This is a genomic window from Candidatus Zixiibacteriota bacterium (assembly GCA_036480375.1).
Lineage (GTDB): Bacteria > Zixibacteria > MSB-5A5 > GN15 > JAAZOE01 > JAZGGI01.
In genome coordinates, this window is the sequence record JAZGGI010000043.1 from 1 (window position 1) to 49254 (window position 49254).

General features: G+C 44.5%; 42 protein-coding genes and 1 tRNA gene. 12 read left to right on the forward strand and 31 right to left on the reverse strand.

The genetic code is table 11. The features are described 5' to 3' along the window. The coding region (locus V3V99_13185) for a hypothetical protein (protein ID MEE9443612.1) at window positions 1-200 on the reverse strand (200 nt) is incomplete at its 3' end. 115 nt (window positions 201-315) lie between these two features. Here V3V99_13185 and V3V99_13190 point away from each other — a divergent pair. Further along, entirely contained in the window at window positions 316-759 is a 444-nt protein-coding gene (locus V3V99_13190) for a hypothetical protein (protein ID MEE9443613.1), read from the forward strand. 100 nt (window positions 760-859) lie between these two features. Here V3V99_13190 and V3V99_13195 read toward each other — a convergent pair whose 3' ends face one another. Continuing rightward, window positions 860-1378 carry a rhodanese-like domain-containing protein gene (locus V3V99_13195; protein MEE9443614.1) on the reverse strand — a complete coding sequence of 173 codons (519 nt, stop codon included), beginning with the start codon at window positions 1376-1378 and terminating at the stop codon, window positions 860-862. A gap of 194 nt (window positions 1379-1572) precedes the next feature. On the opposite strand from V3V99_13195, the gene V3V99_13200 reads away from it, so the two are divergent. Next, on the forward strand, window positions 1573-3174 hold the full coding sequence (locus V3V99_13200) for a M14 family zinc carboxypeptidase (protein ID MEE9443615.1): 1602 nt from the start codon (window positions 1573-1575) through the stop codon (window positions 3172-3174). Window positions 3175-3181: 7 nt separating this feature from the next. On the opposite strand, the gene V3V99_13205 is transcribed toward V3V99_13200, so the two are convergent. The 4 genes from V3V99_13205 to V3V99_13220 all read right to left on the reverse strand — a co-directional run bounded on the left by V3V99_13205 (window position 3182) and on the right by V3V99_13220 (window position 12444). Further along, complete coding sequence (locus V3V99_13205; GenBank protein ID MEE9443616.1) at window positions 3182-3688, reverse strand: DUF2250 domain-containing protein; 507 nt, start codon at window positions 3686-3688, stop codon at window positions 3182-3184. 7 nt (window positions 3689-3695) lie between these two features. Then, the gene (locus tag V3V99_13210) at window positions 3696-4496 is read right to left on the reverse strand and encodes a SagB/ThcOx family dehydrogenase (protein MEE9443617.1); all 801 of its coding nucleotides are present in this window, start codon (window positions 4494-4496) and stop codon (window positions 3696-3698) included. A gap of 66 nt (window positions 4497-4562) precedes the next feature. Further along, window positions 4563-5975: a type I glutamate--ammonia ligase gene (gene glnA, locus V3V99_13215; GenBank protein ID MEE9443618.1), complete on the reverse strand. Its 1413-nt coding sequence runs from the start codon at window positions 5973-5975 to the stop codon at window positions 4563-4565. Between the two features lie 214 nt (window positions 5976-6189). Next, window positions 6190-12444 carry a T9SS type A sorting domain-containing protein gene (locus tag V3V99_13220; GenBank protein ID MEE9443619.1) on the reverse strand — a complete coding sequence of 2085 codons (6255 nt, stop codon included), beginning with the start codon at window positions 12442-12444 and terminating at the stop codon, window positions 6190-6192. A gap of 568 nt (window positions 12445-13012) precedes the next feature. On the opposite strand from V3V99_13220, the gene V3V99_13225 reads away from it, so the two are divergent. After that, a complete protein-coding gene (locus tag V3V99_13225) occupies window positions 13013-13270 on the forward strand; it encodes a Trm112 family protein (GenBank protein ID MEE9443620.1) in 258 nt (85 codons plus the stop codon). A gap of 86 nt (window positions 13271-13356) precedes the next feature. Here the strand turns inward: V3V99_13225 and V3V99_13230 are convergent, their stop codons facing one another. The 13 genes from V3V99_13230 to V3V99_13290 form a co-directional block, all read right to left on the reverse strand. After that, the gene (locus V3V99_13230) at window positions 13357-13860 is read right to left on the reverse strand and encodes a hypothetical protein (protein ID MEE9443621.1); all 504 of its coding nucleotides are present in this window, start codon (window positions 13858-13860) and stop codon (window positions 13357-13359) included. Window positions 13861-14058: 198 nt separating this feature from the next. Continuing rightward, a complete protein-coding gene (locus tag V3V99_13235; protein MEE9443622.1) occupies window positions 14059-14586 on the reverse strand; it encodes a hypothetical protein in 528 nt (175 codons plus the stop codon). 157 nt (window positions 14587-14743) lie between these two features. Further along, the gene (locus V3V99_13240; GenBank protein ID MEE9443623.1) at window positions 14744-15331 is read right to left on the reverse strand and encodes an outer membrane beta-barrel protein; all 588 of its coding nucleotides are present in this window, start codon (window positions 15329-15331) and stop codon (window positions 14744-14746) included. 724 nt (window positions 15332-16055) lie between these two features. Continuing rightward, window positions 16056-17069 carry an S-methyl-5-thioribose-1-phosphate isomerase gene (gene mtnA, locus V3V99_13245; protein MEE9443624.1) on the reverse strand — a complete coding sequence of 338 codons (1014 nt, stop codon included), beginning with the start codon at window positions 17067-17069 and terminating at the stop codon, window positions 16056-16058. Window position 17070: 1 nt separating this feature from the next. Next, window positions 17071-17487, reverse strand: coding sequence for a secondary thiamine-phosphate synthase enzyme YjbQ (locus V3V99_13250; protein ID MEE9443625.1), 417 nt, complete (start codon window positions 17485-17487; stop codon window positions 17071-17073). 2 nt (window positions 17488-17489) lie between these two features. After that, window positions 17490-19127: an AMP-binding protein gene (locus V3V99_13255; protein MEE9443626.1), complete on the reverse strand. Its 1638-nt coding sequence runs from the start codon at window positions 19125-19127 to the stop codon at window positions 17490-17492. 149 nt (window positions 19128-19276) lie between these two features. Further along, window positions 19277-21391: an Ig-like domain-containing protein gene (locus V3V99_13260; GenBank protein ID MEE9443627.1), complete on the reverse strand. Its 2115-nt coding sequence runs from the start codon at window positions 21389-21391 to the stop codon at window positions 19277-19279. 98 nt (window positions 21392-21489) lie between these two features. Next, window positions 21490-22842 carry a type IV pilus secretin PilQ gene (gene pilQ / locus V3V99_13265; GenBank protein MEE9443628.1) on the reverse strand — a complete coding sequence of 451 codons (1353 nt, stop codon included), beginning with the start codon at window positions 22840-22842 and terminating at the stop codon, window positions 21490-21492. A gap of 19 nt (window positions 22843-22861) precedes the next feature. Further along, window positions 22862-24610: a hypothetical protein gene (locus V3V99_13270; protein ID MEE9443629.1), complete on the reverse strand. Its 1749-nt coding sequence runs from the start codon at window positions 24608-24610 to the stop codon at window positions 22862-22864. 16 nt (window positions 24611-24626) lie between these two features. After that, window positions 24627-25229, reverse strand: coding sequence for a type 4a pilus biogenesis protein PilO (gene pilO / locus V3V99_13275; GenBank protein MEE9443630.1), 603 nt, complete (start codon window positions 25227-25229; stop codon window positions 24627-24629). A gap of 15 nt (window positions 25230-25244) precedes the next feature. Next, a complete protein-coding gene (locus V3V99_13280; protein ID MEE9443631.1) occupies window positions 25245-25919 on the reverse strand; it encodes a PilN domain-containing protein in 675 nt (224 codons plus the stop codon). Window positions 25920-25922: 3 nt separating this feature from the next. Continuing rightward, entirely contained in the window at window positions 25923-26975 is a 1053-nt protein-coding gene (pilM, locus tag V3V99_13285; protein ID MEE9443632.1) for a type IV pilus assembly protein PilM, read from the reverse strand. 253 nt (window positions 26976-27228) lie between these two features. Next, on the reverse strand, window positions 27229-27732 hold the full coding sequence (locus V3V99_13290) for a GspH/FimT family pseudopilin (GenBank protein MEE9443633.1): 504 nt from the start codon (window positions 27730-27732) through the stop codon (window positions 27229-27231). Between the two features lie 392 nt (window positions 27733-28124). Here V3V99_13290 and V3V99_13295 point away from each other — a divergent pair, with 392 nt between their 5' ends. Continuing rightward, window positions 28125-29060, forward strand: a complete 936-nt coding sequence (locus V3V99_13295) for a PKD domain-containing protein (GenBank protein ID MEE9443634.1) — start codon at window positions 28125-28127, stop codon at window positions 29058-29060. Window positions 29061-29106: 46 nt separating this feature from the next. Here the strand turns inward: V3V99_13295 and V3V99_13300 are convergent, their stop codons facing one another. After that, window positions 29107-29742, reverse strand: coding sequence for an HAD family hydrolase (locus V3V99_13300; protein ID MEE9443635.1), 636 nt, complete (start codon window positions 29740-29742; stop codon window positions 29107-29109). 382 nt (window positions 29743-30124) lie between these two features. On the opposite strand from V3V99_13300, the gene V3V99_13305 reads away from it, so the two are divergent. Further along, the gene (locus V3V99_13305) at window positions 30125-31993 is read left to right on the forward strand and encodes a S41 family peptidase (GenBank protein MEE9443636.1); all 1869 of its coding nucleotides are present in this window, start codon (window positions 30125-30127) and stop codon (window positions 31991-31993) included. Window positions 31994-32062: 69 nt separating this feature from the next. Here V3V99_13305 and V3V99_13310 read toward each other — a convergent pair whose 3' ends face one another. Genes V3V99_13310 through rlmN form a run of 3 tightly spaced genes read right to left on the reverse strand, consistent with a single transcriptional unit; the run spans window position 32063 to window position 34913 of the window. Beyond that, complete coding sequence (locus tag V3V99_13310; GenBank protein MEE9443637.1) at window positions 32063-32518, reverse strand: hypothetical protein; 456 nt, start codon at window positions 32516-32518, stop codon at window positions 32063-32065. A gap of 2 nt (window positions 32519-32520) precedes the next feature. Continuing rightward, complete coding sequence (locus tag V3V99_13315; GenBank protein MEE9443638.1) at window positions 32521-33867, reverse strand: hypothetical protein; 1347 nt, start codon at window positions 33865-33867, stop codon at window positions 32521-32523. After that, a complete protein-coding gene (gene rlmN, locus V3V99_13320; protein ID MEE9443639.1) occupies window positions 33864-34913 on the reverse strand; it encodes a 23S rRNA (adenine(2503)-C(2))-methyltransferase RlmN in 1050 nt (349 codons plus the stop codon). The genes V3V99_13315 and rlmN overlap by 4 nt, the downstream gene beginning before the upstream one ends. 102 nt (window positions 34914-35015) lie before the next feature. Here rlmN and V3V99_13325 point away from each other — a divergent pair, with 102 nt between their 5' ends. Further along, on the forward strand, window positions 35016-35210 hold the full coding sequence (locus V3V99_13325) for a hypothetical protein (protein ID MEE9443640.1): 195 nt from the start codon (window positions 35016-35018) through the stop codon (window positions 35208-35210). Window positions 35211-35244: 34 nt separating this feature from the next. On the opposite strand, the gene V3V99_13330 is transcribed toward V3V99_13325, so the two are convergent. The 3 genes from V3V99_13330 to V3V99_13340 form a co-directional block, all read right to left on the reverse strand. Continuing rightward, window positions 35245-35811 (reverse strand): polyhydroxyalkanoate synthesis regulator DNA-binding domain-containing protein, encoded by a 567-nt coding sequence (locus V3V99_13330; GenBank protein MEE9443641.1) that lies wholly within the window; start codon window positions 35809-35811, stop codon window positions 35245-35247. 73 nt (window positions 35812-35884) lie between these two features. Beyond that, window positions 35885-36286: a response regulator gene (locus V3V99_13335; GenBank protein MEE9443642.1), complete on the reverse strand. Its 402-nt coding sequence runs from the start codon at window positions 36284-36286 to the stop codon at window positions 35885-35887. A gap of 3 nt (window positions 36287-36289) precedes the next feature. Further along, window positions 36290-37117, reverse strand: a complete 828-nt coding sequence (locus V3V99_13340) for a nitrilase-related carbon-nitrogen hydrolase (GenBank protein ID MEE9443643.1) — start codon at window positions 37115-37117, stop codon at window positions 36290-36292. Between the two features lie 63 nt (window positions 37118-37180). On the opposite strand from V3V99_13340, the gene smpB reads away from it, so the two are divergent. The 5 genes from smpB to V3V99_13365 all read left to right on the forward strand — a co-directional run bounded on the left by smpB (window position 37181) and on the right by V3V99_13365 (window position 40673). Further along, entirely contained in the window at window positions 37181-37651 is a 471-nt protein-coding gene (gene smpB / locus V3V99_13345; protein ID MEE9443644.1) for an SsrA-binding protein SmpB, read from the forward strand. Further along, window positions 37648-39120, forward strand: coding sequence for an N-acetylmuramoyl-L-alanine amidase (locus V3V99_13350; GenBank protein ID MEE9443645.1), 1473 nt, complete (start codon window positions 37648-37650; stop codon window positions 39118-39120). The genes smpB and V3V99_13350 overlap by 4 nt, the downstream gene beginning before the upstream one ends. Continuing rightward, entirely contained in the window at window positions 39117-39926 is an 810-nt protein-coding gene (gene murI / locus V3V99_13355) for a glutamate racemase (GenBank protein MEE9443646.1), read from the forward strand. The genes V3V99_13350 and murI overlap by 4 nt, the downstream gene beginning before the upstream one ends. 27 nt (window positions 39927-39953) lie before the next feature. After that, the gene (locus tag V3V99_13360) at window positions 39954-40550 is read left to right on the forward strand and encodes an XTP/dITP diphosphatase (protein MEE9443647.1); all 597 of its coding nucleotides are present in this window, start codon (window positions 39954-39956) and stop codon (window positions 40548-40550) included. A gap of 46 nt (window positions 40551-40596) precedes the next feature. Beyond that, a tRNA-Pro gene (locus V3V99_13365) sits at window positions 40597-40673 on the forward strand. Window positions 40674-40777: 104 nt separating this feature from the next. Here V3V99_13365 and V3V99_13370 read toward each other — a convergent pair. After that, window positions 40778-42304 (reverse strand): ankyrin repeat domain-containing protein, encoded by a 1527-nt coding sequence (locus V3V99_13370; GenBank protein MEE9443648.1) that lies wholly within the window; start codon window positions 42302-42304, stop codon window positions 40778-40780. A gap of 524 nt (window positions 42305-42828) precedes the next feature. Between V3V99_13370 and V3V99_13375 the strand changes: the two genes are divergently transcribed. After that, complete coding sequence (locus tag V3V99_13375) at window positions 42829-44685, forward strand: hypothetical protein (GenBank protein MEE9443649.1); 1857 nt, start codon at window positions 42829-42831, stop codon at window positions 44683-44685. 34 nt (window positions 44686-44719) lie between these two features. Here the strand turns inward: V3V99_13375 and V3V99_13380 are convergent, their stop codons facing one another. From V3V99_13380 to V3V99_13395, 4 genes are all read right to left on the reverse strand, one after another. Further along, entirely contained in the window at window positions 44720-46039 is a 1320-nt protein-coding gene (locus V3V99_13380; GenBank protein ID MEE9443650.1) for an NTP transferase domain-containing protein, read from the reverse strand. Between the two features lie 47 nt (window positions 46040-46086). After that, window positions 46087-46920 carry an inositol monophosphatase family protein gene (locus V3V99_13385; protein ID MEE9443651.1) on the reverse strand — a complete coding sequence of 278 codons (834 nt, stop codon included), beginning with the start codon at window positions 46918-46920 and terminating at the stop codon, window positions 46087-46089. 498 nt (window positions 46921-47418) lie between these two features. Beyond that, window positions 47419-48375, reverse strand: coding sequence for a site-specific DNA-methyltransferase (locus V3V99_13390; protein MEE9443652.1), 957 nt, complete (start codon window positions 48373-48375; stop codon window positions 47419-47421). A gap of 773 nt (window positions 48376-49148) precedes the next feature. Next, window positions 49149-49254: IS110 family transposase (locus V3V99_13395; GenBank protein ID MEE9443653.1), on the reverse strand; the 106-nt coding region annotated here is incomplete at its 5' end.

Genomic DNA, 49254 nt, shown 5'->3' on the forward strand with positions numbered 1-49254 from the left:
TGAGGAAACAAACCCATTTTTACCGCGCAGGTGTGGACACCTGCACGGCACCAAATACTATTAACATGAAGTGGATACACCGCGCGACAGCCAAAAACAGGCCCCCGCCTGTTGATATGACCCAAAAACGTTAATCTGAGGAAACAAGCCCATTTTGAGAAAATCCAAACTTGGCGCTTGATTTTTGCGAGCGTATTCATTATATAACTTCCCGAGGCTATGGGGGCCCGTAAATAATTTATCAATCAGCGTTTGCCGTAATAATCATCGGGTCGGACCTAAAATTATCAAGAACTTAAAAACCGGGAGGTAATTATGCTGCGCCTTAGTATTGCTACCGCCATAATTTATTCATTGATTTTTGTTTTTATCACTCCGATCGTATCCGCCGAATCGCCGTACATCAACGGCTCCGTCTGGGGAATCTCGTTAATTCAAACCGAAGCCAATATGCAGGAACAATACATTAAAGATCTTCAGGGCGCCTGGAAAAAAGTTATGGATGCCGCTTTGGAAGAAGGTTTAATCCTATCCTATAAGGTCTTTGTCGGGGGAGCCGCCAATCCCGACGACTGGGACGTTATGCTGATGGTCGAATTCAAAAACTACGCCGCTCTCGATGGACTCGACGAAAAATTTACCACCATTGTCGAAAGAGTTATCGGCGCCGAAGATGAGCAGATTAAAATGACTCTGGAAAGGGGCGATATTCGGGAGATATTCGGCGATAAATTGATGCAGGAGATTACCATAAAATAACACGGTTCACCGTTATACACAAAAAGGCGGGAGAATATTAACTATTCTCCTGCCTTTACCACGCCAGGTTAAATATTGATTTTTTATCCCCTATCGGAAATTATTCTGTTTCATCCTGTTCAAATGATTTTACAACCATCTCACCGTGTCGATTATAAATACTGTACCCGGCTTCGCACCAGGCAGAAAATCCGCCTTTGAGGAGGGATACATCCCGATATCCCATATCGACCAGTGTTTTTGCGGCCAAAGCGCTCCGCGAATCCACCCGGCAATACAAGATATATTTTTTGTCGAAATCTTTTAACTGCCCCTGCCCTGCTTTGAATTCAAGCATACCTCGGGCTATCCAAACGGAGCCTTTCAAATGACCCGGGGTAAATTCGTCCTTGGTTCTAATGTCAATAATCGTAAACTCGTCATCATTATTCATCATTTCCGCCAATTCATCGACCGTCACCGAACCGACCGCGCTTTTGGCCTCAGAAATCATACTCCTTTTCTTTTCCCTGAATAAATTGTCTTCTTCCTGACACCCCGAGATGACAAGAATACAGAATATTAAAAATAGCGCCAATACCAGGGTCAATTTACTTCTTGAATTATTCGTTCTATCCATAACAATTCCTCCCAAATATGCTCTTTAACATATTTAACTATTTTTTTTACCGATTTCAATCAAAAATTATCAATTGACGTAAAAATTATTTTGACTATTTTACTCTTAAGGAATCGTATTTTTACCGCTATGTCATATCGACTGAAAAGAATTGGCTTGAAGCCGAAACATAATATATGACCGGAGACATAAGATTGAAGTTGTTGTGCTTTATAATTATTCTGTTCGTATTTGTATCCACAATTTTCGCAGGGGTATCCGAGTATTATATAGAATTAAACACTGATTCCCAGAGCGATTTAAATCAGTTAACGAGATTGATTTCGATTGATAATGTTAAAGGTGATACGGTCTTCGCGTACGGAACGTCGCAACAATTATCCAACCTTGAAGATCGCGGATATTCTTTTAAAATTCTTCCCCACCCCGGTAGTCTTATCAAACCCAAAATGGGCCGAGATAAAAGCTCGATGGCCGATTGGGATGTTTACCCCACTTATCCTGCCTACGTAGCCATGATGTACCAATTCCAAATGGATTTCCCCGAATATTGCCAGATTATAGATGCCGGTTCTTCGGTCATGGGCCGTCAAATTCTTTTCGCTCGGATTTCGGATAATATTGATTTGGAAGAGGATGAACCGGAAGTATTTCTCTCCGGCACAATGCACGGTGATGAGACGACCGGCTACGTGATTTTACTGAGACTTATCGATTATCTCCTTCGAAATTACGGGACCGATGAATTGATTTCACGACTGGTTGATAACTGCGATATTTGGATAAATCCGCTGGCGAACCCTGATGGCACATATTCAACCGGTGATGACGCGATTTATCTGCCAACTCGTTTCAATGATTTCGGGGTCGATTTGAATCGAAACTTTCCTGATCCTGACGACGGTCCTCACCCTGACGGTAACAGCTGGCAACCTGAATCGATGGTGATGATGAATCTTGCCGCGGCGCAATCATTTTGTCTGGCGGCGAATTTCCACGGGGGCGCCGAGGTTATCAATTATCCCTGGGATACCTGGTCTCGCCTGCATACAGACGATAATTGGTTTATCGATATTTCACGCCATTACGCCGACTCCGCTCAATACTACTCGCCGGCCAATTATATGACTGACCGAAATAACGGTATAACCAACGGGTATGCCTGGTATCCTATCAGCGGAGGGCGGCAGGATTACATGAATTATTGGCACGGATGCCGGGAAGTTCTGATAGAAATTTCTGACGTCAAGTTGTTACCTGAAAATCAACTGCCTGATTTCTGGGATTACAATAAATCAAGCCTGCTACATTTTATAGAAAAAGCATTATATGGAATTCGAGGGATTGTCACAGATGATCAGACCGGTTTGCCTCTGTACGCGACTGTTCGAATATCGGGGCATGACAGCGAACTGGATAGCTCTCGCATATTTACCGATCCCGACGTAGGCGATTATCATCGATTGATTGAACCGGGGAATTATGATATTGAATTTACCGCTGAAGGGTATGACACTTTAATTGTGACCAATATTTTAGTCTCTGATAATAATGGTGTGAGAGTGGATGTTTCTTTGTCTATTCCCCCATTATATGTTTGTGGCGATGCCAATGGCGATTCTGACGTAAATGTCGGCGATGCCGTGTTTATCATAAATTTTATATTTAAAAGCGGTCTCGCCCCCGATCCTCTTGAAGCGGCTGATGCCAATTCCGACGGCAATGTCAATGTTGGTGACGCCGTGTTTTTAATTAGTTATACGTTTAAGGGCGGCTCTCCCCCTGAATGCGAATAGAGATTATTTATTTTTCCGACTTTGATTGTTCGGTGAAATAATCGAGATATTTCTTACCCTTATCCGTTACATCATAATAAGTGTGATTGCGGTGCTTTATCCATTTTCCCTTGACGATATTTTTGCGATATTGAATCATGCGCGGTTCGACTCGCTTCAATAATTTCATTTCTCTCAATTTAGCATGACTCTCAAATACGGCCTGCTTGTCGAGTTTATACATTGACGCTATCTTTCGCGAATAATCAAAACCGTAATCCTTATGATGTTTTAGGATGAGAAAATCAATTTCATTGAGAGTTTCAAAATCATCATCCGGAGTAAAATCTTCTTCCTCGATAATATCATCCCAATTTAATTCCACCAATCTTGACAGATCGGCTTTATTAAGATTGGCGCAATCGGATCGGTGGACTTTTATTATGTCATCATGGCTAAAATAACCGGTAATACTTTCGCCTATTTGAGGACAACAGCAATTGGCGGCGATATACTTATCTTTTAGTTTACACATTTGTCTCTTATGGAGTAGGGCGTCCAATCGGAAAGATGAGGAGAGCAGCTTCATGTAAGCCATCGACTGCCAGAAACTCATTCAACCTGTCATCGTCAAACGCTCCCACCGATACCGTACCAAGATTTAAGGCCGTACAAGCCAAATATATATTTTGACAAATTGCCCCCCCTTCCATATATGTGTAACGATAGCCCCTATCGGCGTATTTCCGGGTTGAGCGATCGAAGCGAGCCGTTAATATAATCGTTGCAGGTGATGCTCCTACCGAATTTTGATTGTTAGCGAATTCATGAAAATCTGCGTTAAAGTCACCTGACTTAATAAATTCCAGCGAGCTATCTGAAACCTGAAAATGATATAATCCTTGTTCCAATGAATTTATCGCGTGGGCATAAAGATAAATCTCTATGGGATACAAGGCTCCGCCGGAAGGAGCCGAACGCATCGCTATTCCGTTACGTTCGTGGGTTATACCATCAGCCGTCAATAGTATCGTTGATATTTCTTTGAAAGTAAGCTCTCCGGTATCAAATTTCCGAATCGATTTTCTACTTTCAATCGCGTTTATTAATTGAAAATCTATGTTACCGGGCGTAGCCAGCTTAGTCTTGTTCGCGTCATTATATGTCTTATATAACGGTATGGTGGTTCCAAAGGAAATATTATCGCCTTTGATGCCACTCGCTCCAAAACTGGTTTCAAGATGAAATTGCGGACCGATTGACAAACTATCGGATTTATCGGCGGCGGTTAATCCTGAAAGCGAAATAAAAACGACCGTAAGGATCACACACTTGATTCGCATTGGGCCTCCTTTATCGTCAATGTTACAACCTCTGAGTGCGGCTTTTTGTAATCAAAAACGGCCGCATTAGCTATTATAATAGACCTCAAACTCATAAGGTGTCGGACGGATGCGGATTTGATCAATTTCTTTACTCTTCAGTTCAATCCAGGTTCGCAGGAGATCCTCGGTAAAGACACCTCCCTCCATAAGATAATCGTGATCCTTTTCCAAAGCGTTGAGCGCTTTGGTCAGAGAGGTCGGTAACTGGTGGATTTGCGACAATTCATCAGCGGGCATTTCGTCAAGGTTTTTATCTAACGGCAAGCCTGGATCAATCTTATTGCGTATACCGTCAATACCGGCCATTAACATGGCGGAATAAGCGAGGTATGCGTTCATAGTTCCGTCGGGAGGGCGGAATTCGAATCTCATCGTCCGCGGGTCTTTTTGATAGCCGGGAATCCTTATACATGCCGTCCGATTACCAACCGAGTATGTACCGGCAACAGGAGCTTCAAATCCGGGCACTAATCTCTTGAAAGAATTTGTTGAAGGATTCGATAAAGCGAGAATTGAATCAACGTGCTTTAAAACACCGCCGATATAATACAATCCTATTTCTGAAAACCTGGCGGGACCCTTTTTATCGAAAAATATTGAGCCGTTTTTGTCAGCCAGATACTGATGGACATGGAGCCCGGAACCCGGTTCATTAAATAATGGCTTGGGCATGAAGGTCGCTGATTTATTTAAACGAAAACACTGATTCTTAACAACGTATTTAACCAAAATTGTTTGATCGGCCATTTTCAGGAGAGGTTGAAATTTCACTTCGATTTCATGCTGGCCGCCACCCCCGACTTCATGATGATGATATTTCAGGTCAACGCCTAAATCAGCCAACATTGATGAAATAGTCGAACGGATATTGAAGGTTCTGTCCATCGGGGGAGCGACATGATAACCCTTTTTGTAGGGGATTTTATAACCGAGATTTTCTTCATCCTGAGCGGCGTTCCATTCTGCTTCTTTGGAATCGATATAATAAAAGGCGCTGTCAGGTCCCTGGAAAAAATTTACCTTATCAAAAATATAAAACTCGAATTCAGGACCAATAATCAAATTGGCGCCTTTGACATGCTTTTTCAAATATTTTTCCGCGTCATTGGCTACGCGACGAGGATTACGAGAATAGGGTATCATTTTGTCGCTAATATCGTAAATATCGCATATGAAAGAAATAGTCGGGGTCTCAAAAAACGGATCAATGAATATTGTATCGGTATCCGGCAGGGCAATCATGTCTCCCCGTTCGATTCGTGAGAAGCCCGGCAGCGAACTGCCGTCCACGCCCACTCCGTCAATTAATAATTGACTATCCAGGGATGAAATCGGAAGGGTAATATGATGCCAGCTTCCGGGCAAGTTACAAAATTTTAAATCTATGTATTCTGCCCTATGCGTTTTCGCGTATTTTGATAATTTTTCCAGAGTCACTATAATGGTTCCTTTCAATGCTCATTTAAAAAACGGCGTTCAAAACTAATATTTTTTCAAAAAAACGCAAGAGTAAATCCTGACATCTTTTATGAATAGTCGGTTGAATCAATTACCTGATACTATTATCGGCCATTTGATTTTGTTTGGCCATAGCGGCAAAAAAAACCCCTGAGAGGATCAAGGGATTTTTCTTATTGAGGTGGGGAATATATTACTTCATCAACACCATCTTTCGAGTGGCTTTGAATTGGCCGGAAACGGCACGGTACAAATAAATACCCGACGCGATTTTGTCGCCGTTCTTATCGGTACCGTCCCAAATTACTGATACAATACCGGCTTCGGAATATCCGGAGTATTCCCGGATAATCTGCCCGGCGATATTGTAAACGATAATGCTCCAATCACCCGGCGTTGCCATTGAAAGGCTAATAGATGTCGACGGATTAAAGGGATTCGGATAATTCTGACTTAAGGTGAATATATCCGGAATTTCTTTTATGCTTGTTGTCATCGTACCGCCAAAGAAGTCAGCAATCTCAGCGCCTATCAAAGTTAACGAACCATCGCTCGGAATAGACAATAACGTATTCTCACCGGATTTGATAGATTGCGAACCGATATTATAAATCAATACCCGCAATTGATTGTCTTCAATGTTATAGGCCATATCCATATCTTCGGCGCCATCTCCCAATAAAGGCATGCCGACGTTTCCTGATGCCTCGAATATCAAAAGCGCCGCACCGGCGTTAACCTCAGATTGATATTTGATATCTACTTGATCACCCCGGCGGTGGGATGCGATATTAAACTCGGATGTTACAATCGGCTTTAAAAGCGGATCGGCATCGCCGGTAATAATGCGGACAAGGTATACCAGGTCGGCGACCGTCAGAGATACTCCATCGGCGTTGACGTCAGATGCGGCGATAGAAGCCTCAACATGATTGCCAAAAGCGGACAAACCGCTTATAAAGTAATTGGTTAGCATGACCGCATCGGCGACTTCGTTGGGAAGTCCGTTCATATTGATATCACCGCGGTCGTCAATTGAATCCGAACAGACGATATCGATTCCGCCGTATACGAAATCGGCGCATCTGATCGGCGGAACTTTGCCGTCATTTCCGCACCAATCAGGGGTGCCAGTGAACGGGATACGATCATTTTCGGGATAATTGAGATCATCGAGCTCATTCCAGATGAGATTGCCTTCAAAGTCATAAATCTTACTGCCGATGATCATGCTATCTCCGGAGATATTCGACAAGGCGTTATCGCCGCAATCATCCCAGAAGAATTTAATCGGGGAATACATGCAGTTAAAGGTGCGGTCATTGGATACGTAGAAAGTTAACACGGCCAATTGCCACGGATCAGCCGTTGGCGCCCCGAAGCAGTCGGGATGCAGGGCGCCGTTGTTTGTCTCCGCCAGACCAATTATCCTGAGAAGTCCGGACGGACAGGAACCTCCACAATTGCCTCTGGAACCGAATCGATATGAGAAATGCTCCCAACCACAATACTGCAGTAATTCTCCCGCTTCGGCATTAACGAATGAAAGAGCAGACGCATCATAATACATTAACAAATCAAAACCGGCCAGATCAAAGTTTCCATTTTCTATCGTGACCTCAACATCAGCGTAATGACCCTGCAGTGTATTATGAGTCTTTTCAATTTTAACTATTGGACATTCATACAATTCTTCGACAGTAACCACCGTTACGCAAGTTGCTGATTGCCCGCAAGCGTCGGTGGCCGTTAATTCGATAAAATTATCACCCCAGACCGGATCGAAACACACCGTACCGTCAATAATAGTTCCATTTTCACCATTTACCAAAATCTGGCAAATGGATAGATTGTCATCAAGATCTGAACATTCAAAACCTTCAATACAAATCTCACCCAAACCGAATAAGTATTTGGTTTCATCATCGGGACAGGTAACAACCGGCCCCCGATTTATTTCGAAATTAATCGTAAATGTTCCTTCACAATAAGCGCCGCAGAAATCGGTGCATCGAACGGTTACTTCTACTGTCTCACTACCGCCTGGAGTGTAGCACCATTGACCGTTATCAATAACACCGGGACCCGACACGATCTCACAAATCGTCAAATCATCATCGGGATCAATCGCCGAAACAGGCAGGCAAACTTCCGTGGGAGTGCACTGGGAGAATGTTTGATTGCCTGGTAAATTACACACCGGAGTCTGATTCAGATTAACGGTAATGGTCGTTTTCGCCGAATCAACCATTCCGCAATCATCAACAGCAAATAAGGTTATTATATTGGCGCCTTCCTGCGGAACGAAAGTTACTTCGCCGTTGCTATATGTACCGACGTCCGTTTCACAAGATACCAGATTATCATTTGGATCGTAACAGGAAAATCCGCCGACGACTAACTCAGACAGAGTACAAACATTTAGTGTAATCGGATTCGGAGCCGCTGCTACGGGATCATTATTATAAGTCACGACAATACTTGCCGTCCCGCCGCAAGTCTCCCCGCATTCATCGGAACATTCAAATGACGCCGTATAAGTTCCCTGACCGGTTGTTGTGAATGACCATATACCGTCTGTCAGCGTGCCGTCACCGGAGATTTTTTCACAACCAACCAGGTTTCCGTCAGGATCAGTCGCCGAGACAGGGAAATTGAAAGTGGTATCATCGCACACAAAATAGGAACCGTTCTCGGGAATATTACAAGTCGGTGGATTATTCATCTCAATAGTCATCGTTACCGTTCCGCCGCAAGTCAGACCACATTCATCGCTGCATTCAAACGTTGCCGTATATTGCCCCGCCGCAGTCGCGGTAAAGCTCCAGGTTGTACCGTCAAAACTTCCATCCCCGGAGGTCATGGTACAACCCGTTAAATTATCATCAGGATCAGTGGCTGAAACCTCAAAATTGAAAGTTGAATCTCCGCAGATAAAATATGTTGCATCGGTTGGCAGATCACAGACCGGCGGTTGATTGTCGAGGTCAACGGTAACTTCTGTTTGACACTCAGATGTGGCGCCACAGGCATCGGTGACTGTGTAAGTTATTGTATAAACTCCCGCCGCTGTCGGAGTGAAACAAACTGTACCGTCTGTCAAAGTTCCCAGATCGACCGATTCATCTACGATATTATTATCGGAATCGGTCGCGCTAAACGGTCCGATACAGATTTCGCCAGACTCGCAAGCGAATTGGAAAGTCTGATTATCGGGGCACTCGACTACCGGAGCCTGGTTATAATTTACGGTTATTTCAACTGTCCCTCCGCAAGTCGCTCCGCAATCATCGCTGCATTCAAATGTCGCCGTATAAACGCCCGACGCCGATGTTGTAAACGTCCAGGTACTACCATCGAAACTTCCATGGCCGGAAGTCATTGCGCAGCCCGATAGGTTACCATCAGGATCGGACGCTGATACTGTGAAATTGAAAGTAGTATCGCCGCAGACAAAGTAAGTGCCATTCCCTGGCAAATCACAAACCGGCGGATTATTTTCAAACGATACCGTTACCTGTGTCTGGCATTCGTCGCTTTTTCCGCATTCATCAGTTACAGTATAAGTGATTGTGTACACTCCCGCGGTATCAGGAGTAAAGCAAACGGTTCCATTAGTAAGAATTCCGATATTAATCGATTTGTTGGCAATATTATTGTCCGGATCGGATGCTGAAAATCCACTAATGCAAATCTCAGACGGCTCACACAGGAAGGAATGAGATTCAGCAGGTGGACAGGAAGCCACCGGAGGGCTGTTCAGAACAATAGTCACTGTTGTATAACAGGTTCCGACTTCACCGCATTCATCAGTCGCCGTCAATGTAATAACATTGGGTCCTTCAACAGGCGTAAATGTTACCGCGTCTCCAACCAGCGTACCGACATCAACTTCGCATGTTGCCAGGTTATCATTGGGGTCTTGACAAATAAATCCGTTTATCGTTAGAGGCAACAAATCACAAACAAATATGGTCTGATTATTCGGGCACTGCGGAGTCGGAGCCTTATTATTTGTTACCGAAACTTTAGCTTCACCAGTGCAAGAAGCGCCGCATTCATCGGAACATTCGAATGTCGCGATATACGTTCCATCCCCTGATGATGTAAAGGTCCAGGTACTGCCGTCAAATGTCCCGGGGCCGGATGTCATCGTACACCCGACCAGATTACCATCCACATCCGTAGCGGAAATAGGAACATTGAAAGTTGTGTCGCCGCATACGAAATAATGGCCGTGAGCGGGCATATTGCAAACCGGATTATGATTGTAATTGACAGTAATATTGACCGAACCAGTACAGACTTCGCCGCATTCATCGGTGCATTCAAAAGTCGCCGAGTAAACACCAGGCCCGGTTGTCGTAAAGGTCCAATCGGTTCCGTCAAATGAACCGCTTCCGGATTTCTGAATACATCTAACAAGATTTCCGTCAACATCGGTAGCAGAAACCGGGAAACTGAAGGTTGTGTCACTACAGACTAAATAAATTCCGCTTGACGGAAGATTACATACCGGCGGGCTGTTGTAACCGACTGTAATATTAACCGTTCCGCCGCAAACCTCGCCGCAATCGTCACTGCATTCGAAAGTAGCCGTATATACTCCGGGAGCCGTTGTCGTAAAGGTCCAGGTACTGCCGTCAAATGTTCCCGGGCCGGAAGTCTTTGTGCATCCGGTTAGATTACCATCAGGATCCGTGGCGGAAACCGGAATATTAAAAGTCGTATCACCGCAAACCAAATAACTGGCATCGCCGGGAATATTGCATACCGGGAGCTGGTTAGTATATGATATCGTCACTTCCGTCTGACACTGATCCGTTTCTCCGAAAGCGTCCGTGACGGTATAAGTTATTGTATAGACGCCAGCCGTATCCGGTGTGAAGCACACATTTCCACCACTCAATACTCCAAAATCGACCGTTTCACTGACAATATTATTGTCGGGATCCGTAGCGCTAAACAGTCCAACACATATTTGAGAGGGAGTACAAAGGAATGAATGCGATTCATTATCCGGGCAGGAAGCCACGGGAGGTTGATTACATATTTCAACCGGAATGGCGATTGAGTCGGTCGCACAACAAAATTCTCCGGGACAACCGGAAGTACTGTCGCATGATTCGACCATAATGGAGACATAATCTCCCGCCTGTAAACCCGAATTAACCGTGAAACTAACAGAACTCTGATTGTCGGGGCCTACGATTGTGCCGTTAATTACAGTCCAGATCCAGGTATTAGCAGTTGAAGCGGTATCAGTCACGATATACATATTATTACCGACATCACAAACCGTCGTAAAGTCCGTCGAGATGCCGACATTGGGTGGTAAACAAATCACACCATTTTGAATACTGCGATCCTGATTGGCTCCCCCGCCTCCATCAAGAGATAAAGCCCGCATATGATAAGGAGCGCCGCCGACATAAGAAGAGCCATTATTAACTCCCCAGGCATCCGCGCTGCTTTCCGCCAAATGTCCTCCCCAGAAAAACCCAACGCTTCCCGTCGTATCAACGGTAAAATAAACTATCATCTCCAGAGTTCGGTCACTGGAGGTGCCGTCAAAGACATAATCGCTTATCGAATCTATTGTTATATTATAAGCTTTTAGATTTCTCGGTCCATCCAAAACAAAACCGGGATTAACCGTCGTAAAGAAATCCGGGGGTATTGAACCGGAATAATTGGCCGTATTAAGAAAATCAGGAAATGCAAAAGATTCCGTAGGATCGCTGCATCCAGGTGGCGGACTGGTCGAAATCGTTCCACAAGCTCCACCGACAGAATCAAGAGCGGTTGTTTCAGTAGCATCATAATCGGTTAGATAATCAAGAGCGTGAATTCCGCCTTTGGTCCACTCCATTTGTATTGTGAAGAAATGCTCGCTATCGGCATCAAGCTCTTTTATAAAATATCGATAAGCAACAGAACGACCCTCCGAATAGCAGGAATTGCTACCATTGATATTCCCATTGGCCCATTCAGCATTGGATGTAGTGGTTCCATTCTGCAGTTGATCCAGATTTACATTTGGTGTCAGAAAAACAGTTGTGGCAATTGCACCGGATTCGTTTCCCGTTGCCGTAACGAGCAATTCGTCACCGGCATAGTCCCAATCAACGTTCCAGTAAGTAACAAAACTGCCGGATTCTTTCTCGGGAGCGGAATTCGCATCATCATAGGAGGCGTCAACTTCCCACGGATCACCTCCGGGACCGGTGAGCGGCGTACCATCTAAATGGGTAACGACCAAAGTAACTTTTTCGCTGGCCCAAAATACCCCTTCGATTACAGCATCATTGCCGGGAGGGTATTCCGATTCATGAGTAAAGATTTCCGCCGCGAAAACATTGGCGGAAAAAACCGTCAAAAGTGTAAAGATAAAAATTAAAGAAGCTTTAGCCCTTCGTTTAAATATACGGGGACTAAAATCGCGCATACCTGGGTGGATCCCTAACATCGTTAAGCCCCTAATGGTTGAGAGTGTTTTTACACAAAATCACTTTGCTTATTATATAAAATCCTTTTTCTAAATCTTGTTCTTTGCGCTCCAGAAAGTACATGGAGTATTTCTATTCGATACACTCTAGCAGATTACTAATTATGTTGAAATATAACAAGATAGCGCATTTTCACAAGAAAAAAATTCTGATTTTCTGAAAAATCTTTAAATAATGGACTATACTAATCTATTACAACAATCCTGCGCAAAATATGTACAATAATGCGTATCGTTGTATTTTATTGTATGTCTGTTAGTTATGGCAGTTAATCAAACAATTTATTTAATTTCGTAAAGTCAATTTTCCGCAATCCAATTTTTGGTCGAATCGGAGCCCCTTCATTTATTTGAATCAAATTTGAGAAAACACTGAATTTGAGGATAAAGTCCATAGAGCTACAGGTCAGAAACACCAGGCGAAACAAAAGAATGTGGAATTTATATTGACTTCACGGTCTTTTTTTTTAGATTTGTTTTAATAATTACTTTTGAAAAGGAATTTATTGTGCCGATAAATGATCAATTACTTGAAGTATTATGTTGCCCCAATACCAAACAACCGGTCAAAATGCTTGATGAGGAAAAACTCAAAAGACTTAATGAGTTAATTGGCGAAGGGATCATCAAGAACCGCGAAGGTCAGGTGCTCAAAGATACCATTCCGGAAGCTATAATAACGGTTGACGAGAAAACAATTTATCGTATCGACGAAGGTATCCCGGTCATGCTGATCGATGAGGCTATCGCAGCAAATCAGTTGTAGGCACTATTTGCATACATGATTCATTTATACTTATTTATGCTTATTCATGAATAGTGAATAATAGAATATCAATAAATCTGTATCAGCTATTTAATTGACGCCACCGAAGAGTGAACTGACTCGATAATACTTGCTATTTGATTTTCCGGTATAAAATAACTCAATTCCAGGGCGGCTTCGGTGGAATCCAGACAGATGGCGTAGAATCTGGCGATATTGCCGTCGCTGGTTACAAAGTTTTTTATGAATATCAATCCCAGCCAACCCGACGCTTCTGTTATATTCTCGGCCCCGTATAATCCATGAAGAGTTTCGCGGTATTTATTAATAAACGCGGCCGTATCCCCCATTAAATTCACACCATCGATTTTGGTAATTAATAGTCCCGCCTGATTGATCGTATCTAAAAAACAGTTCACCAATGTCAAGCCTTCGCCATATCCCTGCTCATTAATCATTGTATTCCGGATTAAATCTATTATGGAATCAACTGGTTGAACAAATCCTATCGGTGGCTTTATGGATTTACCAGTCTGCCCAATCTCATAAGAGTCGCCGATTAATGAATCGATTTGGGAGAACGGCAGCATTTGCCGTGTTTCAGATTTTGCCGACTGCTCGCAACTGATTAAGCAGCTCAGGCAAAATAAGAATACGCAAAATATGAAATAATCCCTTGCTTTCATGGTATCAATTAGCGACATCATGGTATTTAGGTCAACAATAAAATTTAGACATCTCCTGATTAAACGAGAGATGATTTTCGCAAATAAAATAATCTTTCCGAATCAGAATTTTATGCCGACTGTAATCGGGATAAAATTAAATGATTCCACTTCGGTAGCGATGCTGACATACCTCGCCATTATAAAGAACGCGGCCGAACCGGAACCCAATTTTGCCCCGGCGCCGAATTCAAAATAAAACTTGGAGATCGATCCTCCGCCTTCGGAGAAGCTAATCGACGCGATACCGGCCCCTGCAATGCCAAATGGCTTAAGCGGCGCACCCGTAATTTGGGGAGCTAATATCCCGCCAATACCCAGGAGAAGATTATTTTGAGTTACATCAAACAGCGCTGTACTGTCAGATTTGAATGAATTTAATTCGATCTTGACGAAATATTTCATGGCCGGCATGGCATTATAAGCCATCGCGCCCAAACCGTTAAAACCGTTTTTGTAGAAATCACTGGCATTGCCCTGCGGTATTGAAATGCCTCCTCCGGCATATATATCAAAAGGCTTACTGGTCTGCCCCATTGATATTCCGGTGAAAAGAAAAATAAAAATCAGGACAGGAATAATTTTCTTCATGTTACCTCCCTGGTAAAATGATCACCAAACATATTTGCCGGTAAATTCATATTATATCAAACGATGTGATTAGCATAAAAGCATTTATTAATTTAGGCAACAAAAAACCCTCGGCCTGTCGGGCAGAGGGTTTTTGAATAATTATTTGAAAAATCATTTAGAACTTCAGACCAACCGTAATCGGAATGTAATTAAATGATCCACCCCCCTCTTGGCTAATGCTGACGTAGCGAACCATGGCAAACATCGACAGGCTGGGGCCGGCCGGCAGTTCAGCGCCGGCGCCGATTTCAAAATACATTTTGCTTTGGCTCGGAGGCGTGATCGTGACCTGCTCACTGGTAATCAAATTTACTATGACGAGGTCAGGAGCCTGTACAGAAGCCATGCCGATTCCGGCCAAACCATAAACTTTCAACGGAAAAGCGGGAAGTGAAGGCTGCAATTTGGCGGCGCCACCGAACATTAAGTTGCGCTGCGAACCATCGAGACCAATCCCGAGAGTAGGCGCCATATCGGAACCAAAGCTATGATACTCAACCTTACCTATAAACTGAATCATCGGAGCGGCGTTAAAGCCAACCGCGGCTACGCCGTGATAACCGGTTTTATAAAGGGTACCGACATCACCCTGAACCATTCCCAGTCCGCCGCCGACATACACGTTGAACGGCTTGCTGATCTGCGCGGACGCTAAGCCGGCGCAGAGCATTATTACTGTCAAAGTTAAAACTAATTTCTTCATCTTTCCTCCTTGAAGAAAAAGTTGGTTAATAGAGCTATTGCTTTGCGAATTCATTAATTTCATGTTCATTTTTCGCACACTCGTTTCCTTAAGATTTCTATCGGCAGATATTGATGAGAATATAGCCTGATAATTGTTTTTTTTCGCGTGCCGTCATGCATTCAAAAAATGGGTTTGTTTCCTCAGATTAACGTTTTGGGTCATATCAAACCGGTGGTGATTACGACAAGCGGGGGTCTGTTTTTTGTCGGCGTTCCGAGCGACAGACCCGATAGGGTCGATGCGAGAAACCTGACAAAAGGCCCTATGGCATAATTATAAATAAAATTTGATGTTATCATCCTACAATATGCGGATGAATTCGGAAATTGCGTTGGATTGGTTGGATAATTGTAAATGCTCCATGCGGGAACCTGCCTGGATGGGCGGAAGATCGTGCCGATAGATGATGTGTAGAAGTTATCTTTCCCCAAGTCTGAAGACTTGGGGCACCCGGCAAATGTTATTTTGACATCTTTTATATTAGAGTGCGAAATATTAGTAAACAGAGAGGTTATCAGCCAGTGTATGCCGATCAACAGAGTCGTGCTCGTCGCTGGACTGGATCGAAACTAGATCGAGATACTGTTTTGCCTAGGTATGAGGACGTACACCAGCCACGACAAACAAACTTACAGTCCGGTAGGTCGGGTTCCGAACAGAGTGAGAAACCCGACAAATAAGACTATGCCCTCCCTCCCGGTTTGATGCCGGTGTCGGTGATGTAGGCGGTGACAAGTTCGTGCGGAGTGATATCAAATGCCGGGGAATAAACTCTAACGCCTTCGGGGGCGATTCGTTTGCCGAATCCTTCGGTCACTTCTTCGGGAGCGCGTTCTTCGACGATGATATCTTTACCGGATTCCAAAAATTTATCAAAAGTCGAATCGGGCGCGGCGACATAAAACGGGATGCCATGTTCTCTGGCCAGAACGGCCACTGAATAGGTGCCGATTTTGTTGGCGACATCACCGTTTTTGGTAATGCGATCGGCGCCGGTAATGACAGCGTCGATTTTGCCTTGAGCCATCGCATACCCGGCCATGTTGTCGGTCAGAAGCGTGACATCGATACCGTCCTGCATAAGTTCCCAGCAGGTCAGCCGGGCGCCCTGAAGCAGAGGACGGGTTTCATCGGCAAACACTTTGATATTTTTGCCCATTTCTCTGGCTTTGTAAAACACCGCCAGAGCTGTTCCGATTCCTCCGGTGGCCAGCGCCCCGGCGTTGCAGTGCGTCAGGACGGTCATGCCGTCTTTTAATAGTTCGGCGCCGTAGCGACCCATAGCGTCGCACATTTCTTTGTCTTCGGCGTGAATGGCGTCGCCTTCGGCCCAGAGGAGATTTCGGTATTCTTCGATCGAGTCACCTTCATATTTGGCGGCGGCGTCAAGGCAGCGGTCAATCGCCCAGGCGAGATTTACCGCCGTGGGACGGGCGTTTTTGATTTCCTTACCGATGGCGATCATAAGCTGGCGCAAATGATCGAGTGTTATATCAACGTCGGCTTCGGCCGCCATTGCCAACGAGTATGCTGCCGCAATACCAATCGCCGGCGCGCCGCGTACCTCAAGGCGTTTTATGGCGGCGATGACATCCCGGTAATCGGTGTACTGGTTATATACTGTTTTTTCCGGTAATACGGTTTGATCGAGCAATACCAACTTTTTATCTTTAACGGCGATGGTCTCAAAATTCATATCAATCTCCAACAATCTGAACGATCAGTTCGCGATCGCGGCCGCGATTGTCAAAATCGAGGAAAACTATTTGCTGCCATGTTCCCAGGGTCAATTTGCCGGATACAAACGGGACAGTGATATCGGGTCCGATCATGGCCGCGCGCAAATGGGAAAAGCCGTTGCCGTCGCCCCAGGTTTGGTCATGCTTATAGGTTTTATCCGAGGGAATCATCTCTTCCATCAGTTCAGGAAAATCGGCGCAAAGTCCCGGTTCGAATTCAATTGTCGTCAATCCTCCGGTTGCTCCAGGAACGAATACCGTCACGGTGCCTTTCGATACTCCGCTCGATTTTACGCATTCAGATACTTCGAGGGTGATGTCGTGGATGTCGCAGTATCCTCTGGATGAGAGATGAATTGTTTTGGAGACAACCATAATCAGTAAACGTACCTTTTGATTTTTTTGGTGGAAGTTTTTTCAAGTTCCTCACGAGTATACCGGATATGTTTGACGCGCTTGAAATCGGCTATATCGGCGCAGAGACGGCGAATATCATTTCCAACGTTGGTTTTCAATTCATCGTCGGTTATATCTTCCGGCTTTTTGCCCAACTCCGCTTCGAGCAATTCAAAATTGGGATAAACCAGCGCGGCGACCTCTTCCCTGCCCGCATCTGATATTTTGCCGTAAACAACGACTTCCTGAATATACGGTGATTGCATCAACTGAGCTTCGATTTCCTCGGGATAGATGTTTTTCCCGGCCGCCGAAACTATCAGGTTTTTGGCGCGACCGCAAATATATAAATAATTTTCGTCATCAAGGTATCCCAGATCCCCTGTATGCAGCCAGCCGTCTTTCCAGAGTTCGGAGGTCGCTTCGGGATTGTCTTCATATCCGGGAGTCGCGATCGGTCCTTTAACGATAATCTCACCGACACCGTTTTCATTGGGGGAATCGATACGCACCTCGACGTTATCGAGTACCGGTCCGACCGAACCGAATTTGGGTTTATCGAGAGGATTGGCGGATATAACCGGAGAGGTTTCGGTGAGGCCATACCCTTCGATAAAGTTGAATCCAAGCAGATAGAATCCCTTTATGATTTCAACCGAGATGGGTGCGCTTCCGGAGACCATCAGGCGTAAACTGTCGAGCCCGGCCTTTTGTCTGAGACCTGAAAATAATTTCCTCCCGGCGTTTTTACCTGTCAGGGAATATAGCGTTTTGGCGGTGTTCATAAGAAGACCGAATAGGGCTCGCTTTGTGAACGGGGCTCTTTTTATGCCACTCAGAATACCCTGATATAGTTTTTCAAAAAGGAGCGGGACGCCGATGAAGATTGTAATTTTGTGTTTTTTCATCCCTCCCAGAATTTCCCGGGAGTTTAGCTCTTTAATATAATAGACTGAGCAACCGTTTAAGAGCGGTGTGAGAAGCCCGCAGGTAGCTTCGAAAGTATGATGCAGAGGTAGTACCGATAAAAATTTATCACTTTGCGAAAAATCCATGCGCCGCAGGATGCCTTCGATATTGCTCAATAAATTATTATGGGTCAGGATGACTTTTTTGGATTTTCCGGTGGTGCCCGAGGTAAAGATCAAAACCGCCGGATCGTCGCCGTTGTTTGAATAAGCTGGTTCAAAACCGGATGTGTTATCGGTTGGGATGGTTTCAAGATTTATTAAATCCGGTGGATTGTCTATTTTGGACGCGACTCGCTCGGCGATCTCGAGGAATTTATGCGAAACAAATAACCGGGTCATGCCCGATTCGGAAAAGACGCGAACCAATTCATTTTCCTTGAGTAATGAATCAACCGGAATGACTTTGCCTCCCGCGGCGAGGATCGCAAAATAGACTTTTCCCCACTCAGGACGGTTTTCCGATAATAATCCAATTGGTTCGAGAGGCTTGAGACGGCCAAGATAAGCGGCGCATTCGCGAACCTTGATCCCCAATTGCGAATAGGTTAAATAGGCATCTTCCCCGGCCATCCCGACCGCCGGTTTATCGCCATATTTATCAACGGTCGCAAAAAAGCGGGCCGCGATATTTGGATGTGTAGTATTCATCCGTTTTACTCATTTTCGGTTAATATTTTGGCCCGAGAAATATAACTAAGGCGTTCGCGAAACGAAAGGGTTTTATCTGACCAAAATAGGCAATAAAAAAAACGCCGGATGAAAAATCAGCCGGCGTTTAGAGTTAGTCTATCTATAAATTATTCATAGGTTACCGAAGTCTTAAGTTTAATGCCGCCTTTTGGATCTGTATCTGTAACCGTAATTATCGCTGAAGTTCCGTTAGTGCTGTCGGCCGGAGCGGTAAACCACATACCAAATGCTTCACCGTATTGATTTGTTTCATCGGTGGCGACATTCATAGTACCATTTGAGATCGTAGCCGTCAGGGTATGGTCACCTAACGGATTTCCATATCTGTCGAGAATGATAACTTCAACAATATTCTCTGGCGTTCCATAAGGGATAGTTGACTCACGGAGCGTCATACTCGATTCTCCATAGTTGGCAATATCGGTATATAATGTACAGGCAATTGTCGCTCTGGCCCAACCGGACTCAAAGGATAATTTATCTATTGCGCCAATGCCGTCATCGTTACCTCCCGGAGTAGAATAATCCCGTTTCAAAGGAATTATTGGTCTGTATTTCGTTTCAAGGAATGATGCATAACAGCCGTCATGAGTTGAGCCACCGGCTACAGAACCGTATGATGCTTCACCTAAAACTTCGGTTTCATCTTTTACAAAATTTCCATTGACATCGAGAACTTCAACAGTTACAGTTGCGATTCCATCCGGATCTGCATTTACACTAGCTGTATCTATTGACAGGTTAATTATAGCCGGTGGTGATGTATTATAGAAATAAGTTGAACAAACAACTGTTCCGCCTGAGGTTTCAGCCCATACCCAAACAACTCCATCACCCTGAGGCGCTCCAGTGCGGAAAATGACCTGTGCCATACCTGTTGAATCCGAAGTGATGTTATAGGCATCAATGACGCCTTCATCGACAGTGAAATAAACAACGACAGAATCCTGAACCGGGTTATGATAGACATCGGAAACAACGGCATCAACATATTGCTCACGATTGACCGTATTCCATCCGTCTATATTACAAAAATCAGCTCCTACTAATATATAATACGGAGGTCCGGCATAGACGGCGACAAATGTTGCGTTGGATAAAACTACACCGGAACTGGCGTATAACCTTAACGTACCTGAAATCGTACCGGCCCATACCTGGGCGGTCGCAACACCTTGAGAATTGGTCATCATCGTGACCGGTCCGGCCCCGAGACCATTGATATTTTCTCCGCCGTCCGGACCATCGGCAATAATAAACTGCACCGGAATGCCTTCGGGTACGGTGTTGCCATTGGCGTCATAACAAATCGCCTCAAGATTGGTCATTTCAAGACCGCCGGTATGACGCACCTGGATGCCGGTCACATCGGTTGATATCTCAATGGCATGAACGGTTGCATTCGGAGTCAATTGAATTGAAGATTCGACTGAACCATCGAATGCCCCGGTGCCTGTAACGGTCGCTTTGATAAATGCCGTAGTAGCTTCCATCCCGGCCGTATAGGTAACTGTAACGCTTCCGTCAATAGTATAGGCCACGGCGGGGATAATTCCGACGGGATCCCAGGTTTCATTGGCATTATAATCAAACAGCAATGAATCGCCAAGGCCCCAGTAGCCATTGCCATCAACATCATCAAATTTTTCACCGGCGGCGAGTTTTACAATCGTTGAATCCGGCGCCACATTAGCGGCGGCATCGGTTACCTGAATGACGATCGTCGCGGTTGAACTTCCATCAGCCATAAGCAGAGATGGAGACATGGACATCGTAAGGTTTCCGCTTGTGGTTTGATTACCCGCGGCAACAATCAAATTGGCGTAAGGTGAAGATTCAGTACCATAGGCGCCGTATATTTGCATAGAGCCGGATTCGGCCGGAGTAAAGATCGTGGCGGCAATTCCCAGCGCATTTGTCGTCGCCGAGGGAGGATTGAAACTACCTCCGGTAACAGGCGTTACTCCAAAGGCTATTTCAATTCCTTCGATTGGATCGCCATTTTCATCGGTGACGGTAACTTCAACGATTGAAGTCATTCCTTCTTCAAAAGCGGCCGGATTGGCCGTGGGCTGGCTTAAGTTTACCTCGGATGATCCCGATCCACCGGAAGGAGTCGATGGTTGTTTTGTCGTTTCGCATCCCTGAAAGACAAACAGCGCCAGGAAAAGGGCGCCTACTGCCATAAGGAGCGAGTATTTAGAAATTGAGCGCAGAGACATATCGCCTCCCTATAATTTGTGATTCGTTTTTTACTAATCGAATTTGTTTATCACAAAACCCCCGGATATTTAATCCGGGGGTAAAACTTTTCATCCCTTTATGGGGTATCTAAATTTTTATCAACCACGGCAAAGTCTTCGACTATAGTCGGAGTCACAAAGATAACCAAATCGCGGTTTTTGATTTCTTTCTTGGTATAGCTGAATAACGCTCCCAGTATGGGAATATCTTTCAGAACCGGTATGCCAACTTCAGTTTCAACCTCATCCTGCGTAGTCAGACCGCCGATGACCGCCGTTTGGCCGTTTTGCACGACGACGTTAGTCTCAGCGTTACTGGTATTGATAATGACACCGTTAGGGTTAAACTCATAAGTCGAGCGTTCCGGAATCATGTGCATCAGGATTTTATCATCCGATGTGATATGAGGCGTTACTTTAAGCATCGTTCCGACTTCCTCAAAACTTATAACGGTGTTTCCGTTTTGGTCAAACTGCTTAATTGGAACTTTTTGCCCCATCTGAATATTGGCTTCTTCATTATCAATCGTGGTAATTTCCGGGTGAGCGATAATTTTGCCGCGTCCTTCGGATACCAGTGCGGATATGGTAGCCTCCAAATCCCAATCGTCCTGTATGATTCTTGTCCAGAACTGACCGGAAGGTTTAGCGACATCATTCAATGTCTGCATCGTCCGTTGGCGGGTTTCGGCGACAACATCGCCGGCCCCGAAGCCATCAAGAATCATCTTATCATCGGATGGCAAGGTAGTGAAATCACCACCGGCGCCGTTCAATGTCCAATCAATGCCGAATTCGGTCAATTCACTTGAGCTGACTTCCAGCATCTGGGCCGAAATTCGGATCTGTCGCGGGGGCGAATCGAGAGTGGTAACAAATTCAAGAACACGTTCGATATTTTCAGGAATTTCCTGAAGGATTATCGAATTGGTGCGAGGATCGGCTGTCGCTTTGCCGCGATCTGTCAGCAATGACTGAACGGCGTCCTTTATGCTTTCCGAGGTTGAATTATTAATGCGGATAATTCGGGTTTCCAGCTCAGCCAGTTTCCGCTGATCAACGACATGTTGTTTTTCTTCGGTGACTTCCTTGCGGTAGTCGACCGCGGGCAGGACCCTGATATAACCTTCCTCTTCCTCAAAAACAACGGCCAGTTCGTAGGTGCGGCCGATTATTTCAAGAGCGTTTTGCCAGGTCACATTCTTCAAAGAGATAGTGACATTGCCCGATACCGCCGGCGCCACAACAACGTTGATGTTGCCATAATCCGCAAGATGACGGATTACGGAACGAATCTCGGCTGCCTGATAATTGAGCGTTTTTATGGGTTCGATCGCATCACCAGATTGTCCCGGGGAAATTGATACCATTGAAGTCATGAAAATCATGATGCCGAAAAGTACCAGTGTAATTTTTCCGGTCTTATACATCGGAGTACCTCACTCTATATTATTTTTCTTTTTCCAATTGTTTGACAATGGTTCGGCTCCAGCCGTATTCATTAAGCTGGAAATAAACCGTTTGTTTATTTATTTGACCAACGTATCCGTTTTTAACCTTGTCTCCGGTTTTCAGGATATACCCAATACCGTCCAGATCTTCGAGCAGGGCCGCGTCTTTGCCACCCGGAGCCGCATCGATAATTCCGACCAAATTCATGGTCTCAATATTAAGAATCCTGGATAAATCAGCGGGACCCAAATTCCGTTTGGTAACGTCTATTAATGTAGCGAACGGATCGCGAGCGGAAGCGCCTTTGTATTTGATGACCATTCTTTGAGGAAATTGAACGACCTGAGTCTGCTTGTATTTTGCCGACTTGGCCGCATCCCTGCGGAATCGAGAACGATCTTTCTTATCTTTTTCTTTATTGGCTTGTATCTCAACCTTTGGTTCATTTTTCGCGGCCGTTGGTTTGCCTGTATCCAGAGAGGCCAATACCGTTTCTTTTTCAGCCTTCTTTACCTGGACCGGTTTTGCCTTTGTTTCATTGCCAACCGGTTTCTTGCTGGCTATGGTGGCTTTTGGTTTTTCGACTTTCTGTTGTTTTTGAGCAACGGTAACTTTTGGATTCTCAACCGTTTTTGTATCGGTAGATTTTACGGCAGCAATTTTGGTTTGCTTCTCCGGAATTTCTGATTTTTGGGCCGGTTTTTTATGAACGTCCTTGCTCTTTGATTCTTTTGATTTCGGAGCGTCACCGGGAGTAGGAACTTTATTCTTCTGAGGAACGGCGGCAAAAGCCAAAGCCCGATTAACCGAATCGCCTTTTAGTTGTTTTACATTAAATTTAGTGTTTTTGCTGGCCGTTTTAATCTCGGCAGTTTTTATCGAGCTCTTTTTGACTTCGGCCTTTTTCAGCGGTTGAGGTGATATAACCGTCAATTTTGAAATTGAGACATTAGCCTGCTTTGGTTTTTCCGCGACCGTTTTGGATTCTTTTACCATTGTTGGTTTGGACTTAGCCTTTTTGATTACAGGGCTGTTTTTGGTCTTATCTACTTTTGCCAGTGCAAGCTTTTCCTGAAGAGGAACCGGTTTTTCATCTATGGGCGAGTCATTCTTTTGCTTGATCTTTTTATTTTTCGCTTCAGTTTGAGCCAGTTGCTTTTCTGATTTATTCGCCTTTTGTATGTGGGCCAATTGTATTTCAGGTTTGGCAGCCGTTTTAACTTTAGTCTCCGTTTTTTTAGCTTTATTATCAGGAGTGACCATTTTTGCATCCGGTTCCGCTTTTGCGATAAAACCTGTAGCTCGAGGAGATGACCATTGGCTGAAGGTTTTCGTACCGGCGTCAGAAATTAAGACTCGTACCGTATTGTCTTTTGATTCTACCCGATAGATGGATTCGGCTTTCAGGTCGAGAACTATCCGGACAACCTTTTCGGGATCGACCGAGTATTGAGAAGTGCGAATTGAAGTAATTATCGAAGTTGGAATGTCCTGGAACGATTTTTGAGGCAATGAATGCCGAGACGCCAAACAATCAATAACGATTCTGAAAGGTTTGCCCTCTTTTGCCTCAACCGACAGATGAGCGACCTGAACATGCTTATCAGCTTCAATCGATAGGACCGTGAAGTTCGCTTCTTTGGATAACCCCAGGCGGCCGATTTTCGCTGATGCGGCAAAAATATTGGCCGCGAATATTATTATGATTAACAATGCATATACTGAAATTTTGTATGTACGCGACATGGTCGATCTTCTCCGTTTATAAATCAAGCTCTTTGAGCCTTTCTTCGGCCTTGACATAATATGTGGACAGCGTAAAGTATGCCTTCATGGTGATCTCTTTATTGACCTTATCCGATTCGGAACCAAGATTGGCCGCCGTCGTCGCTTCCAGCTTGACATCGCTGACATTGACGATGAAGGGAAAATTGGCGATATAGCCGATAAACTTGCCGAATTCATGATATCCGCCTTCAAGCTCAATGTCATAACCGGCCACATTATAAAAGGACTCGGATTGAGTTTCCCGGGGCTCGATTGAGAGTATTTTGGTCCCGGTTAGAGATGACGCGGTGTGCAATTGAACCAGGAATGACGGCACCATTTTGACTTCCGGCAAGAGCTCCTCGATTTCCCGATATTTCGACAACAATGATTCATATTCGGCCTGCAAAGCTTCGAGGGATTTTGATTTCATCTCGACATTTCGCAGATTGGTAATCATCGTTTGATATTCGCGCTGCCTGGATTCAATCTGGCTGGCCTGGGGAGTATAAATCCGCGAGTACCAGAAGTAGATGAAAATAAAAAAGACAACGCAAACCAACGCTATTTTTTGAACCTTGGGGTCCTTGAAATCCATCTCCCGTGATCTCCTCTAAAAACCGGCCAAGAGTTTGGGGCCGGATTCCTCTTCCAGAAGCTTTTTGAGATCTTCATCAGATAAGTAATGCAAGGTGGCATTAATCTTAAAGGTATAGGCTTTTTGCTCCTGAAATTGAACTTCCTCAGTCGAGGCCATCTCAATATCACTGAAAAAATTAGAACGCATGATTTTGATCATGAAATTGGCCAGGGAATTTAATGTAAACGCATACCCCTCGATTTTTACCGGTCGAGTCGTAGGTTGTGCCTGCACTTTGGATGTTGTATCGGTTGGGGCCGGGGCTTTTGCTATTTCTTCGGAGAAAGTGGACAGCCACATAAATTCCGGAATCCGCCGAGAAACATCTTCCAGAATTCTTACCCAAACCGTACGGTGTTGGTCGAGTTTGTCGATCGCTTCCATGCGTTTGACGATTTTTTCTTTGACATCTATAAGCGCGTCAACAACAGCTATATCTTTTCTCAATTGCTGAGTTCGAAATCTCGCGATTTTCATTTTGTCATCAAGCTCGCTTAGCTGAGCCATTTGATAAAATGAAATAACCGCAATCATAAGAATAACGCCGGCCATGCCGCCGATGACATAATATCCTTTTTTGCCGATCGATATACCGCCGGTTTTTTTTCTGAATTCCTTTGGCAGCAGATTTATTTGAATCATATCCATAATCTACACCGCCTTCCTCATCGCCATTCCAATCGGCACTGCCAGGAGAGGAGCGATTTTTTCAAGTTCAAGGCCCATCAATCTCTCGGGGTCATATTCCACGTTTCTCAGCGGGTTAAATATTTCCAGAGGAATTTGAAGTTTCGACTGCATATATTCGGGCAGATACGGTATTAACGCACCACCACCCGAGACGACCATCCAGTCAATTGTTTCGGCATTGGATTGGGATTTGAAATAGTTGAAGGCCAGTTCCAATCCGTTAATAATGTCTTCGGAGGATGAAACAATTGCGGCCTTAAGCATATCCTGGTCGATTGCCCCCTGCGTTTCGCCTCTTATGGCCTTGCTGGTCAATTCATGGTTCAGCCTGAATTCCTGCTGTACGGAATTGAAGATAGTGCGGGTGCCGATCGCAACGTCTCGGGTCGAGTGATAGTAGCCTTGATGAAGATATAAAACATTGGTCATATCCTGTCCAATGTTAACCAGAGCGGTAGTTTTATTGGGATCAACTTCATAATTATTGACGTAGGCGTTGTAAACGGCGAATGCATCAGTATCAACAACAACCGGATTCAAACCGCAATCCATAATGAGTTCGAGGTATTGCTGTAAATATTCTTTTCGAGCGGCTACCAATAGAACTTCCATTTTATTGGTTTCCTCGTTTATCCGAATAACATGATGATCAAGAGCGACATCTTCCACATCAAACGGAGATCTCTGCTCGGCTTCAAATAATATCGCCTGTTCCGCCTCAGCCCCCGTTTTTTTGTCAATGACCAGCTTATCGGTTATCAGCGAATGGCCTGACAATCCGACAACAACATTTTTGGTGCTCATTTCACATTCATCCATAACGGATTGAATACTGAAAATAACCGCTTCGCGGTCCCGAATCTCATCAGAAACGATTGCCTCGGGAGGTAATTCACGCATCGCCAGGGCATCAACCGCGTAACCGTTTTTGGTATGATTAAGCTTAACCAGTTTTATCGAGTTGGCCCCGATGTCCAGCCCAATCAAACTCTTACTGCCTCGTGAAAATATCATGGTCTCTCTTCTTATATTTGACTGTGTTTGTTCTATCTGTATATCGTCTTCTTAAGACAATTTATTTACCCAGATTAACGACAACCATACCGGCAACTTTTTTGCGCAATGTTTCAATTTTTACTTTTTTCGGCAATATAGGATTAACTCTTAACCTTTTTTGCTAATTTATTTCAAATCAATGTATTAAAGGGCCCCGAATGATACCCGAGGCCCTACAGAGGATGAGAAGGAGGGAGCAATTTATTGCTGATTAATAATAATGTATCGCGTCTATTTTGGTTCGCCCAGTTGAGGCCAATATATTTATCAACCCGAAATGAATATCATCGTCGGTCGTATAGGATATAAGCCAGACATATCCCGAGGCCGAAGCGGAACCATTGGGCCGATATATAAGGGTTTGACTGCCAAAAGTCGTTGCTAACAAAGCACATTCCTCGGGCAACGAATCTACAGAAATCACCGAATCGCCTGACTCGAAGGACTGGGATGACTGATTAATTATATCTTGAAAAAGCGTCACGGTCTTGCTATCAGCGTCAAAATTTACCCCAAACGGTTGTTTCTGAGTAATCGCGTTGGATCGAGCTAATCTCATGGTCGATAACATTTCTTTGGTGGCAGATTTGAACTTGAGTCGTTCAATTGTGATTTTGAAGCGAGGTATCGCCATGGCCGAGATTACTCCGATTATCACCACGATTACCATCATTTCGACCATTGTGATTCCGCTAATTTGTCTAATTTTCTTCATAATTGCACCGCCTTATTCCAATTCCTGAAAACAAGCCCATAATTCTGCCTATGCACATGCAACTATTATGCCGTCGACAAATCAAATACTCGCGGTTTTGCTACCCCCCTATCTTATTGAATGGCCTTACTTAACACTAATTGCTTAAAGTTATTTATAGGGAAACCGGGTTTATTATACCAAAAATATATTGCGACATTCCCATACATATAGATGTCCACCAATTGCGGGATATTATATTGTCTAATCGCAATTGTTGTGAGATTCTTATTTTTGAGATTAAATAATAAGTCGGCATTTGGAACAAAGTCATAACCTGAGCCGGTTTATAAGTGCTTTACCGGGGGAAATTAATGCGTATAATCAAGGTGCAACCATAAAGGCGGGACATATTGGATTTTGCTCGACGATTAAGTTTTTTGATCTTATCAACAGTTATCTTAATTCTATCATCCGAAGCACTTGCCCAAAAATCAATTTTGAATTCTGAAGTTCCTTTTGAAGTGAATTTTTTCGATATGTCGGATATGCTGGCGACTCAATGGAGTTGGGATTTGGGAGACGGAACGACTTCAACTCTACAGAATCCTTCCCATACCTATAACGATCCCGGAATCTATGACGTAACCCTGACGATCACTACGGAATGGGGTGAGATTGCGGATATTGAATCCAACTACATAGTTGCTCTGGCCGATACTATGATCTATGCGACCGATTCAGTGTATGCCGGCCAGACCGGGATAATTTCTGTCGAGCTAACTAATTCTATGAATTTACAGAGCATGAGAGTTCCGATAGACATTTCCAAAGCGTCTACAAATCTAACGATTGATTCAATTTCCGTGAGCGGTACGCGCGCCGATGAATTCACAGTCACCAAAACGGCGGCAACAACCGACGGCAAAAAGAAGGTTTATCGCATTTATTCATATTCCGATTTAATTTCTCCTGGCGAGGGAACAATCGCCCGGTTTTATATTGGAACCGACTCATTGAGTATTGGCGGGCAGCCGAACATTATCGATACGGTAACTCTTGGCACGTACGGTCCTGAGATGAATTCCGGGGAGGTCTTATACATTCATATTATTCATAGCGGCGCAATTTATATTTATAACGTTTTGCGCGGGGACGCCAATAATGATAACATGTTAAACGTCGGGGATCCCGTTTATTTAATCAATCATATTTTTAGGGACGGAGCCGCTCCGATAACCATTGAATCAGGCGACGCGAATTTTGATGTCGTCATAAATATCGCCGACGCTGTTTTTCTTATAAATCACATCTTCAAAAACGGTCCACCACCAATAGAATTTGAGTAAGCGCATCACATGTTCAGATAAATCGAATGGGCATCATCATAATAATTCAAAAGATTGACTTCAGGCCGAGTATATTATCCAGCAATAAATCAGGATTATATTTCTCTAATTTGTCATTGCCAAAAGGAGATTGTATCGCGATTACTTTCATATTAATGCTCTGGGCCGCGACAATATCGTTAATTGTGTCGCCGACCATAATTGAATCATTCGTGTCTGCATCAAGGCGTTTGAGCGCAAGATTTAATAAGTCGGGAGCCGGTTTTACGTTTTTAACTTCATCACCGGAAACGGCAATTTCGAAATATTTATCCCATCCGAATTTTTCTAATATCGCCGTTGTATGATGAGAAAATTTGGTTGTGGCAATCGCCAGTTTATAATTTGATGAAGACAAGTATCGAATAATTACCTCAGCCCCGTGAATCGGAACAGTTGACTTTACGACAGATTGCCGAGCCCGTTCCTGAAATAAGGCTTTTAATTTATCAAGCGGAGCATCGCAAAAAGCGGGGAACATTTGATCCAGCGGGTACCCGATGAAACGCTTAATCTCTTCCGGTTTCCGCTCCGGTTCACCGGATTGGGCGAGAGCATAATTGGTCGCCTCGATAACTCCTTCGGACGAATCAATCAAAGTCCCGTCAAGATCGAAAATTATAGATTTAATTTCTTCAAACATAAATGCCAAAATAGCTATCGGATGACTCCGGGTCAATTGTAAACTAAAACTTTGCCTTCAACGCAAAGTTAATTTAACGCAACGAGATGGGCATAATTTGCATGCGAGTGCATATAAATAATCGAGTATTCTTATCGCCTTCTATTTACGCCTCGCTGCAAATTATTTTAAGATCGCTGTAAACAATTATCCGACAGCCGATATAAAAATTAAACAAAACTGTTCAAAATTTGAAACCAATTGCAAGTCTTTGGCGTTAAAGAAATAAGACGATAGAGTCATACGGCGGGACGTTTTTTTGCTTTATACCTGTTATAAATTGGCATATTGTTGAGTTTTGATTATATTCCAATTAGACTATCATCGTGTTTAGGAGGATATAATGTTTGATCTTCGCAGATTTTTACTTCAGCTTACGGCTTTATTCGTTTTTGCAATGGGGTTGTTGTGGGTTTCCGGTTCGGGAATAGCCCTGCAAACATCCAGCGCCGAAGAAGAAGATATTTATCAGCAATTACATAATAATTTCGCAGTTAATAGCGATATGATTATCGCTGACACGATCAATATTGACGCGAAAGAAAAAGCTCCCCAAACACATGATGATGATCCTGAAAGCCCGGAGACTCTATATAAGAATATCAAAATTTTCAACAACATGGCCTACCATATTAAGAATCGATACATGGAAGAGGTCGATGTCAAGAAATTGATTCGGTCGGGTATTAAGGGAATGCTTGCGGATCTCGATCCGTTTTCGGTTTTGCTGGAAGAAAGCGGTTACGAAAATCTCATGGAATCGACTCACGGTAAATATGAAGGGCTTGGAATATCTATTGACAGTCGTGGTGAACGTATCCGGATTATTACTCCAATGGAAGGCACCCCGGCCTACCGCATGGGACTTCAGGCGGGAGATATTATATGGGAAATCGAAGGCAAACCAACACTGGATATGGATTCCCGTGAGGCGGTCAACATGATGCGTGGTGCGGCCGGTACATCTGTTAATATAAAAATTAAGCGTGAAGGCGTGTCGGAACTTCTTGAATATGAGATAGAACGGGCTGTTATTGAGCTCAAATCGGTCAACTATTACGGTTTTATCGAAGGGACCAATATCGGCTATGTCAGGCTTTCACGATTTGCCGAAGAAACGGACCGGGAGCTTCGTGAAGCATTTGCTGATTTAGCGAATGAAAAACCGATGGAAGGCGTAATATTTGATCTCAGGTCAAACGGCGGCGGCCTCCTCCATCAGGCGATTGAAACGGCCAACCTGTTTTTAGATAGCGCTCAACTGGTAGTTTTCACCCGCGGCCGCGATATTGGGTCGGAACGATACTATAATACCGACAAATCGCCCGTTTATCCGGAAGGTAAAGTCATCGTATTGGTCAACGGCGGTACCGCGTCGGCCTCAGAAATCGTCGCGGGCGCAATTCAGGATTGGGATCGGGGCATTATTATGGGTCAGGAAACTTATGGCAAAGGATTGGTCCAGCAGGTTTTCCCCGTGGGACCCGACCGAAGCATAGCCTTAAAATTGACAACCGCGAAATATTATATCCCTTCGGGACGATGCATTCAGCGGCTGGAAAGAAATCATAAACGAGGGTCAGAGGCATTTAATGAACAAATGGACGAGGAATCTGATTCGGATAGTCTGGTAACCGAGGAGGGAAAAGAACTATTTTATACCAATGGCGGACGCGAAGTTTTTGGCGGTGGCGGCATCTATCCGGATATGGTAATTGAACCGGAGCTCTGGTATCCAATAGAGATGAGTTTGAGCGGGCAATCAATGTTTTTTGATTTTGCGATCAAGTACTCCGCGGTTCACCCTGAAATTGACTGGAATTTTGAAGTAACCGACAAGATTTTAGAGGAATTCAAGCAGTTCCTAAAGGAAAAAGATTTTACGTATAAAACTGCTCTCGAAGCGTCCCTCGAAGATTTGAAAGATATAATCAGCGAAGAAGATAAGGAAGATTTGTTCAAGCCATCGATTGAAAATCTTGAGGCTTTGATTGAGAAAGAAAAAGAAGTCGATTTAGAACGGTCCGTAGATTATATCAAACGTTCCGTTAAAAGAGAAATCTTTGCCAAGCTTTACGGCCAGCGCGGACTGTACGAGGGCATTATTCATAAATATGATCGGACAGTCTTGAAAGCTCTGGAATTGATTCTTGATGATGAAAAATTCACCAATACGATTAGGGACGGCTCCAGGAGCAAGGCTGAATTATAAATGAGGTAAATAAAAGACTCGGATAAAAAAACCCGCCTATCACGCGGGTTTTTTTACACGGTTTATCGGCTAAACAGAATCGGCGTTAATTGTATCCCTAATCGGCGGCGCCGGGTTATCGATTCGGGGCTCAATCTTTTTTAACAACCAGACTTCGTTTTCTTTCTTGAGCGTTATGGTGATTTCTTTTACGGTCCCGGCAGGGCCGGAGACCGAGCAATCAATTCGAGCCGCGTCATTTCTGTAAAATATTTGCCTTCCGGTAAATCCGATGAATTCACTCAAATCATCGTCGTAGATAAAATCTAAGATGGTCTCCGTGGATGTGCCGGCTGAAGGCGCCTCGCTGCACAACAATGAATCAAGGTAAATTGGGTCGCGAGCCTTAATAACATTTTCAATAGCCGTTATAGAATCTTTTATCAGAGGGATTTCATCGCGGGTAACAATGTCCTCCTGGCACCCCGGGATTGATATTAATATGAAAGCCGCAAAAAATATTTTTAGAATAAGTGACTTTTCCATTGTTAATACCTTACGATTATGAAGTCTAAATTGTTCCGATGCCGTCTTTCCGCAAACGCTCCCCCCACGACCGAACGAATCAGATAATTGGCCAGGTAGGGTTCCTGATAGCCCTGATAAGTTTCCAGATTTGATGTGACGGATTCGAGGAGTGATTTAATATCCTTGAGCAGATCATCGGTCAATCCGCTTTGGCGAGCGATTTTCATTATTTCTATTAAGTCTTTAGGGGAAATACTCGGTACCTCGGTTTGGAGCAGCCTGATTTTTTCCTCGATATTTTCATGCACTCCGGTAAGACGAGCTTTTTCATATCCACGCACGGGATCTAATGAGAAAGTAAAAAGAACAATATCTTTGTTTTTCTCGTAAGCGCCCAATGATAATCGAGGCATGAAAAAATCACCGCCCTGGACTATCCATTTGACTGAATTCAAATTTGATAATACTTTGCCGAAATCAGTTGACTCTAATCCTGAAAGACTACCGGGTTCTGTCCAACTTTCATTGAGTAATGATAAAAGTACAAGTGTTCGCAGGGCCTTAGAACCTTTTTGTTCCGGATTAATTCCGGTTTCTGCCAAAATTTCATCAAGCTTCGCCTTTCCCTTTGATTTATACCAGGCTTGAAATGATTCTGTCGCAATGTTTATCTGAGGCCGTATCTGAAAGCCTTCATTTTCACTAATGGCAACCAGACGGGGCTTAAGGTCTTCCTGATCTTCCGGAAATAATCCTTCCGACCGTAATCTGTCTATAATCGAGTAAGATGAACGAAGGTCAACTCTAAAAATGGTTCCGATCTCATCCACAGTTTTTTGCCGAGCCAGCAAATACAATAGCAAGCGCGGATATTCAAAAAAGATATCCTGATAATTCAGGATGCCGTAGGCCGGTCCAGGGCTATGTTTTTTGGCATCGTATTGATCGGCTCCTCCGATTGCGGTAACCGTAGTATTGAAAGATTGCAGAGTTGAATCCTGAATCGTGTCGGATTCAAGAGGATTGTCGTATTTCCAGCGAATTAGCAAGCGCGATTTTGACCGCCCAAACGAACCGGGCAATTCGTAGTAGAATCGATATTCATTTGTTGATTTGGGCGGAACAATAAAAGTAGTATCAAATCCAGTTCTTTCGAGACCGGAGAGATAATGGTTTTCATACTTTATGAAATACTCCGCGCTAACTCTCGCGGTGTCATTTCTATTATTCTCAATCGGAATTTTCAGGTACCGAAGTCCCCACAAATTTCTATCCATGCTGATCTTTTTTACAAATATCTTTTGCGCCTCGGACAAAGAAGAACATGTTCCGATTATAAAAATCAAAACTATCGAAAAAAACTTCATTCGCATATATATCCTTTCTGACCCGCTAATTGACCGCAGGCCGCGGCAATATCTCCACCTCGACTTTGCCGAACGGTAACAGCCGGCGCCCGGGGGTATAATATTTTGGCGAATCGATCAACATCTTCACTCGCGGGAGACTCCCATTTATTGCCATCAATCGGATTGTAAGCCAGTAAATTAATTTTACACGGAATCCCCCGAATAAGTTTGGATAAATTTATCGCGTGCTCATCGCCGTTATTGACGTTTTTAATTAATATGTATTCAAATGTCACCCGCCTTGTCCTGACCTCGGTCCATTGTTTCACGGCTCCCATCAAATCACTCAGGTTATAAGATTTGGCAATCGGCATAAGGCGTTTCCTGAGATTATCATCGGCAGCGTTTAGTGATATCGCCAGATTAGCTTTGGAGCCGGATTCGGTCAGTTTATTAATTCCGGGAACGATTCCAGCCGTGGAGACCGTTATTCTTTTGGCGCCGAGCATGAATCCCAGCGAATCCGTTAGTATATCAATCGAGGCCAGAACGTTATCTATATTCAGCAAAGGCTCCCCCATCCCCATAAAAACCAAATTGTCAAAAGCGTCATGGCTGAATATTTTGCGGATGAACATAACCTGTCCGACAATCTCCCCTACGGTCAGGTTGCGCCTAAATTCCAACTGACCGGTAGCGCAAAACTTACAGTTAAGAGCGCAGCCGACTTGAGATGAAATACAATAGGTCATCCGGCCTGAGTTTTCATCGGGGATTAAAACCGATTCTATGACCTCATTATCCTCGAGGCCCAAAAGAAATTTGGTGGTACCATCACTTGATTTGCGGGAGTCAATTTCCAGGGGAATCCTCACCCGGTATTTTTTCATAAGGAATTTTTGCAGTTCTTTGCCCAGATCGGTCATTTGGGTGAAGTCAAAGACGTTATTTTTGTAAATCCATTTATAAAGCTGGCGGCCCTGGAATGGCTTCTTGCCAATGGATTCCATCAATTGTTCAAAATCTGACCGCGATAGTCCGCATAAATTTACCGCCGTATTCATAAGCTTTATAATTTACCGTAAATATACGAGCCAAACAAGTTCAAAAACTGGACTAAAGTCCGGACTGTTTTGATTCCGAATCATAATCATAGGAGGCAAAAAATGTTTATCAATTCGGTATCGATATTTCATTCCGCGATTCAGCTACTGGAGCGCGGAACGGGAAAAATAGAAAAAGACGAAATCGCGTCCGGGTACGTGGATTTGAGCAATGCCGAACGAACGGCCGAAGCCGGGAGCCATGCCATCCGAGTCGAGGATGAGATGTACCGGTCTTTCCTCGATATTTTCGCCTGAAAATCAATATATTTTCAAGTGACGACTTTTTGCATCAAGATGAGATTGTCTTCTCGATCTTATTTAATTTCCGCGACAGGCGATCAACTTTCTTTATGAGCTTATCGAAATCTGATTTCATCACCAGCGGAAAACTCTCGATACCCTTGTCGAGTCCCCGAGATAATTTTTCCCTGGTGTCTTTGGCAGTTTTTTCCGCTTTGGCTAAAAGTTCCATAACCGCCTCTTTTTTATCCGACTTGGAAAGCTCCCCGGATTTAACCAGAGTCTCGATTAATTCTTCCGCTTTCTTTTTGGTTATATTAACCAGTCCAATTCCGGCCAGAGCCGTGTTTCTCAGGATATTCATGGATCGGCGACCTCCTATTTTAATAACCGTTTGCAATAAATCCAGCGACAGGTCCGCATCGCGCCAGTTGTGAACCTGTTCGCCTATGACCGCCGTGAGAACCGATAAGGTTATGTCTTTCCCGGTGGAATTATCGATGACGACAAATGACTTATTTTGCCTGACCATCAACTCCAGGTTGGGGATAACGATAAATTCCCGGGTTTCGGTATCGTACAAGCGGCGGTTTTTGTATCGTTTAATTATCTTCATATTCTAAATATAGTGCACTGCACAATATTGTCAACACAAAAAACTCCGGAAAGTTCCGGAGTTTTTTGATTATTTAGCTTTTTCCAACCGACAACAATACGATATTTACGATTTCAAGCAATCTTTCGCAACTGAACGGCTTTTTGATATACATATCCCCCCCGACCTGGAAGGATCGTCCCTGATCATCTTTCGAGTCTTTCCCGGTTAGAAAAATAACCGGCGTATTGATAAGGGCCGGTTCTTCTTTAATTCGATTGCATATTTGATAACCATCGGTGCCGGGCATCATAATATCAAGCAATATCAAATCCGGATTTATTTTTTTGGCCAGTTCGACGGCTTTGGTCGGACTATTTTCAACCTGAACGTTATATCCGGCGTTATCGAGAAACGCTTCTATGATTTCAGTTATTTCAGGTTCATCATCAATGACTAATATATTCGCGCTTTTTACGGCCCCTGTCGATTCCATAAATCACCTCAGGATTTTATTATAATATTTGACCACCCTATCATCAAACAGATGATTATAATCGTTTACTCTTTTGATATCGGCTTTTGAGGGATTTACCTTAACCGTCTTGAAGGCCTGTTCGTAGTGCGTGAACCGCAAGATTCTTTTGCCCCGGGTATCGGTCACCTGCGAGCCACCGGTGAATTTCAATCTTATCCCGGCCGTATTCTCTACTCCAACCCGGTTGGTCAGAACGCAGAAAACGCCGTTTTCAATCGAACGAGTAATCATTGCGTCCTGGCAGTAATGCATGACCAAATTTGACGGATGGCATATAATCTGACTCCCTTTCAGAGCCAGCGTACGGGCCGCTTCGGGAAAAATCCAATCGAAACATATCATCAATCCGATTTTAACTCCACGCCATTCAAAGACGTTAAAGCCGGTATTGCCGTGGTCGAATATTTCCTTTTCTCTGAAAAACAGATGAGTTTTGCGGTAGTGGAATTGATTTCCCTCGGGAGTGGTCAGAATCACTGTGTTATATATTTTCCCCCTGCTTTTTTCGGCCATACCCCAGACAATCGCGCCACCGGTTTTGGCCGATAGATATTTGAAGAACTCTGTCGAATTGCCGTTTCTTGTCTCCGACACTTTTTCGAGGTATGCCCTGTCGGGGAAATTATACCCGGTCGTGGCCAGTTCCGGCAGCACGGCCAGATCGAATTTTCGGCGGGATAAATACCCCTTTATTGCTTTTAGATTTGAGTCCACATCTCCCAGTTTGGGTTTAAACTGTAAGATACCGACCCTTAAATTTTCAGTGGATTTTTTATTTTTTGAGGCCATATCGAGTCCTTTATTGTAACAATTCTATTGCCCTAACGCTTGTACCGTTCTATTTTCCGTGCGATGACTGACGCAAAGAGAAAAATAAAGGTTATAACGACCAACCGCAAGGCTTTCCATGAATTTGAAATTATGGAACGATTCGAGGCCGGGATGTCTCTGGTTGGCAGCGAGGTCAAATCCATTCGGGTCGGCAAAATCCAGATGGCGGACGCGTACGCCACGGTCATTGAAGGCGAAGTATTCTTAATCAATTTACATATCAGTCAGTATAAAATGGCGGCGGTCGAAAATCATGATCCGATTCGCAAACGACGTCTGCTGCTCAATAAACGAGAAATAAAAAAACTTTGGAAAGCAACTAATGAAAGGGGTTATACCATCGTACCGTTGAAGATATATTTCAAGGGACCATACGCCAAAGTCGAACTGGGCATCGCCCGCGGTAAGAAGCAATATGACAAAAGGCAGGCGATTGCCAAGCGAGACGCTAACCGGGATATGGCCCGCAAGATGAGAGAGCATAATAAATGAGATTGACGGCATGGATATTCGTTATAATTTTTTTCGCGTTTTGCGGATGTCTTTATGCCGATGACGTAAAAGTAAAAACTTCCGGGGGGACCGTAAAAATATCGTCATACGGCTCAGACGACGCTCTCTACTATAATCTGTCGGAGTTAAATCAGCTTCTTATCGGGCGAATGGAGTGGATTACGCCCGGGATTTCTGTTCGCATGATCCTTGATACCAACCGCTATGAATTCACCGTCGGTTCGCCATATCTTAATCTCAATGGCACTCCCTATAATATGCTGGTTCCGGCTCTTGTTAAAAAAGGCGCCCTGTATGTACCGGCCGAATATTTCTCTCCCCTGTTGAATCTGGGACGGCCCGAAAACATTACCTGGAATCCGGAACGAAAAACCCTGAGTATCGACGCCGAATGGTTTCATATTACCGACGTGGCCATAATGCCGAAGGCCAACGGTCTCCTGATTGAAATTTTCATGACGGCGCCGCTGCATTTTGAAATCACCGAAAGCGAGGGCAATTGGATTAATCTCCATTTTCCCGACGTCAGGATAAACAGCAATAAAATATTATCAAGTATTGACCGCCGGTATGTTCGGAAAATAAACGCTTTTCAGTTTGAGACGTCGGCACAATTGTCGTTTCGGCTGAGGCGTGGATATAAGAAGTTCTATCATTCATTTAAGCCAAATCCGGGGCGGCTGCAGATATCAATTGAAGATGCGCTTTTTAATCCGGATAGTCTTAGTACGGGTATCAACCGTATCGGTCCCGATGAGAAAATCGATGTAATTGTCATCGATCCCGGCCATGGCGGCAGCGATTATGGCGCGATTGGAAGATATAAGCGGACGCGCGAAAAAGAGATTAATCTTGAAATCGCCAGGTCATTGGCCAAGCTAATCCGCAAGGACAAACAATTCAAGGTTATCATGACGCGTACCAAGGATACCTATGTCTCTCTGGATGAGCGGGCCAGAATTGCCAATGATGCCCAAGCCGATTTATTCGTTTCGATTCATTGCAATTCGTCGTCCAAGAAACAGGCCAGCGGTCATCAGGTTTTTTATCTTGCTCCGGCCAAGAACGATTCCGCCCGGGCGATCGCTCAGATTGAAAACGCCCCGTTTCTGATAAACGATCCCGGGTTGAGTGAAGCTCCCGAAGACGATCTGGCTTTTATATTAAATGATATGATCCAAACCGAATTTTTAGCCGAATCGGCGGATCTGGCATATATGACCGATATCGAAGTGCGCAAAAAAATAAATATCCGTCCGCGAGGCGTTGACCATGCCGCTTTTTTTGTCTTAAATCGCGTCTATATGCCTTCGATTCTGGTTGAAGCGGCATTTATATCCAACAAGGATGAAGAAAAATTGTTACGCAAAAAGAGTTTTCGTAATAACATCGCCAAGGCGATTTATAACTCGATTAAAAGATTTAAGGCCAAGTATGAAAGGATATGATGAATAATAAGCCGATAGGCGTTTTTGATTCGGGAGTCGGCGGATTAACGGTTCTGGCGGCTATTATGAAAGAGCTGCCTGATGAAGATTTAGTCTATTTCGGCGATATGGGCCGGACTCCTTATGGTCCTCGTTCCAAAGACATCATCATTCAGTTTACCCGGCAGGATGTTGCTTTCATGCTCGAACAGGATGTCAAATTCATTGTCGGCGCGTGCAATTCGGCCTCGGCGGTAGCAATCGATACTGTCGCCGCTGAAAATGCAATCGGGATGCTGGGTGTAATAAAGCCGGGTGCGCGGGCGGCCATCCGGACTACTAAAAACGGTAAAGTCGGCATTATCGGCACCCAGGCGACCATAGCATCGGATGCTTACCCAAAGGAAATCCATGAAATCGATGCCGACATAAAAGTATTTTCGCTGGCCTGTCCCCTGTTTGTGCCTCTCGCTGAAGAAGGGTATCAGGACAAAGAAGCGACATATCTAATAGCCGAAGATTATTTGAAAATCCTGCGTGAAAATGATATCGATACGCTGGTTTTGGGTTGCACTCATTATCCGTTATTAAAGGAGCCGATTCAGAAGGCGGTGGGCGACAGCGTTACTATCATTGACTCAGCGACATTTACAGCAACAGAATTGAAACAGTATCTCGAGAAAAATAATTTGCTTAAAGAAGAATCGACTCCGGCGACATATAAGTATTTTGTCTCGGATGTACCGGAGAAATTCGTCCCCGTCGCGGAGAGGTTTCTGGGACAACGAATTGAGAACATAATCCGGGTCGATATAACGAAGTATTGATATATTCGATAAAATTGGAAGAAAAATATGAAACTTGTACTGGCGACGAATAATCAGGATAAAGTTCGGGAGATGAAAAATCTGCTCGATGACCTCGATATTGAAATACTAACCTCAAAAGATTTTGATGATTTTCCGGAAATCGAGGAAACAGGAACGACTCTCGAAGAAAACGCGATCCTAAAAGCCGAAGGTATTTTCAAGGCGACCGGTCTCCCCTCTCTGGCCGACGATTCCGGTCTCGAAGTTGACGCTCTCGGCGGCGCGCCGGGTGTCTATTCTTCCCGTTACGCCGGTCCGGATTGCTCATACGAAGACAATAATCGCAAGCTTATAAAAGAAATGACCGGCATTGAAAAAGAAAAACGGACGGCTCGGTTCCAATGCGTGATAGCTATTTGTATTGGAGAAAACGACACCAAATTAGTAGATGGGAAGGCCGAGGGATTTATAACCGAAGAGTCATCGGAGTTTATTCATGGCTTTGGATATGACCCTGTATTTTATTACCCTCCATTGAGTAAGACGTTCGCCGAGATAACATTAGAAGAAAAAAATGAAGTATCACATCGGGGCATAGCATTGATAAAAGCAAAGCAAATGCTGGCTGAGCGGCTGTCATGAACGACTTGACTTTCCGATAAAAGAAAAGTAGATTAGACGCTCGTTTCGGGGTGTAGCGCAGCCTGGCAGCGCGCATGCTTTGGGAGCATGATGTCGGAGGTTCAAATCCTCTCACCCCGACCATATCAGTCTGGACGAAACCCAGATATCATCCTTCTACAATTTCACCATAGTGAAAAAGAGACGCGACGAGTTCATGACCTCAAGAACCCCGGTGTTAAGTTGCCTCACTTGCAGCCGTGTTCTGTCAAATCGGGCCAGTCGGGTACCTGCGGGTTCGGGTATTTCGTATCCATATACTTGTGCCACTCTTGCTCGACCGTAGCAACATCTTTTCCAAAAACATCTTCAAAGCCTTCATAACGATCCATCCAAAGGTGGTGGAAATGCTCCATTCCGTATTGATCCAGGATGAATTGCACAAAGCTCGCCATCAGTATGTTTCCAATCATTTCCGGATACTGACTGAAATCAATTGCCAGAGAATCGAGCGGGACCGAGTCTTCTGTGTTCTTTAGAATGTGTGCTGCAAGTTCCGCCGGTTTGTAGCCATTGCAAGGTATATCAGCGTAGGTCGCCAGTCCTTCTGACAACCATGCTTGTGACGTTGGATGATTCCATTCCCATCCTCCCCACACGTCCAAAGAGATTATGTGCATGATTTCGTGCGAGTCATGTCCATTTACTTCGCTGTTTAGAGTTACCAGGATAGTCTTGCTTACGTGGGATGATATAGCTCTGTCTGGATACGAACTAATCTCCTTGACTTGATCCTGGGAGTCGCAATAGAAGAAATCAATAACCTTATCATATTCTTCTACTCCAAGTAGAGCCAGGTGTGATGCCAGATAAGCTTCGTTCTTTTTAATTAGAGTTTCAATGTCACGTTCCGCAACTGATCCAGGCAAATAGTAAGTTCGAAAGTGTTTTGATGACTTCGATTTCCAATTGAAGTTCTCATTATTGAGAGCGCGAGCGGTCATACCTACGGGTTTATTTTCATTCGCTCCATTATCCAGCAATAGTTGAACCATGTCCACATTACCGGTTGCACGAGCTAAATACAGCGGTGTATACGCATAACAATCCAAATTCTCAATATCAGCCCCTTTATCCAACAGGAACTTTACAAGTTCCTGTTTGTTTTCTTGAACTGCTATAGAAAGCGGTGTTCGCCCATAACTATCCGAAATTTCAATATCAGCCCCTTTTTCCAACAGAAACTTCACAACTTCCTGTTTGTTTCTGAAAACTGCCATAATAAGCGGAGTAAATCCACCTTGGTTTTGGGCGACTTGGGTATTGATGTTTTGCCCTCTATCCAGTAAAAGATCGACAATCTCAACTGATCCACCCATGGCCGCATAGTGTAAAACACCGTTTTCATTTATATTTAGAATGTCAACATCAGCACCTCTTGATAACAGCATCTTAAAGATTTCAGAATGCCCTCGGATGGCTGCACCCATAAGCGGAGTGTCTCCATCAACATCAATTGCTTCCAAATCGGCTCCCCTATCCAAAAGCAACTCAACAATTTGAAGGTGTCCGTTTTCGGCGGCAAAATGCAGGGCTGTCGAACCTCGGTCATTCCTTATTCCTATGGTGGTTGTATCCCTATCAAGGGTAGTTTGGACTAATTCCAGATCGCCTGATCTGGATGCTTCGAGAATATCATTTGTTGTCGTCTCAGCCATTGCGGCAGAGAAACAAATGAAAAGTATAACTGTTATCAGGAATACTGTGATTCGCATAAGTTTCCTCGCAAAGTAGTGGATAATTCATCTCGTCTTGTTATACTGTAAATTGACGCAAGAGTTCCCCGCCTGTTAATTCCAAATTACTGTACAGGTATCTGACAACAAACGTGAAGTAGAGTTGCTAAATTCCAACACAATCTTAGCACGCGTGCTTTCGACCTATTGGGAGACAATACGGGACTACAGGTTCATATCCTCTCACCCCGATTTTGTTAACTGTCATAACCGAGCATATCATCTCTCCTCGAATGTTCACCATTGCGAAATGGAGCAGCCGAAAAACCAGCCCAATCTCAGCACAGGCCACTTCATTTGTATGAAGACGTACAATTGGAAATTATAGCCAGTGAAGCAAAAATGTCCTGAAGATAATACTCAGACATATATTGTTCTAACAAAAGGACCAATGATTCAATGCTATGGGAAAGTTGGGAAAATCGGAGCCAGCAGGACAGGCTAAATGTATCTGGCTAACGGCACCAAAATCAGCTTTAAATAAGTGTTTATCTGGGTTATAATTGTTTGACATTATGGTATTGACAAATTATACTGTCGCCATGGATATATCAATACATGAGAGCCCACACTTTTTTCACATTCCGGTCATGGGCACCGGATTTAGTATTGACACCCCTTTGAAAGTAGCGAAATACGGCATTTCTTCGGTAGTATCAATCGTTGACGATGCTCTCATTGAGCAGATGAGGAGATTTCATTGCAGAAGTCTTGGTCTGCAATACATAGAAATACCTGACAGTGATGAAGACACCAGGGCTAACCGTATCACCGCTTACCTGGAATTATTGGACGAGTTAATCCGTAACCAGGTCAGAGAACTGCAATCCTCCCCGTTTGTGCCAGGAAGCAATATTACACGCTATTTTGAGATGCTTCCAGACTCACCACTCAAGGAATCCTATTCTGAAATGCTCACGGAATCAGAACCGGTAGAAAAGGCCAGGATGCAGGATGCTCTGCGTGGCCTTGCGATGCCAGGCAGCATCGATGTGAACATCATGACTAAGGTAGACCGTGATGTTTACCGGAATGGAAAAAAACTACCGCCGGAATTTTCTAAAGCCATGGCTGCGTTGCGAGGTTACGCCAAAAGCTCGTTACGATCATCCATCATTCTCTCCGCGGGGATTAATCAACGCCTTTTTGGTTACCTCGCAAGATTTGAAGATTTCTTCCCGGATGACAAGGATATTCTCCGTAAGAAAATCATTTTGAAGGTAAGTGACTTCCGTTCAGGCATGGTCCAGGGCAAGTATCTGGCGAGGAGAGGGCTGTGGGTTTCAGAATACAGGATTGAATCCGGACTCAATTGTGGAGGCCACGCCTTCGCAAGCAAAGGATACTTGATAGGTCCTATTCTGGAAGAGTTTGGGCGCAAGAAAACGGAATTGATTGATCACCTCCACGAAGTATACAACAAAGCACTTGCCAGAATGGAACGTGCCCCGGTTCAGTCACCACTCGAGGTACGCATCACGGTGCAAGGCGGAATAGGCACCGCCGATGAAAACAGGTTCCTCCTGGAGCACTACGGAGTCGATGGCACAGGCTGGGGAACGCCCTTCTTGCTGGTGCCGGAAGTAACAAATGTTGACGAAGTTCACCTGGAAAAGCTGTCAGCAGCCGGTGACAGCGATGTATATCTGAGCGAATGCTCACCCCTAGGTGTCCCTTTCTGGAGCCTGCGCAACTCAGCGAGCGAAGAAACTCGCCGTCAACGGATCAGTGCGAATAAGCCTGGCAGTCCATGTCCGAAAGGCTATCTCAAGTCCGACACCGAATTCACTCAGGTCCCAATCTGCAGAGCTTCGCGAATCTATCAAAAGCGCAAGCTGGAGCAGTTATCAGAAAGTGACCTCCCCCCTGAGCGGCTTTCCGCAATACGGGAAAGTGTCGTTGCCAAATCCTGTATTTGCACTGGGGTTGGCGGCTGCATAATATTGAAACATGGCATAGATCCAGACGCACGCCCAGCGGTGTGCTGTGGCCCTAACATTGTGAACTTTGGCAAAGTTGCTTCTCTGGAGGATATGGTTAGCCATATCTACGGACGACTGTCTCTCCTGACCGATTCTGACCGTCCGCACATGTTCATACGCGAGCTAATGCTCTACATTGATTATCTCCGCCGGGAACTTCAGAAGGTATCGGAAGGATTGTTGGACAGGACAACTAAGTACTTCCTGGACTTCAAGAAAAACCTGATCGCCGGTATCGAATATTACCGTTGTCTTGCCGAGCAATTCAGCCTGGAGCAGAGGGAACGTTTTCTGCGAGAGCTCGATGTCCTGTTCAAGGAAATAGATGACATTCTCCCCGGAACGACCGCTACAATACCTGTCAAAGGCGTCACATAAAGCCACACATGCGTTGGTCCGGCGGCAACCGCCATCACCTCATTTGTCTATGACCCTTCAGCAGGACCCATCCGATCCCAACGTGAGACAAGAGGCCTGCCAATAACATAATTTCGTACGGCAGGTTGACAATTGCACCCAGCATTATTGCAAAGATTCGCAAGTCCCTCTTGATGAGCTTGCCGAATAGACCACCTGGCGGCTTTGACCGGAAACGAATTACGTACTCCTTCTTGACGTAACTTGCCATGATAAAACCAGTTAGAGCGAATATTGCACCCAGCCATACGGCTGCATGCGGGTGAGCAAGCCAATATCCTAAAGAGACACCAGCCACAACTGCTGTGTCGGCATACCTATCCAGAATTGTATCAAACCACCCACCGAACCTGCTCGATTGGAATCTGAGCCGGGCAACCTCTCCATCGCACCCGTCAACGATTGAGGATAGCTGGATCACCAAACCGGCCAGGATCGTCCAGATATATCCGCCCAGACAGAACATGATTGCTCCAGTGATGCCGACCGCAAAGCTCATTAGTGAGATTCCATTGGGGCTGATAGGAGTGCGGGCAAGTATCTCAGAGATCCGGCGCGATACTGGACGATTTAGATAACGGGAAACAAAACCGTCTTCGTCGGGTTTTGACAGACTCTGCAGCAAGGCCCTCCTGGCACGACCCAGACTCTTCGGCGTATCGACGTCGAACCAGAACCGCTTGCCAATTGTGACGGCTCGGAATTCACGACTCCTAATCAGCTCCGCGAGTCCCGCTGAAAGGGAGTGCTGTCCTTTGTCCCTGGCTACTACCAGAGCATCAAACAGGGAGGGTTGACAGAGGAAGAGCCCAGTATCTACGGCATCGAAGGACGTTTCCCCTTTGCCGATACCGGTAATAACATTTCCATTCAGCTGGATTTTGGTGGCGTCTTCCAACTCAAACACACGGTCAGGATGAAGATCAACCGCCAGCAGACAATCAGTTGTATTCTTTCCTGCTGTAAGCAACAGTCGTAGAATCGCAGGATCGAAGAGGTGATCACACATCAACAGAAAAAAGGAACGACTTATGTAGGGAGCTGCTGATAGAGCGGAGGATCCATTCCCCTCTCTCCAATTCGGGTTTTCTACCGGTTGGATCAAGACGGATAACCTCTGCTCAAGTACATGCAGATAAGGGATCATTATGTCCGCATGATATCCAATCACCACGTAGAACTCCAGAACCCCAACCTCTTTGCACGACAAAATGGCTCTTTCCAGGAGAGTCAGACCGAGAATCGGGGTGAGAGGCTTTGGGCGTCCTCCATTCACTCCGTTCAGGCGGTGCCCCTCGCCAGCAGCCAGTATCACAGCAGGTGGTACAGTCCCCGTAGAGGCTGGGACTGCTGTTTCAGCTGTTATGTGCATACGGTATCACCTTTCAATTGTTGAACGAGAACTGCGTGCAGTTCGGGCGACCCGCTGGCAATGATCGAAAAACGTTGCGTAAGGTCTGTGATATCAGGAATCGGTTCTCCTTCCGGTCCGGATATGGTTCCTCCGGCCTCGGTAAGAATGAGGGAGGGGGCCAGGAAGTTCTCAGGTGTAAGGCGATCGCGCAGATCCAGATGCGCGTCGATGGAACCGTAAGCGACCAACGTTATTGCTTGAGTAGCACATCCTAAGGAGCGGACCCCCCGGGCGCGAGAAAGGACATTTGCCAGAGGCGCTCTCACTGCAAAATGGTTCATTTCGCAACTGATCATGGCGCTCTTCAGAATATTGCATGTTCCCGCACGGATCTGCTTACCGTCGCAGGACGCCCCGTTTCCCCGCTCCGCAATGCAAATGTGCCCGGTAACCAGATCACCCACTAACGCATATTGGACTGATTCAACTGAAATTGGACAAGACCGTGGGATCAATGCCACAGCCATGCTAACGGGTGCTATTCCACGGGCGAAGTTGTCCGAGCCATCTACCGGATCCAACACTACAGTGAATTCGGGCTGTCCATTGCCGAACTTGCGAGGTAAACCCTCTTCAGATAACAGCACGGTCGAATACGGGAAACGCTCCTTGAGGTAAGCACAAACTGCCTCGTTAGCTGTAAGATCGAACCATTTGACTATATCCCCTTTGGCGTTACGCGTAGGTTTACGGATAGAGCCAACGTCGCCAGCGGCCACAGCTCGTTGCACATCTCGAAAGATTGACTCAAGATGGGTCATAATCGAAATCGACACATTCATAGCTAATATCCTCTCAGCTGTTTGACAGACAAACAACTGCTCTCATCTCTCGGATACCCGTCTGTCCGGATTGCGATTTGTGAAGTGCCTGATAAACGTGGATGGTCAGGAATAGAGGGACATCCGAGTCTCCTAACTCTATCCTTCCCAGTGACAATCAAATAACAATAATCGATCGATCCTGTCAAGTGGTATTTTTAAGAGAAGGCGTACCAATAAGTACACTGTCTTCAATAATTTTTGAAATATGTAATCATCATCATACTTCTTCAAATTCGATAAGGATAAAACTGTATTTGAGAAATGTTGATTTGCCGAGGAACTAAAACGTATCGCGAAGTCGGAGCAATAAAATACGGATCGATCTTTGGTGAGATGAAATTTTTCTGCGATTAGTTTTGCTAATTGGTTTTTGTCATTGATCCCATCGTTGTCCTTGATGGTTCGTATCAGCTGTCCGAGGGATCATTCATCAAACAGACCTAACGCTGTTTTGTTTCAATTCCTGGATGGTTTTTCTGATTTCTGATCATTCAGACTATTCCTTTCCCAGAACATACCATCCGAATAACCTTGGATAGAAGGATCTTTCTCTGCCAGTTTCAAGCGCTTCGCTGCCCAACAACAATATTCGTGATTAAGCTCAATGCCACAGAAGCGTCGACTCAGTTTTCTCGCTACAACGGCAGTTGTTCCGCTTCCAAGAAACGGGTCAAGGATAAAATCCTCAGGACGGGAGCTCGCCAAAATCAGTTTGGCAATCAATTTCTCCGGCTTTTGGGTTGGGTGATCAGTATTTTCAGGCATTGACCAGAAAGGTATTGTTATGTCAGACCAGATATTTGATGGGTATGTGAGGCGATAATTCCCATTTTGGGATTCTTCCCAGTCCTTTGGTGCGCCGTTTTCCAGGCGATAAGGAGCTATTACTCGTCTCTTTAGTTTCACTGCATTCACATTGAAGTAGTAATCATCACTACAGGTACAAAACCAAATATCTTCTGTGTTGTTCTTCCAATTTGATTTTGCTCCCCGGCCTTTCTCGCGCTCCCAGGTGATTCTATTGCGGACCTGAAAGTGCTGATTTAGCACTGGAAAAATGAGATTGGAAGTTTTCCAATCACTACATACGTAAATCGATGCGTTTGGCCGCAAAAACCGCCTTAGAGAAGATACTATATCGGCGAACCACGATACATATTCCTCGGCTTGTTTGGATTTAAACATGTGGCCATTGTAGTTTTTGGTAAGATTGTAGGGTGGATCCATTACGAGTAGGTCGACAAAACTATCGGGCAGATATGCTCTCGCCTCAGTAAAATCTTGATGCAAGATGGTGTCGGTAATTGACTTAACGCTTACAGGAGCTGAAACCTGAAGAAAGGATTTCGAAAAATGCTTTATTTCAGCCTTAGTACAGTCCAATGTTCTATTTCGAGGAGCTCGATTCTTCATTGTCTTTGATCAACTCTATTTTCGTATGGGCACGGATTAAATGCACCGGTTTCACTCTTTAGTTTCAACAATCGTTGAATAAAATAACCTGATTCAGTGAAGACCGCAAGCCATATTTATAGCCGACCTTAAATACAAGCTAAATCAATAAACTCGGAGAAAAAACTGTACTTCGTCAGACAATTTGGACACGATTAGTTAAAAGCTAAGACATGGTTTGTCTAATGGCAATGGCTCCTTGGTAGTTTCGTTTCCTCTGCTTCACAGTAGATAATGAGGGAAAACACCAGATACAGATATCCCGCAAGCATTTGTTATTACCACAGTTTTTTGTTTGGTGCTTTCTGTTGTTTTGAATACTAAACAGGCTCATAATCCGAAGATGGAATACTAATGCATCACGCCGATTTCCGCCTTGATATAATCACAATTTCAATTGGTATCGTTTCACCTTTTTGAGTTGCATCTATGTTACAAATTCCCCTGGGGACGCCATTTTTACAATCCATTGTATCTCTTTGGGATACCCCGAGATATTTTCGAATTAGCACTCATGTTCATGGACAGTATGGTTACGTGTCGCCTTTGAATGTAGTCTATAGTTAGAAAAGAGAACCTCTTACAATCCATAAGTGTGTCATGAAATCGTTTCAAGCCACTTGCCAAAACCAAAAGTGTCTCTTTAATTATGGCTTGAAAAATCCGAAATGTTTTGTAGATATGTAAGACCTCGTGAGACATATTGTTGTATGTTGTAGCGACTGTCTTTAATGTCAAGCTAATTTAGGGTTCCACCTTTCTTTTTTTGCGAGCATCGTGTTAAGAATGGTTATCATTTTCCTCATCACTGCAACCAAGGCGGTCATTTTGCTTTTTCCT

Bases quoted from the DNA above. Each gene is read 5' to 3' on its own strand.
- V3V99_13190 (MEE9443613.1), top strand. From the start codon at position 316: ATGCTGCGCCTTAGTATTGCTACCGCCATAATTTATTCATTGATTTTT.
- V3V99_13195 (MEE9443614.1), bottom strand. From the start codon at position 1,378: ATGGATAGAACGAATAATTCAAGAAGTAAATTGACCCTGGTATTGGCG.
- V3V99_13205 (MEE9443616.1), bottom strand. From the start codon at position 3,688: ATGTGTAAACTAAAAGATAAGTATATCGCCGCCAATTGCTGTTGTCCT.
- V3V99_13210 (MEE9443617.1), bottom strand. From the start codon at position 4,496: ATGCGAATCAAGTGTGTGATCCTTACGGTCGTTTTTATTTCGCTTTCA.
- V3V99_13220 (MEE9443619.1), bottom strand. From the start codon at position 12,444: ATGCGCGATTTTAGTCCCCGTATATTTAAACGAAGGGCTAAAGCTTCT.
- V3V99_13230 (MEE9443621.1), bottom strand. From the start codon at position 13,860: ATGCTGCCGTTCTCCCAAATCGATTCATTAATCGGCGACTCTTATGAG.
- V3V99_13235 (MEE9443622.1), bottom strand. From the start codon at position 14,586: ATGAAGAAAATTATTCCTGTCCTGATTTTTATTTTTCTTTTCACCGGA.
- V3V99_13240 (MEE9443623.1), bottom strand. From the start codon at position 15,331: ATGAAGAAATTAGTTTTAACTTTGACAGTAATAATGCTCTGCGCCGGC.
- mtnA (MEE9443624.1), bottom strand. From the start codon at position 17,069: ATGAATTTTGAGACCATCGCCGTTAAAGATAAAAAGTTGGTATTGCTC.
- V3V99_13250 (MEE9443625.1), bottom strand. From the start codon at position 17,487: ATGGTTGTCTCCAAAACAATTCATCTCTCATCCAGAGGATACTGCGAC.
- V3V99_13255 (MEE9443626.1), bottom strand. From the start codon at position 19,127: ATGAATACTACACATCCAAATATCGCGGCCCGCTTTTTTGCGACCGTT.
- V3V99_13260 (MEE9443627.1), bottom strand. From the start codon at position 21,391: ATGTCTCTGCGCTCAATTTCTAAATACTCGCTCCTTATGGCAGTAGGC.
- pilQ (MEE9443628.1), bottom strand. From the start codon at position 22,842: ATGTATAAGACCGGAAAAATTACACTGGTACTTTTCGGCATCATGATT.
- V3V99_13270 (MEE9443629.1), bottom strand. From the start codon at position 24,610: ATGTCGCGTACATACAAAATTTCAGTATATGCATTGTTAATCATAATA.
- pilO (MEE9443630.1), bottom strand. From the start codon at position 25,229: ATGGATTTCAAGGACCCCAAGGTTCAAAAAATAGCGTTGGTTTGCGTT.
- V3V99_13280 (MEE9443631.1), bottom strand. From the start codon at position 25,919: ATGGATATGATTCAAATAAATCTGCTGCCAAAGGAATTCAGAAAAAAA.
- pilM (MEE9443632.1), bottom strand. From the start codon at position 26,975: ATGATATTTTCACGAGGCAGTAAGAGTTTGATTGGGCTGGACATCGGG.
- V3V99_13290 (MEE9443633.1), bottom strand. From the start codon at position 27,732: ATGAAGAAAATTAGACAAATTAGCGGAATCACAATGGTCGAAATGATG.
- V3V99_13300 (MEE9443635.1), bottom strand. From the start codon at position 29,742: ATGTTTGAAGAAATTAAATCTATAATTTTCGATCTTGACGGGACTTTG.
- V3V99_13305 (MEE9443636.1), top strand. From the start codon at position 30,125: ATGTTTGATCTTCGCAGATTTTTACTTCAGCTTACGGCTTTATTCGTT.
- V3V99_13310 (MEE9443637.1), bottom strand. From the start codon at position 32,518: ATGGAAAAGTCACTTATTCTAAAAATATTTTTTGCGGCTTTCATATTA.
- V3V99_13315 (MEE9443638.1), bottom strand. From the start codon at position 33,867: ATGAAGTTTTTTTCGATAGTTTTGATTTTTATAATCGGAACATGTTCT.
- rlmN (MEE9443639.1), bottom strand. From the start codon at position 34,913: ATGAATACGGCGGTAAATTTATGCGGACTATCGCGGTCAGATTTTGAA.
- V3V99_13325 (MEE9443640.1), top strand. From the start codon at position 35,016: ATGTTTATCAATTCGGTATCGATATTTCATTCCGCGATTCAGCTACTG.
- V3V99_13330 (MEE9443641.1), bottom strand. From the start codon at position 35,811: ATGAAGATAATTAAACGATACAAAAACCGCCGCTTGTACGATACCGAA.
- V3V99_13335 (MEE9443642.1), bottom strand. From the start codon at position 36,286: ATGGAATCGACAGGGGCCGTAAAAAGCGCGAATATATTAGTCATTGAT.
- V3V99_13340 (MEE9443643.1), bottom strand. From the start codon at position 37,117: ATGGCCTCAAAAAATAAAAAATCCACTGAAAATTTAAGGGTCGGTATC.
- smpB (MEE9443644.1), top strand. From the start codon at position 37,181: ATGACTGACGCAAAGAGAAAAATAAAGGTTATAACGACCAACCGCAAG.
- V3V99_13350 (MEE9443645.1), top strand. From the start codon at position 37,648: ATGAGATTGACGGCATGGATATTCGTTATAATTTTTTTCGCGTTTTGC.
- murI (MEE9443646.1), top strand. From the start codon at position 39,117: ATGATGAATAATAAGCCGATAGGCGTTTTTGATTCGGGAGTCGGCGGA.
- V3V99_13360 (MEE9443647.1), top strand. From the start codon at position 39,954: ATGAAACTTGTACTGGCGACGAATAATCAGGATAAAGTTCGGGAGATG.
- V3V99_13370 (MEE9443648.1), bottom strand. From the start codon at position 42,304: ATGCGAATCACAGTATTCCTGATAACAGTTATACTTTTCATTTGTTTC.
- V3V99_13385 (MEE9443651.1), bottom strand. From the start codon at position 46,920: ATGAATGTGTCGATTTCGATTATGACCCATCTTGAGTCAATCTTTCGA.
- V3V99_13390 (MEE9443652.1), bottom strand. From the start codon at position 48,375: ATGAAGAATCGAGCTCCTCGAAATAGAACATTGGACTGTACTAAGGCT.